This window comes from Sanguibacter suarezii NBRC 16159, from assembly GCF_001552735.1.
GTDB classification, from domain to species: Bacteria; Actinomycetota; Actinomycetes; order Actinomycetales; family Cellulomonadaceae; genus Sanguibacter; species Sanguibacter suarezii.
Genome location: NZ_BCRT01000013.1, coordinates 1 through 56,696, shown reverse-complemented (window position 1 = coordinate 56,696; position 56,696 = coordinate 1). Strand labels below are relative to the sequence as shown.

52 protein-coding genes (1 of these 52 running past the window's edge) are annotated in these 56,696 nt (G+C 69.1%); 23 read left to right on the top strand and 29 right to left on the bottom strand.

What is annotated here, in order from left to right; all coding sequences use genetic code 11:
* The 8 genes from zorA to SS2_RS08240 all read left to right on the top strand — a co-directional run.
* Nucleotides 1–1,487, top strand: the 3' portion of a protein-coding gene (gene zorA, locus SS2_RS08275; protein ID WP_066462959.1) for an anti-phage ZorAB system protein ZorA. The gene continues 271 nt to the left of window position 1, outside the view; only the last 1,487 of its 1,758 coding nucleotides appear in the window; the start codon falls outside the window, past its left edge; the stop codon is at nt 1,485–1,487.
* 74 nt (nt 1,488–1,561) lie between these two features.
* Nucleotides 1,562–2,278: an OmpA/MotB family protein gene (locus tag SS2_RS08270; RefSeq protein ID WP_245643458.1), complete on the top strand. Its 717-nt coding sequence runs from the start codon at nt 1,562–1,564 to the stop codon at nt 2,276–2,278.
* Nucleotides 2,279–2,376: 98 nt separating this feature from the next.
* Complete coding sequence (locus tag SS2_RS08265) at nt 2,377–3,792, top strand: EH signature domain-containing protein (RefSeq protein WP_066462957.1); 1,416 nt, start codon at nt 2,377–2,379, stop codon at nt 3,790–3,792.
* Nucleotides 3,783–6,815, top strand: coding sequence for a DEAD/DEAH box helicase (locus SS2_RS08260; RefSeq protein WP_066462956.1), 3,033 nt, complete (start codon nt 3,783–3,785; stop codon nt 6,813–6,815). The genes SS2_RS08265 and SS2_RS08260 overlap by 10 nt, the downstream gene beginning before the upstream one ends.
* Before the next feature lie 387 nt (nt 6,816–7,202).
* Complete coding sequence (locus SS2_RS08255) at nt 7,203–9,065, top strand: pectate lyase-like domain-containing protein (protein ID WP_066463255.1); 1,863 nt, start codon at nt 7,203–7,205, stop codon at nt 9,063–9,065.
* Between the two features lie 77 nt (nt 9,066–9,142).
* On the top strand, nt 9,143–9,646 hold the full coding sequence (locus tag SS2_RS08250; RefSeq protein ID WP_245643456.1) for a hypothetical protein: 504 nt from the start codon (nt 9,143–9,145) through the stop codon (nt 9,644–9,646).
* The gene (locus SS2_RS08245; RefSeq protein ID WP_066462952.1) at nt 9,639–9,944 is read left to right on the top strand and encodes a transcriptional regulator; all 306 of its coding nucleotides are present in this window, start codon (nt 9,639–9,641) and stop codon (nt 9,942–9,944) included. The genes SS2_RS08250 and SS2_RS08245 overlap by 8 nt, the downstream gene beginning before the upstream one ends.
* A 198-nt stretch (nt 9,945–10,142) precedes the next feature.
* Nucleotides 10,143–10,766 carry a hypothetical protein gene (locus tag SS2_RS08240; protein WP_066462951.1) on the top strand — a complete coding sequence of 208 codons (624 nt, stop codon included), beginning with the start codon at nt 10,143–10,145 and terminating at the stop codon, nt 10,764–10,766.
* 75 nt (nt 10,767–10,841) lie between these two features.
* Here SS2_RS08240 and SS2_RS08235 read toward each other — a convergent pair whose 3' ends face one another.
* Complete coding sequence (locus SS2_RS08235; RefSeq protein WP_157607253.1) at nt 10,842–11,906, bottom strand: FUSC family protein; 1,065 nt, start codon at nt 11,904–11,906, stop codon at nt 10,842–10,844.
* A gap of 114 nt (nt 11,907–12,020) precedes the next feature.
* Here SS2_RS08235 and SS2_RS08230 point away from each other — a divergent pair, with 114 nt between their 5' ends.
* On the top strand, nt 12,021–13,232 hold the full coding sequence (locus tag SS2_RS08230) for a hypothetical protein (protein ID WP_066462948.1): 1,212 nt from the start codon (nt 12,021–12,023) through the stop codon (nt 13,230–13,232).
* Between the two features lie 25 nt (nt 13,233–13,257).
* Here the strand turns inward: SS2_RS08230 and SS2_RS08225 are convergent, their stop codons facing one another.
* From SS2_RS08225 to SS2_RS08215, 3 genes are all read right to left on the bottom strand, one after another.
* Nucleotides 13,258–16,980 (bottom strand): right-handed parallel beta-helix repeat-containing protein, encoded by a 3,723-nt coding sequence (locus SS2_RS08225; RefSeq protein ID WP_066462947.1) that lies wholly within the window; start codon nt 16,978–16,980, stop codon nt 13,258–13,260.
* Between the two features lie 166 nt (nt 16,981–17,146).
* Nucleotides 17,147–18,130 carry a serine hydrolase domain-containing protein gene (locus SS2_RS08220; protein WP_066462945.1) on the bottom strand — a complete coding sequence of 328 codons (984 nt, stop codon included), beginning with the start codon at nt 18,128–18,130 and terminating at the stop codon, nt 17,147–17,149.
* A gap of 97 nt (nt 18,131–18,227) precedes the next feature.
* Nucleotides 18,228–19,301, bottom strand: coding sequence for a DNA polymerase IV (locus SS2_RS08215; RefSeq protein ID WP_500799066.1), 1,074 nt, complete (start codon nt 19,299–19,301; stop codon nt 18,228–18,230).
* A gap of 130 nt (nt 19,302–19,431) precedes the next feature.
* Here SS2_RS08215 and SS2_RS08210 point away from each other — a divergent pair, with 130 nt between their 5' ends.
* From SS2_RS08210 to SS2_RS08185, 6 genes are all read left to right on the top strand, one after another.
* Complete coding sequence (locus tag SS2_RS08210; RefSeq protein ID WP_066462944.1) at nt 19,432–20,043, top strand: ankyrin repeat domain-containing protein; 612 nt, start codon at nt 19,432–19,434, stop codon at nt 20,041–20,043.
* Between the two features lie 36 nt (nt 20,044–20,079).
* Nucleotides 20,080–20,889 carry an oxamate carbamoyltransferase subunit AllH family protein gene (locus tag SS2_RS08205; protein WP_169796280.1) on the top strand — a complete coding sequence of 270 codons (810 nt, stop codon included), beginning with the start codon at nt 20,080–20,082 and terminating at the stop codon, nt 20,887–20,889.
* Entirely contained in the window at nt 20,886–22,433 is a 1,548-nt protein-coding gene (fdrA, locus tag SS2_RS08200; RefSeq protein WP_066462938.1) for an acyl-CoA synthetase FdrA, read from the top strand. Before SS2_RS08205 ends, fdrA begins: the two co-directional genes overlap by 4 nt.
* Nucleotides 22,433–23,854 carry a YlbE family protein gene (locus SS2_RS08195; protein WP_066462937.1) on the top strand — a complete coding sequence of 474 codons (1,422 nt, stop codon included), beginning with the start codon at nt 22,433–22,435 and terminating at the stop codon, nt 23,852–23,854. The genes fdrA and SS2_RS08195 overlap by 1 nt, the downstream gene beginning before the upstream one ends.
* A gap of 62 nt (nt 23,855–23,916) precedes the next feature.
* The gene (locus SS2_RS08190) at nt 23,917–25,572 is read left to right on the top strand and encodes a SulP family inorganic anion transporter (RefSeq protein ID WP_217995580.1); all 1,656 of its coding nucleotides are present in this window, start codon (nt 23,917–23,919) and stop codon (nt 25,570–25,572) included.
* A gap of 81 nt (nt 25,573–25,653) precedes the next feature.
* Nucleotides 25,654–26,589, top strand: coding sequence for a carbamate kinase (locus tag SS2_RS08185; protein WP_066462936.1), 936 nt, complete (start codon nt 25,654–25,656; stop codon nt 26,587–26,589).
* 107 nt (nt 26,590–26,696) lie between these two features.
* Here the strand turns inward: SS2_RS08185 and SS2_RS08180 are convergent, their stop codons facing one another.
* From SS2_RS08180 to SS2_RS08135, 11 genes are all read right to left on the bottom strand, one after another.
* Complete coding sequence (locus tag SS2_RS08180) at nt 26,697–27,359, bottom strand: GntR family transcriptional regulator (protein WP_083941994.1); 663 nt, start codon at nt 27,357–27,359, stop codon at nt 26,697–26,699.
* A 76-nt stretch (nt 27,360–27,435) separates the two neighbouring features.
* Complete coding sequence (locus SS2_RS08175) at nt 27,436–28,680, bottom strand: alpha-amylase family protein (RefSeq protein WP_066462932.1); 1,245 nt, start codon at nt 28,678–28,680, stop codon at nt 27,436–27,438.
* 108 nt (nt 28,681–28,788) lie between these two features.
* Nucleotides 28,789–29,304, bottom strand: a complete 516-nt coding sequence (locus tag SS2_RS08170) for a TetR/AcrR family transcriptional regulator (protein WP_066462927.1) — start codon at nt 29,302–29,304, stop codon at nt 28,789–28,791.
* Entirely contained in the window at nt 29,304–29,501 is a 198-nt protein-coding gene (locus tag SS2_RS17600) for a DUF5708 family protein (protein WP_169796279.1), read from the bottom strand. The genes SS2_RS08170 and SS2_RS17600 overlap by 1 nt, the downstream gene beginning before the upstream one ends.
* Before the next feature lie 114 nt (nt 29,502–29,615).
* Complete coding sequence (locus tag SS2_RS08165; RefSeq protein WP_066462926.1) at nt 29,616–30,110, bottom strand: hypothetical protein; 495 nt, start codon at nt 30,108–30,110, stop codon at nt 29,616–29,618.
* Entirely contained in the window at nt 30,107–30,856 is a 750-nt protein-coding gene (locus SS2_RS17370; RefSeq protein WP_157607251.1) for a hypothetical protein, read from the bottom strand. The genes SS2_RS08165 and SS2_RS17370 overlap by 4 nt, the downstream gene beginning before the upstream one ends.
* A 78-nt stretch (nt 30,857–30,934) precedes the next feature.
* Entirely contained in the window at nt 30,935–31,654 is a 720-nt protein-coding gene (locus SS2_RS08155; RefSeq protein WP_066462924.1) for an ABC transporter ATP-binding protein, read from the bottom strand.
* On the bottom strand, nt 31,641–32,642 hold the full coding sequence (locus SS2_RS08150) for an ABC transporter ATP-binding protein (protein WP_066462919.1): 1,002 nt from the start codon (nt 32,640–32,642) through the stop codon (nt 31,641–31,643). Before SS2_RS08150 ends, SS2_RS08155 begins: the two co-directional genes overlap by 14 nt.
* Nucleotides 32,639–33,874: a branched-chain amino acid ABC transporter permease gene (locus SS2_RS08145; protein WP_083941990.1), complete on the bottom strand. Its 1,236-nt coding sequence runs from the start codon at nt 33,872–33,874 to the stop codon at nt 32,639–32,641. The genes SS2_RS08150 and SS2_RS08145 overlap by 4 nt, the downstream gene beginning before the upstream one ends.
* Nucleotides 33,871–34,908, bottom strand: coding sequence for a branched-chain amino acid ABC transporter permease (locus SS2_RS08140; RefSeq protein WP_066462917.1), 1,038 nt, complete (start codon nt 34,906–34,908; stop codon nt 33,871–33,873). The genes SS2_RS08145 and SS2_RS08140 overlap by 4 nt, the downstream gene beginning before the upstream one ends.
* 49 nt (nt 34,909–34,957) lie before the next feature.
* Nucleotides 34,958–36,193 (bottom strand): branched-chain amino acid ABC transporter substrate-binding protein, encoded by a 1,236-nt coding sequence (locus tag SS2_RS08135; RefSeq protein WP_066462915.1) that lies wholly within the window; start codon nt 36,191–36,193, stop codon nt 34,958–34,960.
* Between the two features lie 394 nt (nt 36,194–36,587).
* Here SS2_RS08135 and SS2_RS08130 point away from each other — a divergent pair, with 394 nt between their 5' ends.
* The 3 genes from SS2_RS08130 to SS2_RS08120 all read left to right on the top strand — a co-directional run bounded on the left by SS2_RS08130 (nt 36,588) and on the right by SS2_RS08120 (nt 39,642).
* Nucleotides 36,588–38,075, top strand: a complete 1,488-nt coding sequence (locus tag SS2_RS08130) for a methionine--tRNA ligase (protein ID WP_066462913.1) — start codon at nt 36,588–36,590, stop codon at nt 38,073–38,075.
* Between the two features lie 128 nt (nt 38,076–38,203).
* Nucleotides 38,204–38,794 carry a DUF2231 domain-containing protein gene (locus SS2_RS08125; protein ID WP_066462911.1) on the top strand — a complete coding sequence of 197 codons (591 nt, stop codon included), beginning with the start codon at nt 38,204–38,206 and terminating at the stop codon, nt 38,792–38,794.
* A complete protein-coding gene (locus SS2_RS08120) occupies nt 38,791–39,642 on the top strand; it encodes an SDR family oxidoreductase (RefSeq protein ID WP_083941988.1) in 852 nt (283 codons plus the stop codon). Before SS2_RS08125 ends, SS2_RS08120 begins: the two co-directional genes overlap by 4 nt.
* Here SS2_RS08120 and SS2_RS08115 read toward each other — a convergent pair whose 3' ends face one another.
* Nucleotides 39,643–40,185 carry a hypothetical protein gene (locus tag SS2_RS08115; RefSeq protein ID WP_066462909.1) on the bottom strand — a complete coding sequence of 181 codons (543 nt, stop codon included), beginning with the start codon at nt 40,183–40,185 and terminating at the stop codon, nt 39,643–39,645. It abuts the gene before it with no gap.
* A gap of 128 nt (nt 40,186–40,313) precedes the next feature.
* Here SS2_RS08115 and SS2_RS08110 point away from each other — a divergent pair, with 128 nt between their 5' ends.
* The gene (locus SS2_RS08110) at nt 40,314–41,228 is read left to right on the top strand and encodes an LLM class F420-dependent oxidoreductase (protein WP_083941986.1); all 915 of its coding nucleotides are present in this window, start codon (nt 40,314–40,316) and stop codon (nt 41,226–41,228) included.
* A gap of 35 nt (nt 41,229–41,263) precedes the next feature.
* Here SS2_RS08110 and SS2_RS08105 read toward each other — a convergent pair whose 3' ends face one another.
* The 5 genes from SS2_RS08105 to SS2_RS08085 form a co-directional block, all read right to left on the bottom strand.
* Entirely contained in the window at nt 41,264–42,010 is a 747-nt protein-coding gene (locus tag SS2_RS08105; RefSeq protein WP_066463247.1) for an MBL fold metallo-hydrolase, read from the bottom strand.
* A 34-nt stretch (nt 42,011–42,044) separates the two neighbouring features.
* A complete protein-coding gene (locus SS2_RS08100; protein ID WP_066463245.1) occupies nt 42,045–42,926 on the bottom strand; it encodes a manganese catalase in 882 nt (293 codons plus the stop codon).
* 152 nt (nt 42,927–43,078) lie between these two features.
* Nucleotides 43,079–44,116 (bottom strand): NAD-dependent epimerase/dehydratase family protein, encoded by a 1,038-nt coding sequence (locus tag SS2_RS08095; protein ID WP_066462906.1) that lies wholly within the window; start codon nt 44,114–44,116, stop codon nt 43,079–43,081.
* Nucleotides 44,117–44,182: 66 nt separating this feature from the next.
* Nucleotides 44,183–45,127, bottom strand: a complete 945-nt coding sequence (locus SS2_RS08090; protein ID WP_083941984.1) for an SDR family oxidoreductase — start codon at nt 45,125–45,127, stop codon at nt 44,183–44,185.
* A gap of 44 nt (nt 45,128–45,171) precedes the next feature.
* A complete protein-coding gene (locus SS2_RS08085; RefSeq protein ID WP_066462900.1) occupies nt 45,172–45,345 on the bottom strand; it encodes a CsbD family protein in 174 nt (57 codons plus the stop codon).
* 166 nt (nt 45,346–45,511) lie between these two features.
* Here SS2_RS08085 and SS2_RS08080 point away from each other — a divergent pair, with 166 nt between their 5' ends.
* The 3 genes from SS2_RS08080 (at nt 45,512) to SS2_RS08070 (ending at nt 50,354) form a co-directional block, all read left to right on the top strand.
* Nucleotides 45,512–46,162 carry a maleylpyruvate isomerase family mycothiol-dependent enzyme gene (locus SS2_RS08080; protein ID WP_066462897.1) on the top strand — a complete coding sequence of 217 codons (651 nt, stop codon included), beginning with the start codon at nt 45,512–45,514 and terminating at the stop codon, nt 46,160–46,162.
* A gap of 210 nt (nt 46,163–46,372) precedes the next feature.
* On the top strand, nt 46,373–47,713 hold the full coding sequence (locus SS2_RS08075; RefSeq protein WP_083941983.1) for an MFS transporter: 1,341 nt from the start codon (nt 46,373–46,375) through the stop codon (nt 47,711–47,713).
* A gap of 157 nt (nt 47,714–47,870) precedes the next feature.
* Entirely contained in the window at nt 47,871–50,354 is a 2,484-nt protein-coding gene (locus tag SS2_RS08070) for a glycoside hydrolase family 3 protein (protein ID WP_066462895.1), read from the top strand.
* A 16-nt stretch (nt 50,355–50,370) separates the two neighbouring features.
* Here the strand turns inward: SS2_RS08070 and SS2_RS08065 are convergent, their stop codons facing one another.
* The gene (locus SS2_RS08065; protein ID WP_066462894.1) at nt 50,371–50,808 is read right to left on the bottom strand and encodes a VOC family protein; all 438 of its coding nucleotides are present in this window, start codon (nt 50,806–50,808) and stop codon (nt 50,371–50,373) included.
* 51 nt (nt 50,809–50,859) lie between these two features.
* On the opposite strand from SS2_RS08065, the gene SS2_RS08060 reads away from it, so the two are divergent.
* Nucleotides 50,860–51,375, top strand: coding sequence for a GNAT family N-acetyltransferase (locus SS2_RS08060; protein ID WP_066462893.1), 516 nt, complete (start codon nt 50,860–50,862; stop codon nt 51,373–51,375).
* A gap of 24 nt (nt 51,376–51,399) precedes the next feature.
* Here the strand turns inward: SS2_RS08060 and rox are convergent, their stop codons facing one another.
* From rox to SS2_RS08025, 7 genes are all read right to left on the bottom strand, one after another.
* Nucleotides 51,400–52,827, bottom strand: a complete 1,428-nt coding sequence (gene rox / locus SS2_RS08055; protein WP_066462892.1) for a rifampin monooxygenase — start codon at nt 52,825–52,827, stop codon at nt 51,400–51,402.
* Complete coding sequence (locus SS2_RS08050) at nt 52,824–53,096, bottom strand: DUF7218 family protein (RefSeq protein ID WP_066463241.1); 273 nt, start codon at nt 53,094–53,096, stop codon at nt 52,824–52,826. Before SS2_RS08050 ends, rox begins: the two co-directional genes overlap by 4 nt.
* Before the next feature lie 89 nt (nt 53,097–53,185).
* Nucleotides 53,186–53,401, bottom strand: a complete 216-nt coding sequence (locus SS2_RS08045; protein WP_066462890.1) for a hypothetical protein — start codon at nt 53,399–53,401, stop codon at nt 53,186–53,188.
* A gap of 185 nt (nt 53,402–53,586) precedes the next feature.
* Complete coding sequence (locus SS2_RS08040) at nt 53,587–54,084, bottom strand: hypothetical protein (protein WP_157607249.1); 498 nt, start codon at nt 54,082–54,084, stop codon at nt 53,587–53,589.
* A gap of 234 nt (nt 54,085–54,318) precedes the next feature.
* Entirely contained in the window at nt 54,319–54,819 is a 501-nt protein-coding gene (locus tag SS2_RS08035; protein ID WP_066462885.1) for a helix-turn-helix transcriptional regulator, read from the bottom strand.
* A gap of 85 nt (nt 54,820–54,904) precedes the next feature.
* Entirely contained in the window at nt 54,905–55,711 is an 807-nt protein-coding gene (locus SS2_RS08030) for an ABC transporter ATP-binding protein (RefSeq protein WP_066462879.1), read from the bottom strand.
* An 11-nt stretch (nt 55,712–55,722) separates the two neighbouring features.
* The gene (locus SS2_RS08025) at nt 55,723–56,652 is read right to left on the bottom strand and encodes an ABC transporter permease (protein WP_157607248.1); all 930 of its coding nucleotides are present in this window, start codon (nt 56,650–56,652) and stop codon (nt 55,723–55,725) included.
* Nucleotides 56,653–56,696 lie beyond the last annotated feature (44 nt).

Below are 56,696 nucleotides of genomic sequence, written 5' to 3'. Positions count from 1 at the left end.
TGAAAGACGCTTGGAGGGAATTTGACGAGACGCTGGTCACCGAGGACAGGCGGCTCTTCAATACTGTCAGCGCCGAAGAATTCTTCAATGAGTACCACTTCGCGCCTCGCCTATTTGGCAATAGATTTCTCCACGCCGCGCCTACCGCCCTCACCACGATCGGGCTCCTCGGTACATTCTTCGGTCTGACCGTCGGTCTTCGGAGTCTCGACCTCGGGTCAACCACGGATGAACTCCGGACGGGCATTCAGACGCTCGTTGATGGCGCCGCCCTTGGATTTACTGCGTCATTGTGGGGCGTGGCGATGAGCCTCGTGACGAACGTCCTCGAGCGCATGCAGGAGGGGCGTGTCGCCACCTCCGTGCGTCGACTTCAGAGCAGGATCGACGGCTTGTTCTCGATGCGCTCTCCCGAGCAGTCGCTCTCGGAGATCGCTTTCCATGCGAGCGAATCGCGCGAGGCGCTCCAGATCCTGCACGAGAAGATCGGCAGTGTGTTGCAGGAGTCGGTGGCGCAGGTCGGTGAGAACACGAGCCGTGCGGTCAGCGATGCCATCCAGATGTCGCTCGCACCGATCATGTCGGAACTTGCTAGCAAGGCCGCGGAGCAGTCGGCCGATGTTTTCAAGGAGATTTCCGGCGAGCTGACCGCGTCGTTCAGCGAGATCGGGGTCTCGCTTGCCGAGCAATTGAAGTCATCGTCGGATGCTATGCGAAACACTCTCGACTACATGACCGAAACACTCTCGCGTCAGGCGGACCAGCACCTCGCGCAGATGGATGTGATGGAACTGACTGCCGCGCGGCACCTTGATGGACTCCGGATGGCGACTGCCGAGCAGTTGAGCACGATCAGCGAGGCCACGACTGCACAGCTGCGATCGGTGACAGAGGCAACTGAACGACAACTCGCTCTTCTCGATGGGTCACTTCCAAGGGTTGTCACGGGTCTTGAGCGCGCAGCGTCCCTCGTTGGGGCGTCTGTTGACGGAATGGACGACGTCGTCGCAGCGCTCACAGGCGTGACATCGGACCTCGCAACGACGAGCACTGGCCTTGGCGACATGCTGGCTCAGGCGATCGGCACGATGGATGGCCTTGCGACGAAAACTGGCACGGCGGCAGGAGCCCTTGCCGCGCAGCAAGCGTCAGTGAGCGACCTGACCGGCGAGACCGTCGCGGCTGCGGAGCAACTGCGACTTGCGTCCGGCGTGTTCAGCGGCGGTTTCGACGGCATGCGTCACGCGCAGGAGCAGTTCCTCACCGATCTTGAGCACAGACTCGGTAAGCACTCCGAAGCAATGGCGGGTTGGCTTGCTACGTACGCCGACGAGGTCAGCAAGCAGACGTCGAACCGGATGGGTGAATGGAACGAGCAGACAGAACGGTTCACCTCAACCATGGTCAGTGCAGCGCTAGCGCTGTCCGACGCTGTCGACGAGCTGAGTGACCACGGCACATCCGAAGTGTCCGGCGCTGTCGCATGAGCAGACGCCTCCTGGCCCGCAGGCGGCCAGAGGAAAGCAACGAGGAGACAGTCTGGATCTCCTTCTCGGACCTCATGACCGCGCTCCTCACCGTCTTCATGCTGGCGGCTGTCGCCCTTGTCTTCTCGTTGTCGCAGGAGCAGGACGCTCTCGCTCAAGCACGGTCTGAAGCCGAACAAGCTCAGGCGCGTGGCGATAGGTTTGACGCGATGCTGAGCAGCCTGGGGACGGGCGAGAACGCCCGCGCCGAGATGGTGGCGGAGATCCGCGACACCCTCGCGGGGCAGGGGATCGACGTCGAGGTCGACCCGTCGTCCTCCGTCCTGCGTGTTCCGGTGGACCTCTTGGGGTTCGACAGCGGGTCTTCCGACATCCTCCCGCAGCATGAGGCAAATGCCTTGATCATCGGCCAAGTGATCTCGGACGCGCTGCTCAAGGACGATCGGTACATGCTGCTCGACACGGTGTTCGTCGAGGGGCACACCGATGACGTCCCGATGGATGGGCTCTTCGGGGGGAACTGGGGCCTCTCCACCAATAGAGCCATCGCGCTGTGGCGACTGTGGCAAGATGGCCTGCCGACCGATCTGGGCGTCCTCGTCGGTCACTCCGGCGAACGGCTCTTCTCGGTCTCTGGATACGCGGACACCCGACCGGTCGTGACCGTCCAGAACAGCGACAGTGACCGTGCTCCCAACCGCCGCATCGACATTCGCTTCACCGAGCATCGACTCTCTGAGGACGAGATCAGTCAGGTCCGTGACGCCCCGGAGACCAGTGAGTCCCAATGAAGCCACTCCAGATGGTCCCCGTTCCTCCTCTTCGACTCCCGCCTTGGCCGGATGAAGTTCTGCAGGCCTGGGGCGCGCGAGCCGACCGAGCCTCTCAGGTGAGCGCCAACGCGGGCGTCGGCCGGAACTTCGCTCAGCTGGTGGCGGAAGCTCGTGCCGCCCTCCTGGCTGGGGACGGGGTGACGCTCCGCCGCAGGCTGAACGAGCGGCGCTTTGTGCGTGCCGTCCTCACAGCCTGGATCAACGACGTGTCGCTCGCGCGGTCAACCTTGTCACCTGAAACCGTTCGACTCCTGACGGCTGGCGGGGCCACGTCTCGCCTGGCGACGGTCCAGGCCGCGACGCTGTTCTTCACCCATTTCGATCAACTCGATACGTGGCACGACGGGCTCTTCGGCGCCGTACGGGATCTCGTCCGCGGCGCGGTAGGGGCCCAGCGCGCTGGACACGTCAGCACCATCATCGAGACGATCCATCGCCACGACTCATTCCTGCTGGAGCAGACCGGTCCGCTTCAGCTCGCACAGCACCTCTTGACCACGGGGGAGGACATCAGCTCGTGGTTTCGGGCGAACCACCTGACCGCCCACGCGGACTCACGGTTTGGACGCACAGCCCGCGACGCCTATTACCTGACGCTGATCGAGCGTGCGAATGCCGAGAACGGCAACCACGACTTCCTGCGAGCGGTGACGTCGGACGTTCTATCTCGACAGCGCACGGAGTCGACCGAAGAAGATCGCCTCTACTTTGGACATCAGGTGCTCAGGGCGCTGACCGCGAAGACGACAAGGAACCCGAGCTCAGATTGGCTGACGGCTGTTCTCGAGATTGGAGGCGACCCGCGGGCACGACAGGCGCAGAGGTGGAAGACCTGGTGGTCACAGGTGCCTGCGGAGAACCTCGAGCGCACAGTGAGATGGATGCGTGGACTAGATCTCCGGAGGTTCCTTGAGGGTGTGGAGTCGTATGCGTTGGGCAAAGACGACGATGCGATGCTGAGGATGCTTGAGCGCAGGAAGCGACTCCTGCTGGGGCTGTACGAGCAGGACCGCGTCAATGATGTCCGATTGATCCTCGGTGATCACATTCGGACGGACATCCGGCACCGCACGAGTTCCCCCCTCCATGACGCGGCACGCCTTCGTGACGCCAGCATGGCGGACACTGCAGTCGTCTACGTTGATTGCGGCGACTTTTGGCTGGTCGAGGGCTCGCACAGCTTCAAGTTGCAGGTCTATACGGGTGGCGCCGTCGAAGGGCTCACGGACCGCGGTGTCACCCGCTTCAGCGGCGCCGATCTCCGAACCACGATCCCCTCGCGAAACGCGGAGATCTACGGAGGCAGAAGCCTACTGATCGTCGCCCATCGGGGTCTGGAATGGCTGTTCAAGTTCCTGGACTTCCTTGTGTATCACGGGATCACCGTGGATGAACGGGGGCTTATGACGGCAAACGACTATGCGGAGCTGCAGCGGAGACGGGCGAACGAGGGACGCTGGACATGGGGCTGATCGACCGACTGCGGCGGCGGGCCACCGTGCCGGACGACCCGTTCTCTCCGACGCCAGGATTCCGGATCATCTACGGCGAGGCAACCCGCTTTGTCGTGGATGCGGAGACGGTCGGACTCATGCGAGACGGCCATGCTGGGCGGAGCGCTCAAGAGCAGTTCTTCGTCCTCGATATGCTCGCTGAAGATGGCCGCGCCAGCTCCCGTGAGGACGGGTTCTCAGTCCCGGCTGAGGAGATTGCTCGCCTTGACGATGCAGACGCGATATTTCTTGGCCTTCCTCCGCGCTTCACGGGAAAGTTCGCCGCCACGGTGCACAAGTGGACCGAGTCTCGCGACTTTCGCATCGACGTCGATCTGCGGTCGGGCGCACACCCGGTCGCTCCCGACCGGCGCGGTCCCGTCGTCCTCGTCGACGGCGCGTTGCAGAGGCTCAGCCTGCCGGCGCTCCGAGCATTGAGGGCGCTCGATGACCATGGGGCGCTCACCAAAGAGGCACGAACAGAAGCTGAGAATGTCCGCCTCGTTGCTCGCCTACAGGCCGCGCGGCAGATGGCGGCAGGCTCCGACGACGTCTCAGAGCGAGATGCACGCTTTCAGCTGTCGCTTGGCGCCCTGGACAAGTTCTCCACTGTCGTCCCGACGCGCGTGGGTCTGGCGGTCGAGCTGCAGGGTGATGGGTCCCTCGCGGTCGAGCCTGAGATCGGCCTTGGTGTCGATGCGACGATGCTCAGCAAGCGATGGCAGCAGCTCGACCGATCACAGTCCGCGTCACCGCTTCCCGGCGTCGCGGGGGGCGCGACCGAGCCAGCAGTGGGAGCCGTGCTCCGTGCGGGCTCCACGCTCGTCCTGCTCGAACCTGACCAACTGGCTGGCGTCCAGGAAGTGCGTGACCGTCCTCACATCCCCGTCGGCGACGTGGCGCAGTTCCTCCGCGCCCCCGGTGCGTACTACGACCCTGCCATCGTCGATGTCGACGTCCGCTTCAGTGTCCGCGTCGCTGGGCTCGGTGTCATCGCACCACTGACCTTCACCGAAGCCGCAGCGAGCGGGCTCGACTGGTTCGCCACAGTGGGGCACGTCTCAGAGCCAGAGGCATTGGCCGTGGCTGCTCGGAGCCTGAGCGAGCAAGAGACCATCGAGAGCGACGTTGCCCAGGCATGGGTCAATGGGGACGCTGTCGTCACTGTGCGCGAACAGATCGTGAACATCGCCGATCGCAGTAGTGTCGCAGAGGCATTCCGGGCATCTCGTGCACGACTTGCAGAGTTGCCCGTCGAGGACGTGATGGCAGCAGTGGACACCGGAGGATCGGGCCGACACGTGACAGTCGGCATGCACATCCTCGAGTCAGGTGATGCCACCGACGCGCTCCGCGCCAGCGCGGCATCCGCGGCGCCAGAGCGCGCAGTCGACTATGGGCGTCTCACTCGCACACCACTTCCGCACCAAGTTGCTGGCGCGGACTGGATGACGGGGATGATGCAGTCGGCACTCTCGAGCGCGGCAGGGGACCCCTCGCGGATCCAAGGGGCGCTACTTGCTGACGACATGGGGCTTGGAAAGACCTACATGACCCTCGTCGCGTTGGCAGAGGTCCACCGGGCTCAGCTTGCCCACGAGCGTACGCCGCGCCCCATGCTGGCCGTGATGCCCGTAGCACTGCTAGAGAACTGGCTCCAAGAAGTGACCGCGACGTTCGGGACTGCGCACGGTCCCTTCGACGACATTGTCGTCCTTCAGGGACGAGGGCTCGCCGACTATCGTCTTCGGGGCGCCGCCCGCGAGACTGCGGCGAGTGAGGATGACCTCGACGCCGCTGGGATGGTGCGTGCGGACAGGATCCACGCGACCCTGCGCATCGGAGAGAGTTGGGGGGAGGCGCGCCTGGACCGCCCGGGAATTCTGGTCCTCACCACCTACGACACCCTGCGGCGTTACCAGGTGTCACTCGGTCTGGTGGACTGGGGCGTGGTCGTGTTCGACGAGGCGCAGGCGACCAAGAACCCGGAGATCCTCGCCACGCGTGCGGCGAAGGGCCTCAAGGCGCGTTTCAAGCTTCTCGTAACTGGCACACCGGTGGAAAACTCGCTGCGAGACTTCTGGTCGCTGATCGATACAGCACAGCCGGGTCTTCTTGGCTCATGGGCAAGTTTCCACCAGACGTGGGTTGTGCCGATGGCCGAAGCAACGCCCGAGGAGCACCAACGCCTTGGTCGAGAATTGCGCGCGGCGGTCGGCGACTTCATGCTCCGGCGGGTGAAGGAGGACCACCTCATGGATCTGCCAGCGAAGCGCATTCACGAATACCCTCAGGTCATGCCGATGATCCAGTCTCAGGCATACGACGACGTGCTAGCTGCGCATCGGGGTCGAGTGGCGGTGAAGGGGAGCGCGCTCAAGACGCTCCACGAGCTCGGCGCTGTGTCGCTGCACCCTGGGTTGCTCGCGGGCCAGCTCCCAAGAACTGCGGATTGCCTCGACGAATCGGCCCGAACGCTCGTGACCGTCCGGATCATTCTGGATGCAGTGCGTGCCGAGAACGAGAAGGCGATCGTCTTCGCTAAGTCCAAGGAGATCCAGCGTGCGCTCGCACTATGGCTCCTGGACCGCTACGACCTTCGGGTCGATGTGGTCAACGGTGATACCGCGGCCACTGGCGGCAGTTGTGATACACGCATGGGGAAGATTCGAACCTTCGAAGCTCGAGAGGGCTTCAACGTCATCATCATGTCTCCCCTCGCTGCTGGGGTCGGTCTCACGGTGGTCGGGGCCAACCATGCAATACACCTCGAACGGCATTGGAACCCAGCCAAAGAGGCACAAGCAACCGATCGCATCCATCGAATCGGGCAGAAGCGCGAGGTGCACGTGCACTACCCCATGGCGATCCATCCCGACATCGAGTCTTTCGATGTCAAGCTTGACAAGCTCTTGCGCACGAAAGTGGCTCTGAAGGACGCAGTGGTCGTACCGCAGGAGGTGAAGAGAGACGAGCTCGAGCGTGCCCTTGGGCTGGTGTAGACACATGTGCGTCAGGTGAGCGAGGCAAGGTGTCGATTCGGCGGCGGACCGCTCGGCCTTGCACAAAGAGCCCCCTCGAAGTCACAGCACCCAGCGCTCGACGTCGGGCATCGAAGAAGTGCAACCACGGACGGTGACCGCCCCCAGTCGCATCTTGCCAGCGCCTGTCACCGGTGTCGTGGACCATGACTGTCGCCTCCTGCCGCTCGAGAGCCTCGGCGCGTCACCGAAGGGTCCGCCGGCGTCGTGTTGTGCCCCGTCCCGGCATTGGCTACGTTCCTGTACGTATCACCGCGATTGCATGCAGACAGCTCGCAGCCTTCGCTGCGGGCGACCCTCAATGGAGAGGAACGTCGAATGATCTCGCACGCGTCCACACACCACCGCATGAGGATCCTGCGGTGGGCGGCAGCCGGGGCAGGCTGTGCCCTCGTCGCGGGAAGCCTGCTGGCTGCTCCCGCCCAGGCCGCTCCCAAGCCGACGGTCGACCCGCTGCATCCTGACTTCGGTCCCAAAGTCCAGATCTTCAGCCCGGACATGCCGCTGGCTGACATCCAGAGCGCTCTCGACTCGCTCGCCGACCAGCAGCGCGACGCCGAGATGAGCTCCGAACGTCACGCCGTCTATTTCCTTCCCGGCAGCTACGGCACGGCTGAGACGCCGCTGCAGTTCGAGGTCGGCTACTACACGGAGGTGGCCGGGCTCGGAGCATCGCCCGACGACGTCGCGGTCAACGGCGCCATCGAGGTCTACAACCGCTGCCTGGGGGACAACGGCACGAGCAACTGCATCGCGCTCAACAACTTCTGGCGCACCCTGTCGAACCTGTCGCTCCAGGTCAACAAGGCCGGCCAGGACGGGTGCCGGCAGACCGCGAACTTCTGGGCCGTGTCGCAGGCGGTCTCGATGCGCCGTGTCCACGTCACGGGCGGGAACCTGTCCCTCATGGATTACTGCACCGCGGGCCCGCAGTATGCGAGCGGGGGATTCATCGCCAACTCCGACCTGCCAGCCACGACCAACGGTTCGCAGCAGCAGTGGCTCATCCGCAACAGTCAGGTCACCGAATGGTCCAACGGCGTGTGGAACCAGGTGTTCTCCGGCGTCGTCGGCGCACCTGCTGAGACGGGCTTCCCCACCCCGCCGTATACGACGGTGGCGCAGACGCCCGTCAGCCGTGAGAAGCCGTACCTCTTCGTCGACGACGGCGGCCGCTTCGCCGTCCAGGTCCCCGCAGCGCACACGAACACCAGCGGAACGTCATGGGGCGAGGACGTGGCGGCCGGGCGCAGCATCCCGATCACCGACTTCTTCATCGCGAAGCCGAGCGACTCGGCCAAGGACATCAACAACGCGCTCGCACGCGGCCAGAACCTCATCTTCACGCCCGGCGTCTACACCATCGACCGCACCATCGACGTCAAGCGGGCCAACACCGTGGTGCTCGGCATGGGCCAGGCGACGCTCACGTCGTCCGGTGGGGTTATACCCATGGAGGTGAAAGACGCTGCGGGCGTCGTCATCGCCGGGATCACGATCGACGCCGGACCCGTTCTCTCACCGGTGCTGCTGAAGATCGGCAACAGGAACGGCGGAAAGAAGCTCGACCCGGCCAACCCGATCACGCTGAGCGACGTGTACTTCCGTGTCGGCGGGCCGCACATCGGAAAGACGACCACCGCGCTCGAGGTCAACTCTGACAACGTCCTCATCGACCACACGTGGGTGTGGCGCGCCGACCACGGCATCGAGGGATTCACGAACGGCGTGAACGGCGACACCGACCGGTGGCGGACCAACATCGGGACGAACGGCGTCATCGTCAACGGCGCCAACGTGACAGCGACCGGGCTGTTCGTCGAGCACTTCCAGACGTACAACGCCGTGTGGAATGGCGAGAACGGCCGCGTCATCCTGTACCAGAACGAGCTGCCCTACGACCCGCCGACCCAGGCGGACTGGACCCAGCGCGACGGCACGCTCGGTTATCCCGGGTACACGGTGGCCAGCACCGTCAAGAACCATCTGCTCGAAGGCGCTGGCGTGTATGTGTTCAACCAGAACAACCCGCAGATCGTCACCGCCAACGGATTCTCGGCGCCCCAGACGCCGGGCGTGCGACTGCGCCACATCATGACCGTGAATCTTGCGGCCGGCACCATCCAGCATGTGGTGAACGGCGTCGGAGCTCAGGTCGACAACTCCACCACCGGGACGCCCTCGTACGTCGTGGAGTACCCGACGCCGTAGGGGCGCGAACGGCAGGCGCCCCGGACCAGTGTGCGAGTCCGGGGCGCCTGGCGCCTCGGAGTCGCGCACCGAGTTACTTGCCGCTTCGGAAAGAGACCGCTACGCTTTCCATCATGGAAAGTCATTCTGCGCATCCCTCACCAGACGAAGCCGCAGCGGCACTGAACACGCTGCAGGCCGACAGGGAACGCCTTGCCACGAGTGTGCACGTGCCATGGGCGCTGTTGGCGGCCTTCGGAGGCGTGGGGGCGTGGTGGGTTTCGACTGCTGTCACCACTCGTCCCGGCGAGAGCTACGACCCGCCCTCGTCGAGCTGGCTGGCGCTGGTCGGCGCGCTCGTGGTCGCGTACCTGGTCCAGCGTGAGACCGGCGTCCGCTTTCGCGCGATGGGCGCACGTGCGGGCTGGGTGATGGTGGGGATCCTCGCGGTGTGCCTCCTGCTCTTCAGCATCTCTCTCGGCTTGGTGTCGATGGGCATGCAGTGGGCTGTCGCGCTGACCAGCGTCGTGGCCTTCACGGCGACGACCTGGCTGGCCGGTGTGGCGTATCGATCAGCGGTGGAGCACTTGCGCCATGAGTGAGGCGAGGTTCGACGAGACCATCCATGCGCCCGTGCGGCTGCGTATCTGCGGTCTCCTGCGCCCGGTCGACCACCTTGATTTCGCCGTGCTGCGTGACACGTTGAACGTGTCGGACGCGACCCTCTCCAAGCACGTGAAGACTCTCGCCGCAGCCGGCTACGTCTCATCGAGCAAGGCCGCATCCGCAGGCCGCGGCGATGCTCGCCGGATCACCTGGCTCACCCTCACCCCGGCGGGACGATCCGCCTTCGACGCCCATGTGCGTGCACTGCGAGAGATCGCCGGGTCCTCTGCCTGACCGACGGCACATCTGACGGAGCCCATCGCGTTCTACTCCGGTTCGGTCACCACCTCACAGCCGACCGGCTGCCTCTGACCGCCACGCATCCCGCGAGCGGACCAGTTCCGTGGCGCGTAGCGTCTCTGAGGTGACCAGCGCTGACAGACAGACCTCTGATCGCCGCGAGATTGCTCCGACGCAGGCTGCGCCCGCAGCATGAGCGGCAACCGTTCGTCCTACCTCGGCCACATCGCTGGGTTCGGGACACGCGAGGGGACGCGGGTGGTGGTGGGCCGGTGGCTCGAGTCGCCCCTGGGACGGTTCGCGGACGTCATGGTCGAGCGCGCCGACGGTACCCGCCTGCTGCTCGCACCCCGCGAAGACGTCGCCGAGCTGGTGGGGGAGACCTACACCTTCGACGCGATCCACATCGTCGACGTGCACGTCGGCGCCGACCGCGCCGCCCGGCGCTGGTCGCTGGCGGCAGGCCCGCTCACGGCCGAGATGAGCATCGGGTCCCGCACCAGCCTGGGTCACCTGCTGCGACTGCTGCCGACGGCGCCCGGTGCGGCCACCGTGCTGGCCGACCTCGCCGACCCGATCGCCCGGAACCTGCTGGACGGGGTGCGTACGCGAGGATCGGCCGGCGGCGACCGACGCGAGTGGTACACGGCGTCGGATCAGCACGCGATCGACGCCGTGCGCGCGACGTGGGGCGAGCGCAGCCTGGGCGGCGTGGCGCGCATCGACCCGCCCGTCAGGTTCGGGTTCTCCTCGGTTCCCGCAGTGCCGTCGGTGACCCGGGTGCGGACCACGATCGAGGACTCCCAGGGGGCGTGAGGCACGTGCCTCACGCCACGGCGGAAGGATGGATCGCCTCACGCGGATGGAGCCGGTCACCGGCACACCGGGGGACTAGTCGGTCTGCGCCGTCCTCAACGTGCTGCGCAGCCCTAGCACCAGCGCCCCGGCGACGAACAGGTCCTCGCCCTGCTCCGCACGCGCCCGGCGGACGGCGTCGGCCAGGGTGTCGATGCGCGCGTATGCCGCCGCGACGGTCTCCTCGGGCTGCTCGGCCTCGGCGGACAGCGCGAGCGCCGTGGCGCGCAGAGCCTCGGCGGCCGGCACGTGCAGCTCCGACCCGAACAGCGTCGCCTCTTCGTCGTCGGGGCCTTCGCGGCGCCTGAGGGTGTGAGCGAGCTCCCCGACGAGCAGAGCGAGGCTGACCAGGGCGGCGCCCTGGCGGCGGAGGTGGTCGGCCCGGCCCCGACCGCGGCGCACCCGCCAGTTGATGGGTGGCCCCTCCAAGGCCTGTCCCACGAGGTCCTCCACCGCGCGGCCGTGCACGAGAAGTTCCCCGGCGGCCGCGTGGGCGTCCGCCGGATCGCGGAGCGCGCCGCCCTCCAGGTCGCTTGCCAGCTGCTCGAGCTGGCCCACGAGCGCCTCACGGAGCGCGTCCTGGGCACGCTCGGTCTGGTCGAGCAGCAGCGGCGGGAACACCGTGTTGACGGCGGTGCCCACCGCTGCGCCGAGGGTGGTCAGCCCGAGGTAGCCGAGCACGAACGAGTCCTCGTTCCCGTGCCCGAGGATGAGCACGAACAATCCCGCGATCGGCACCCACGAGCCGCTGGCACCCAGCCAGCGGATCTGGGACACCAGGGTGCCGATGAGCACGACGGCGCCGACGCCGACGGCGCTGGGCAGCCCCAACCACTCGACTCCGATGCCCACGACCGCACCGAGAGCGATCGCCAGGAAGATCTCCGCGGACGTCCTGACCGAGCTGAGCACAGTCGTGGACACGGCGACGACCGCACCGAAGGGCGCGTAGTAGAGGTAGTCGTCCGCGATCCCGCCCAGCGCCGCCCCGACCGTCCACGCCAGTACGGCGGCCACCGCAGCGCGCACGCCCATGGCGACGCCGACGCTGCTGGACACCCGCTCTCGCAGGCGCACTCCTCTCGAGCGCAGCTCTGACATTCACATCTCCTGTCGTCTCCAGCACTCCGGGCGGACTGCGCCGAACATGCTAGGCGCCAGGCAGGTGCCCTGCGAGTTTCCGAGTTCCCAGCGGGGTGGGAGATGATCGTGGCGATGAGCGACACAGGTGCAGGCGAGGCTTTCCGTCCCGGACCCGACGACGCGCGGGACGGTGGGGACCGACGCGACCCGTTCCGAGCGGCCCCGGTCAGTGTGTGGGAGCTGCTCGGCGAGGACCTCGCCGGTGAGGTCGACGACTGGCACCACGCGATGCGGATGCTGGGAGGCGCGATCTCCTCGGCCCTGGCGACGCAGGCGGAGGAGACGATCCTCGTCGCAGCGCTCAACGACGGCGTCGCGCTCGTCGACCATGTGGGATGCCGGGACGGGCGGTCGGCAGCGCACTCGGCGCGCGCGCTCTTCGAGCACCTGGTGAACATGCGCGACGTCCAGGCGTCACCGGTGAATACGCCAGAGCGCTTCGAGGAGCACAAGCATGCCCTCGCCGACCAGGTGAGCCGTCGACGGTGGTACCTGCCGCTGCTCACCGACGCGGCGCGCCGGCGCGAGGTCAAGCGCCTCGACCGCATGGGCCGGGCAGCAGCAGGGCCGTTGGCGGCCGCGCTGGGCAAGTATCAGGGCTTCCACCTCGGATGGGCAGAGGGCGGGCTGCGCGCCCGGGCTGAGGCCCACGACCTGGGATCCGCGCACGAGGGTTACCGCATCCTGACGAGCATGGTGCAGGGTTCGAGCTCGCTCGCCGGCGTCACGCGGCAGGCGGGTGATGCGACGGAGGTCAAGGTCGGGGTGGACCTGGACCTGGCGGCGACCGCCTACGCCGAAGGACTGTCAATCCTGTCGCAGCTCTTCGACGGACTGGTGGACAGCGCCGGCGACGATGCTGAGGAGCTCCGAGCACGGACCGAGAGCCTCCTGGCCGGGTTGCCACAGGTGCGTGACGCATTGAAGAGAGTCGATGAGGAGATGTCCGGGGTGACCCCACCGCCGCTGCCTCCGGCGCGGGTTGCTGTGGTGGGGCTGTACCCGAACGGCCGACGCCGGTGGTACCTCTACGACCCTCAGGGCGAGACCGTGATCGTCGCCAACCCGCCGGCAGTCGAGCCGGACCTGTCGCACGCGATCGCTCTGCTCGAGGGCGACGACCCGGCGTCTCGGGGTGGGCGCCCGATCACGATGACCTTCGATGACATCAAGGTCGCGCCCCGGCCAGGCGCTGTCGCTGTGCCCGCCGGGACGATCCTCGTGCCCGCGGGTCACCCAGCGCGCCTGGCCGAGCCGCGTGTGTTCCGTCCCATCCCCGGCTAGGGCCCGCGCCGGGGACCCTCGCCCGTCACCGGCACGCCCCGACCGCCGACCACGCACCCCAGGCGCTCGCGGCGGGGTCTTGCCCGCGGGTCCACCACTGGGCGCGGTGGTTCACGCCGTCGCGCTCGACGACGTCGCCAGCCAGGTAGACCCGGCTCGCGTCCCACGGAGCTGAGCACTCAGTGGCGGCTGGGGGAGCTTCCGCTCGCCCGATCTCGACCCACGGGTCACCGGGGGAGCGTCCCGGCTCCTGGTTGCGGGTCCACCACCGGGCCTCGTAGACGACGCCGTCGTGCTGGACCACGTCTCCACCGGGGTACACGGTGGAGGGGAACCAGGCGTCCGGGCCCGCCGACGGTGGGCTCACCTCAGGCAGCACGACGATCTGCCTGGGGTCGGGGTTCGCCATGAGGCGGGCGCCGGTGTCTGAGGGGGCAGCGTCGGTGAGCTCGTAGAGCCCGTGCATCTCGATGGAGCCGTCTGCGGCGATCTCTGGCCGCACGGCGGTGGAGTCCGTCGTGACGAACCAGGACTCGCTCACCGTCGCCGGTCGCCCGTCGGAGGCGTCCGCCGTCGCGCCGTCAAAGTAGTTGGACGGCGCGGTGAGCAGCGACCTGTCGCTCTGCTTGAGGCCCAGGAGGTCGGTGTGCGGGTTCAGCCAGGACAGCACGCCGCTCGCCCGGTAGTTCGTGGTCGCCGCGTTGGTGTCGAGGCGGACCCCGCGGTCGTTGTCGGCCGTGGTGACGTTCTCCAGGCGCACGTCCGGGCCGGAGTTGGAGGAGACGCCGGTGGCGAGGTTGCCGTAGCTGATGGAGTTGGAGAGCAGGTGCTCACCCGGCATCGACTCCCCGCCGAGCTTGAAGCCGTTGCCCTCACCGGTCCGCGACGGGTCCTGGGAGAGGTACCCGTTGTTGTACGCCACCGAGTGCTCGACGACGACGGTGCCGATCGGCCCCGTCGTGGACTTCGCGTACAGGTCCCACCCGTCGTCGATGTTGTTGTGCGCGATGGAGTAGCGGAAGACGTTGCCGTCGCCGACGGTGAGCTTCGCGGCGAAGCCGTCCGCGTCGTTGCCGGCCGGGTCGGCGTTGTGGTGCGCCTCGGAGGACACGACGAGGTTGTGTGAGGGCCACATCGAGCGCGGCTCGCTCGACAGCCCCGAGATCTGGATGCCGGTGTCCTGGTTGTGGTGGGAGGAGACGCGCTCGACGATGTTGTGGTTGCCCTGGATGAGCATCGGCTTGAGCTTGTCGCCCGAGCCGGTGATCTCGAGGTCGTAGACGTGCCACCAGTCGCCACGCAGGTGGAGCCCGCCGCTGTCCGACTCCGACAGGTCCAGCACCGCGCGGGCACCGGGGGCGGACATGAGAGTGATCGGCGCGTCGGCGGTGCCGTCACGGCCCCGCTCGACGACGACCGCGGTGCGCGGGGTGTAGGTGCCGCCTTCCAGCACGATCTGCTGCCCGGGCTGGGCGTACGCGACCGCGGTGTGCAGGTCCAGCGGGTCGGCGCGTGTCCCGGCCCCGTCGGCGCTGGCGTCGGGCGCGACCCAGATCGACTGCCCAGGGACGCCGTAGGAGCTCACGGTGATGCTCACCGCCGCGTCCACCGGGTCGGTGGACTCGAGCTCCTCGTACTCACCGAGCTGCGGCTGGTCCGGGCCGGGGGTGGCGCGGGCGGTGAAGTGGTTCTGACCGGCGGCGAGCTCGACGGTGCCGAGCGCCTGCTGGCCGGGGACCAGGGTGAGCCCGTCGACCACCACGCGGCCCTCCGCGTCGAGGATCTGCCCGGTGCCGTGGAAGCTGGCCACCAGCGGGATGTCCAGCCGGCGTTCGGGGGTCGTGGAGGTGATGTCCACGTCCAGCGTGGTGGGCACGTACGTGGTCGGGGGCTGCTGGGCGACCTCGTCGTCGTCGGGGTGGATGGTCGTGAGCTCCCAGTCGCTGACCGTCACGACGATCTTGCGCGCGACGGCGAAGCCGACGTAGAAGGTCTCCGGGTTCTGCTGGAGCAGCATGTCCGGGTCGTAGGAGATGACCTCGACGGGGACGCCGTCGCGGGTCCAGATGGCGTGGAAGCCGGTGTTGGACTTGCGCAGCGTGAGGCTGTACACGTCGCCGTCGGTGAACTTGGGGCCGGTGGCGTCCGCGCGGTAGGTGGGGTCGAAGACCTCCGAGCCCTTGGTGCTGCGGGCACCGGCGGTGTTGTCGTTGGTGGATCCGGTGTACCCGGTGACGAACCGGGCGCCGGGCATGCCGTCGGTCAGGGCGCCGGTGCCCTCGCCGTAGCGGGTGATGAGGGCCCCGGCGGAGTTGAAGTAGCGGTGGGCGGTGTCCCCGGGGACCAGGTCGTCGACCGCGATGATGCCGAAGCCGGACTGGTTGTCCTTGGACGAGGCGTCGTCGACCGTGAAGGTGGCCTTGAGCGTGAAGTTCTCCGTCGTCGGATCGATCTGCGTGTAGTAGTACTGGAAGCCGTCCTCGGAGGCGGCGAGCTTGGTGGTGCTGGCCTTGGCATCGAAGGTGATGGATCCGTCGGCGTTCTCGGTGACGGACCCGCCAGAGTTGGCGTTGGAGCCGATGTCCGCGATCTGCCAGCGCTCGACGGCGCCGGTGACCGCGACGTCGGTGGTCGCGCCGGTCGCGGTGTCCTGGCCGCGGTGAGCGGTGACGCGCATCTGGTAGGTGGTGCCCGGGGTCAACCCCGGCACGTCCGCGGAGGTGCCGACGACGCCGTCGAGCACGGTGGTGAACTCGACGCCGTCGAGGCTCGTCTCGACGGAGTAGCTCTCCGCCTCGGGGGAGGCGGACCACTCGAGGGTGACGGTGGCCGCTCCGCCGGAGACGTCGGTGGTCAGAGCCCCGGAGATCTCCGGGGCTGCGAGCGGCAGCACGAAGGCCGGGGCGTTGACGGGCGCGGAGTCGAGGCCGACCGGCTCACCCGACCGGGTCAAGGACACCACGGCGGTGTAGCTGCCGGAGGATGCGGGGGACAGGAGGATCGTGCCTGACTCGCCTCGGACCGCGGTGAGACCCCGGTCCACCACGGTGCCCGCGGCGTCGTAGAGGACCGCGCTGGCGAGGTCGGCGCCGTCGGGCCCGATGAGGCCGGTGAAGCTCACGGTGAGCTGGGAGGGATTGCCCACGGCGGGGGAGACGTCGTCGATCACGGGGGCGGTGACGTCGGCCCACGCCACGCGCTCGACGGGGTCGTCGGCGCCGAGCTGGGCGAAGTAGAGGTTGACGCCGGAGCTGGGGGAGGCGAGCCAGTAGGTGCCTGCCGCCGGGACGTCGAGCGTCGCGGTGGCGACGGGCAGGCTCGCGTCGTCGGCGAGAGCCGGGGCGGAGTCGACGACGGTCCAGGCGGCGTCGTACAGCGCGAGGGTGCGGTCTGCTGTGCCGCTGGCGCTGCGGGCGTGGACGACGACCTCGGTCGCTGCGTCCACGGTGAACTCGAGCGAGCGCTGCGCGGCGTCGCCCGCGCCGTTGAGCTTGAGGCGCTGGGTGTAGGTGTCTCCGCGGTCGGAGATGCGTGGACCCGCGTCGACGGTCACGGCCTTCGCGGCGGTGGCCTTGACCGTGAAGTCCCCGACGACGACGTCGTTGGCGTAGGTCCCCGCCGTGACGGTGCTGGCGTTGTACGCGGTGAGCGGGCCTGCGGCGGTCGCTGAGATCGTTCCGGTGGCCAGGAGTGCCGCCGCCGCGAGAACGGCGATCGGTGCGCGGGCCCTGATGGCGTGCAGAGTCATGGATCTCCCCGTTGAGACGTCGGCGCTCGCGGTGCTCGTCGTCGAGCACGTCAAGGCGCTGGTTTGTCCCACGGTAAGCGCATTCCGTGTGATGCGTCAAGGGTCCGATTCATCCGCGTTGGTAACGCGCCGGCCGTGGCGACCGCCAGCGCTCGCGGTCCGGACCTCAGGCCGCGAAGTCGGTGATCTCGGTCAGCAACGACATCCCCATGCGGTCCACCGACCTCGCGGTCGCGCAGAGCACCACCACGCCCGTGCCCGCGGCCCGGTCGACGCCCAGCCATGAGCGGAACCCGCCGGTGCCACCGTTGTGCCAGGTGACCTGGTGCCCGTGCCGGTCGAGGGTGATCCACGCGGCCCCGATCCGCACCGCCGGGCCGGCCAGCGGGGCGACCGGGTCGAGGGCGGCCAGGCCGGGTGCCGTCCCGTCGAGGAGGGCGAGGGTGAACCGGCCCATGTCCTCGATCGTCGCGCGGATGCCGCCGGCCGGTGCGAGGGCCTCACCGGTCCAGGGCTGCTGCGGCCGTCCGAGGCGGCTCGTGCCCAGCAGCGCGCCCGGGCGCAGGTCGTCGAGAGTGTGGGGTGCGTAGACGCTGTCGAGGGAGAGTGGCCCGGCCAGCCTCGTCGCCACCAGATCGGGGAAGGTGGTGCCTGCCGCGGCGGCCACCGCGTGCCCGAGCAGCTCGAAGCCGAGGTTGGAGTAGGACGGCCGCTGCGCGCCGAGGCGGACCTGGATCGCCTGGGCGTAGAGCTGGGCCAGGTCCTCCCCGTAGGGGTTCGTTCCGTGCAGCCACATGTCGCGCATGGTGCGCAGGGTCAGGGCGCCCGGAGGCAGGCGTGGGAGCCCCGAGGCATGGGTGCTCACCGCGCTCAGCGTGACCCCTGCCGCCGGGCTCGTGCCCAGGGGCAGGAAGTCTCCGAGGGTCGATGACGCAGTGATCTCACCCCGCTCGAGCGCGTCGACGTAGAGCAGGCCGGTGAGGCCCTTGGAGATCGACCCGATCTCGAAGTCCGCCGTCGCGTCGGCCCCCAGGGTGGCCGTGGCGACCGTCCCGGACGTCACTGTCGCTGCCGCGATGACGTGGCGGCGTCTGCCCAGCCGCTCGCTCAGGCGCGCGGCGAGCGCGACGTCGTTGGTCTCGGCGGTCACGGCTGCGAGCCGGTGCGGGGGAGCCCGCAGGCGTGGGGGAGTCCGGGCGGGTCTGTCAGCGGCGCACTCATGGCCTCACAGTAGCGACGTGGGGGCGTCACCACCCGCTTCGCGTCGGCGTGTGTCCCGTCCGGGCGTCGTCGGGCATCGTCATGTCGGCGCGCAGGCCGAGCAGCCGGATCGGGCGGCCGGGGTCGATGGCACCTGCGAGGTCCAGGGCCCGGGCGAGGATCTCGCCCCGGTCGCTGGTCTCGGGCATCTTCTTCGCGTGGGTCTTGGTGGTGAAGGGGGCGTACCGCACCTTGAGCGTCAGCCCCACCACGGGGCGCCCGTCCGCCGCGACGCCTTCCAGCACGGCGGCTGCGAGGCCTCGCACGGCGTCGCGCACCTGGTCCGCGTCGGTGAGGTCGGTCTGGAAGGTGGTCTCGCGGCTGTGCCCGCGGGCGACCCACGGGGTGTCGTCCACGACGCTGGCCCCCTCCCCGCGCCCGAGCTGGGAGTACCACGGCCCCATCTTGGGTCCGAACTGCCCGGCCAGCTCCTGGGGATCGGCTGCGGCCAGCTCGGCGACCGTGGAGATGCCGAGCGTGGCCAGCCGGCCGGAGATCTTCGCCCCGATGCCCCACAGGTCCCGGGTGGGCCGGGCGCCCATCACCTCGAGCCAGTTGTCAGCGGTGAGCTGGAAGACGCCGGCTGGCTTGCCGAGGTCGGTGGCGTTCTTGGCACGGATGAGGGTGTCCCCGATGCCCACGCTGCAGTGCAGCTGGGTGCGGTCCAGGACGGCGGCCTGCAGCTGGCGGGCGTAGGCCTCGGGGTCGCCCGTCTGCGTCCCGACGAAGGCCTCGTCCCAGCCGAGGACCTGCACGACGGCGCCCGGCTGGGCTCGCAGGGTCGCCATCACCACCTCGGACGCTGCGAGGTAGGCGTCGGCGTCGACGGGCAGGAACACGGCGTCGGGCACCTTGCGGGCGGCGACGCGCAGCGGCATCCCGGACCCCACCCCGAAGGCGCGCGCCTCGTAGGAGGCGGTGGAGACCACGGCTCGCTCGGTGGGGTCGCCGCGGCCGCCGACGATGACCGGCAGGCCCGCGAGCTCGGGGCGGCGCAGCACCTCGACCGCCGCGACGAACTGGTCGAGGTCCACGTGCAGCACCCACTGGTCTCTGCTCACGCCTCCAGTGTGGCCCGACCGCTGGTCACAGGCATCACGACCAGGGCGAATCACTAGGACCGAGGTCCCGCGCGCGGGGTGGTACACGGTATACCGTGTACCAGTCGGCAGTTATCAATGAGGAGACGTCATGCGCGAACCCACCACAGATCCGCTCGCAATCGCCTACCTGGACGCAGCGGCGGCCGGAGACCTGGACGCGGTGACCACAGCCCTCGCCCAGGGAGTCGACAAGGACGCCGTCGACCGCGAGGAGGCGAGCGCAGTCCTGCGGGCCGCCCGCGGCGGGCACATGGCCGTCGTCGACGCGCTCATCGCCGCCGGCGTGGACATCGACCAGCAGGACCAGACCTGCTTCAACCCCTTCATCCTGGGGTGCATCACCAACAACCTGCCGCTGGTCCAGACGATGGTCGAGGCCGGCGCGGACCTGCGCGTGCTCACGCGCTTCGGCGGCAACGGACTGACCCCCGCCGCCGAGAAGGGCCACGTCGAGGTGGTCCGCTACCTCGTCGAGAACACCCGGATCAACATCAACCTCACCAACACCCTCGGGTGGACGGCCCTCATCGAGGCCATCACGCTCAACGACGGCGGACCCGCGCAGCAGGAGATCGTCCGGCTGCTCCTGGCCAACGGCGGCAAGCCCGGCATGACCGACGAGTTCGGGGTGACCCCGCTCGAGCTCGCCGAGGGCAAGGGCTACACCGAGATCGCGGACATCATCCGCGAGTTCCTCTGACCTGAAGCCGCTGTCATGACCTCGATGGAGAGCACCATGGACGCCACCGCACACGCCTGGCTGACGCCCGGCACCAGCGCCGTGGTGCACTCGGTGTTCACCCACGCGGTCAACCTGGAGCTGCCCGACGGGCGGTTCCTCACCCTGGCCGATCCGTCGCTGGGCACCGGCCCCCGCGCGATCACCCTCGCGGCCTCGGGCCGCCAGGGCCTCACGGCAGGCGATCAGCTGTGGCTCACCTCCACACAGATCGAGACGCCCGGCGGCGTCGTCGCCCTGCCCGACGTCGTGCTGGACCACACCCTGGTGCTCACGCCGGCCCTCCAGGCGGCGCTCGCCCACGCCCGTGCCCTGTGCGCGGCCGCGGCGAGGCCCCCCGCCGGACCGTGGGAGAAGCGTGGGGACCAGATGCTGGCGACGCGCTTCACCGCGCTGCTCGACCAGCTCACCTCACCCGAGCACGACCTGGGACCGGAGGTGGCCGCACTGGTGGGCCTGGGCCAGGGCCTGACCCCCAGCGGGGACGACCTGCTGTGCGGGTTGACGCTGGCCCTCCCGCGGACCGGCCCGTGGGCCGCGCGCCGCAGCGCACTCGTGGCGGCCATCGACGCCGCGGCGCACACCACCGTCCCGCTCTCAGCGTCGTTCCTGTCCGACGCCGGTCGCGGGCAGGCCCGCTCCCAGGTCCACGAGCTCGTCTCGGCACTGACGACGGGCACCGACGTGCCCGGCGCAGTCGAGGCGGTGCTCACGATCGGCCATCGCTCCGGGCACGACCTCCTCACCGGTCTGCTCAGCGGACTCTCCTGTGCACGCCCAACCCTTCTCAGCAAAGGATCAGCATGACTACCCACCACACGGTGAAGAAGAACACGTACGTGGACTCGGTCTCCCTCATGTCCATCTCCACCAAGGCTAACCAGATCGAGGGCGTCACCCAGGCCTTCGTCGCCATGGGCACCCCGATGAACAAGGAGGTGCTGGCCAACCTCGACCTGCTCACCGACGAGCTGGACGCCGCGACCGGGGGAGACCTCATGGTGGTGCTCGAGGTCGAGAACCCCGACCAGCTCGACGGGGCGCTGCAGGCCCTGGAAGACCTGCTCGCCCGCAAGAACAACGACACCGGCGCGAGCCAGACGCGGTACCGCACCCTGGACGCCGCGCTCGAGAGCGACCCTGACTCGAACCTCGTCATGATCAGCGTCAACGGCACCTTCGCCGCCCGTGAGGCCCAGAAGGCGCTCAACGGCGGCAAGAACGTGCTCATGTTCTCCGACAACGTCTCGGTGGCCGACGAGCTCGCGCTCAAGCAGCTCGCCCACTCCAAGGGCCTGCTCATGATGGGCCCCGACTGCGGGACCGCCATCCTCGGCGGCGTCGCGCTCGCCTTCGGCAACGCCGTCCGCCGCGGCACCATCGGCATCATCGGCGCGTCGGGAACCGGCAGCCAGGAGATCTCCGTGCGCGTGCACGACTTCGGTGGCGGGGTGTCCCAGCTCATCGGCACCGGTGGCCGCGACCTCTCGGCCGAGATCGGCGGGATCACGATGATCGACGCGATCCACGCCCTGGACGCCGACCCCGAGACCGAGGTCATCGTCCTCGTGTCCAAGCCGCCGGCGCCCGAGGTCGAGGACAAGGTGCTCGCCGTCGCCGGGAAGATCTCCAAGCCCGTCATCGTGTGCTTCCTCGGCTCCGAGCGCAACGAGTCGCCGTACGCGAACGTGACCTTCGTCGCCGGCACCAAGCCCGCCGCCCTCGCCGCGGTGCTGGCCACCGGGGTGGACGAGTCCACCCTCGACCTGCACTCGCTCAACTGGCCGCTGATCGAGGAGGTCCGCGCCAAGCTCAACCCCGAGCAGAAGTACATCCGCGGGCTGTTCTGCGGAGGCACGCTGTGCGACGAGGCGCTCTACGCCGCGCTGGCGAAGTTCCCCGACGTGTACTCCAACATCCAGAAGGACCCGGCCTACCAGCTCTCCGCGCGCAGCGCGTCCAAGGCGCACACCTTCCTCGACCTCGGCGACGACGAGTTCACCGACGGCAAGCCGCACCCCATGATCGACCCGTCCAACCGCCTCGCGCGCATCGTCACCGAAGCCGCCGACCCTGAGGTCGGCGTGCTGGTCATGGACTTCATCGTGGGCTTCGGCTCCCACGAGGACCCGGTCGGGGTGACCATCCCCGCCATCGTCGAGGCTCAGCGGATCGCCCGTGAAGGCGGACGCCACCTCGAGATCCTCGGCTACGTGCTGGGCACCGACCTGGACACCCCCTCGGTCGCCGAGCAGATCGCCCAGCTCGAAGCCGTGGGCGTCACCATCGCGTCTTCCTCCACCAACACCGGCCTGCTCGCGCGGGAATTCGTCGCTCAGGAGAACAACTGATGACTCTCACCTCACTCTTTGCCAAGCCAGTGGTCGTCAACCTCGGCCTGGACATGTTCGCCGATGACATCACCCGCCAGGGCGCCTCGGCCATCCGCATGGACTGGGCTCCTCCCGGCGGCGGCGACCCGACGATGGTCGCTCACCTGCGCGCCCTCGAAGAGCCTGCGCTCGCAGCGACGATCGACGAGGCGAACGCCGAGGCCTTCGCTCGCATCACCTCCGCCCAGCCGGTGCTGACCGGCTTCGGCCCCGCGATCGACGTCGTGCCCGGCATGACGGCGACGACCATCCTGCACGCGGGCCCGCCCATCGAGTGGGAGCGGATGAACGGCCCCATGAAGGGGGCCGTGACCGGCGCCCTCGTGTTCGAGGGCCTCGCCACGACCGTCGAGGAGGCCTACGAGGTCGCCGGGTCGGGGGAGATCACCTTCGCTCCGTGCCACGAGTACGGCGCCGTCGGCTCCATGGCCGGGGTGACCTCGGCGAGCATGTACATGCACGTGGTCGAGAACAAGACCCACGGCAACATCGCCTACACCAACCTGTCCGAGCAGCTGTCCAAGATCCTGCGGATGGGCGCCAACGACCAGTCGGTCATCGACCGCCTGGTCTGGATGCGCGAGCTCTTCGGCCCGATGCTGGCCGAGGCGATGACCCTCAACCCCGACGGCATCGACCTGCGCCTCATGATGGCCCAGGCGCTGCACATGGGCGACGAGTGCCACAACCGCAACGTGGCGGGCACGACCCTGCTGATCCAGGCGCTGTCGCCGTACCTCGTCGAGACGTCGTTCTCCAACGCCGAGAAGCGCGCGGTGCTCGACTTCGTCGCCTCGAGCGACTACTTCTCCGGTCCCACGTGGATGGCCGCAGCCAAGGCCGCGATGGACGCTGCCCAGGGTGTGGAGAACTCCACGGTGGTCACGGCCATGGCCCGCAACGGCGTGGACTTCGGCATCCGGGTGGCCGGGCTCCCCGGTCAGTGGTTCACCGGACCTGCCCAGCAGGTCATGGGCCCGATGTTCGCCGGGTACAAGCCGGAGGACTCCGGCCTGGACATCGGCGACTCGGCCATCACCGAGACCTACGGCATCGGTGGCTTCTCCATGGCCGCCGCACCCGCGATCGTCGCCCTCGTCGGTGGCACCGTGGACGAAGCCATGGACTACTCGCGGTCGATGAACGACATCACCACGGGCAACAACCCCAACGTGACCATCCCCGCGCTGAACTTCATGGGCGCACCCACCGGCATCGATGTCCGCAAGGTCATGGAGACCGGCGTGCTCCCCGTGATCAACACCGCGATCGCGCACAAGGACGCCGGCATCGGCATGATCGGCGCTGGCATCGTCAACCCCCCTGTCGAGGCCTTCGCCAAGGCCCTGACGGCCATCTCCTCCTCGTACACCGCCTAACCCTCCCACCCCTACCCGGCCGCCGTCAGTGCTGACGGCGGCCCCACCTGAAACGAGTTGTCATGTCCACTCCTCTGTGGCGTCGCGGTGACTGGGCCGCGTACTTTGGGCTGTTCAGCAACAACCTGACCAACTTGCTCACGATGCTCGCGCTGTTGATCGGCGTGGTGGGTCTGCCATCGTCGATGGTCATCGGGCGCATCGCGCCGGCCTTCGGGTTCGCCGTCATGCTCGCCTCGATCTTCTACGTCGTCTTCGCTCGGCAGCTGGCCAAGAAGACTGGACGCACCAACATCACCGCGTTGCCATCGGGCCCGAGCGCGCCCTCGATCTTCACGGTGACGTTCCTGGTCCTCATGCCCATCTACACCCAGACCAACGACGCTGAGTTCGCCTTGAAGGTTGGGCTGGTGTGGTGCTTCATCGAAGGGCTGATCCTCTTCGTCGGAGCGTTCTTGGGTGACCTGCTGCGCAGGGCCGTACCTCGCACGGTGCTGCTGTCCTGCCTGGCGGGTCTTGGCCTGATGCTGCTGGCGATGAACCCGATGCTGCAGGCCTTCCACACTCCCGTGGTTGCCTTCGTGGTGCTCGCGCTGATCTTCATCAACTGGTTCGGCCGTCAGCCGATGTTCAAGCGGATCCCCACGGGGCTGCTGCTGCTCATCGCGGGCACCGCACTGGCCTGGGCCTTCGGGCTGCAGTCCCCGGAGGCGATCACCAGCGGGCTGGCTGAGGCGGGGTTCAACCCGCCCACCTTCCACGTGACGGACTTCATCTCGGGCCTCGGCGTCGCTGGTCCGTATCTGGCCTCGGCCATCCCGCTCGCCCTCGCCAACTATGTCTTCGACCTGGAGAACATCGAAGGCGCCCACGCCGCAGGCGACCCGTACCCCACCCGTCGCGTCATGCTCGCCAACGGTGGCACCTCGATGGTCGGTGCCCTCATGGGCAACCCCTTCCCGGTGACGGTCTACGTGGGACACACCGCGTACAAGGAGATGGGCGCCGGCATCGGCTACACCCTGTTCTCAGGCATCACGATGTTCGTCGTCGGCCTCTTCGGGCTGGGGTCCTTCCTGCTTGCAGTCATCCCGATGGCGGCGATCGCACCGATCCTCATCTACATCGGTATCGTCACCGCCAACCAGGTGGTCCGCGAGACTCCCAGGCTCGAGGTCCCGGTGATCTTCGTGGCGCTCTTCCCGTGGGTGGGCAACTGGGCGCTGACGCTGACCGGCAACACCCTCAAGGCCGCCGGAACCAACGCTGGTGAGGTCACCTCTGGCGCCCTCGAGGCAGCTGGTGTGGACTACCCCGGGCTCTTCGCACTGGGGAACGGTGCGCCGCTGGCCTCGCTGTTGTGGGGGTGCATCGCGATCTTCGCCATCCGCAACCAGCCGCTGCGTGCTGCGGTCGCCGCCGCCGTGGCTGCCGTGCTGGCCATCTTCGGGATCATCCACCAGGCGGTGCCCGTGCTGGGTGGTGAACGACCGAGCGAGTTCGCGATCGGCTACGGCATGGTCGCCTTGCTCTTCGTGCTGAAGCACTTCCTCAACGCACGGGCCGGCACCACCGAGGTCTACGACTCCGAGGTCATGGCTGCGGCATCCGCCGCTGCACCGGCCCCGGCAGCCGCAGCCGCCTCGGGCCCCGTGCCCTCGCTCACCGCCACCGCGACGGAGGAGACCAGCCCGAGCCGACCCACGTCGTCGGGCTGACCCAGCTCTGAGACGTCCCCTTGCTCCACCGGCTTGCCCTCGTGACATCGAGGGCAAGCCGCCCCTCGTGAAGGAGAAACTATGCGTATCGTCGTCGCCCTCGGTGGCAACGCCATCTCACGGCGTGGTGAAGCGATCACCATCGACAACCAGCGTGCGAACCTCCGTGAGGCTGCGGGCCCCCTGGCCGAGGTCGGGTGCGAGCACGAGCTCGTCATCACGCACGGCAACGGACCGCAGGTTGGTCTGCTGGCCCTGCAGAACGCCGCCTACGCCGGCTCGCCTGCCTCCCCGCTCGATGTCCTGGGCGCGCAGACCCAGGGCCTGATCGGCTACCTCATCGAGCTCGAGCTGCGCAACGCCCTGCATGACCGCACGATGCTCACGACCGTGCTCACCTTGGTCAGCGTGTCCCGCGACGACCCTGCCTTCGCCAACCCGACCAAGTTCGTCGGGCCGGTCTACACCCAGGCCGAGGCAGATTCCCTCGCCGCCGAGCGCGGCTGGACCTTCGCCCTCGACGGCGACGCGCCGCGCCGCGTGGTGCCGTCCCCGGCACCCACGCGCGTGGTCCAGGTCGACTCGGTCAAGCGCCTGCTCGCCGGTGGACACATCGTGGTCAGCTCCGGCGGCGGCGGAGTGCCCGTGGCCATCGACGAGGACGGCACCTTCTCCGGTGTGGAGGTTGTCGTGGACAAGGACGCCTCCTCGGCGATGCTCGCCGGGGCGATCGAGGCGGACCTCTTCGTGCTGGCCACCGACGCCGACGCCGTCATGCTCGACTGGGGGACCCCGGACGAGCGTGCGATCAAGGCGATCACCCCGCAGGCGCTGGACGCCTACGACTTCGCTGACGGGTCGATGGGACCCAAGGTGGCGGCGGCTCGCTCCTTCGTGGAGTCCGGTCGTGGGCGCGCGGTCATCGGTCGTCTCTCCGACCTGCCCCGGATCCTTGCCGGGGAAGCCGGCACGGTCATCGCCCTGGACGTGCCCGGAGGCGCGCAGATGTACCCCTGAGATCCAGCACCCCATGCTCGCGACGCATCACGAACCCAGGACCCCTCGGCTGTGGTGACCACAGCGTCGCGGTGAGCCGGGAGTCGGTACGCCGACTCCCGGCTTTCTCATGTCAGGTCGGGGTTGATCTGGAGCATCATCGCCGTGCTCGAGTTGAGGTGGTTGGCCGCCAGCTCGTCGATGCGGGCGGTGTCACCGGCGCGCACGGCGTCGAAGATCTCGTGGTGCTGACGCAGCACCTCGTCGACGTCCTCGTGCTGGGTGAGCAGCCACCCCATCCGGGGGTCGAGCACGTTCATGACAGCCTGCAGGTTGCGCGAGCCGGCGAGGTCGCACAGCAGGCTGTGGAACTGGGTGTTGAGCAGCACCGCGTCGGAGTGCCGACCAGCCTCGATCGCGCGGTGGGTGCGGGACAGCAGGTCCTCGACCTGCGCGGCACCCTCGTCGTCCAGGCGGGCGGCCAGACGCCGGAAGACCAGCCCGTCGAGCACGCTGCGCAGCTCGAGGATCTCGGCGATGTCATCGCGGGTGAGCTCGGTGACGTACAGGCCGGTGCGGCCTCGTTCCTCGGCCAGGCCGTCGCGGACGAGCTCGCGCAGCGCCTCCCGGACCGGCACGCGGGACACCTCGAGCTCGTCAGCCAGCGCCCGCTCGACCAGGTGGGTCCCGGGGGACAGCTCCCGGTCCAGGATGCGTCGACGGATCTCCTCATACACGGCCTGGCTCAAGGTCGTGTGGGCGCGGCCGACCGGGGTCACGAGTTTGGTCACCCCCCGATCTTAGCGTCGATCATCGGCGCAGAACCGGGCCCCACCTGGGACGTTGACGCTGCGACCGGGAGGGCGGCTACCCCCAGGTGAAGAGCGTGCGACCGTCCACCCCGGTGATGCGGGCGCTGGCCCCGCCGGTCAGGTCGAGCTCGACGAGGAGAGTCCCGCCGTCGCCGGTCTGCTCGATCACGCAGCGGGTGTTGCTCAGCTCGCGCATCGTGGAGCGCGCGCGCACCAGCCACGGGTGCTGGCGACGCAGGGCGATGAGCGCCCGGTGCGCGTCAGCCACCGGGCCGTGCAGCCCGGGCAGCTCTTCCGGTGTGGGCGGGAAGGTGGGACGGACGGCGTCGTCGCCCCCGAGCCGGTCTTCTTTGAGCCCGGTCATCGCGACCTCGTCGCCGGCGTAGATCGAGGGGATGCCCGCGGTGGTCGCCAGGACGACCAGGGCCAGCACAGCCTTGTCCGGCCCGACCGTGGTGGCGATGCGCGTGACGTCGTGGTTGCCCACGAAGGTCTGCGGCACGAAGGTGGCCAGGAGGTCGTCGTGGCGGCGCAGGGTCCAGTCGAGCTCGTAGAAGTTCTCCTGCTCGAGGCTGCTCCAGATGGCCTTCCACAGCTCGTACTGGGTGACCGAGTCGACGCCGGAGGCAGCCACATAGGCCGCGTAGTCGCCGTGGATCATCTCCCCGACGATCCACGCCTGGGGGTAGGCGCTCCGCACGCGGGGGAGCACCGCCGCCCAGAAGGAGGGGTCGACGGCGTAGGCGGCGTCCAGCCGCCACCCGTCGGCGCCAGCCTCCAGCCAGTGCATCATGACCCCCGCGACCCAGTCAGCCACCGCCGGGTTGGCGTGGTTGAGGGCCACGAGGCTCGAGTGCCCCTCGAAGTCCGCGAAGGTCGGACCGCCGGGGGAGTCCCAGTCGATGCGGAACCAGTCCGCGTGCTCGCCGTGCGGACCCTGCTCCAGCGCGGCGAGGGCCAACGGGTGCTCGCGGCCCACGTGGTTGAAGACGCCGTCGAGCAGGACGCGCACGCCGCGCTCGCGCGCCGCTGCCACCAGGGCGTCGAAGTCTGCGCGGGTACCCAGGCGCGGGTCGATCTCGAGGTGGTCGATCGTGTCGTAGCCGTGGGTGCTGGAGGCGAACACCGGACCGAGCAGGAGGCCGTTGAGCCCAAGCTCGACCACGTGGTCCAGCCACGGCACCAGGGCGCGCAGCCCGCCGCCAGGCGGGGGCGGGCGGTGCTCCTCGCGCACCGGGACGCCGGTGAACCCGAGGGGGTAGACCTGCCACCAGATGGCGTGCTCAGCCCACGGTGCCATGGGAGTCTCCTTCGTCGCAGCGTGCGCAGTCGCGTCTGCGCCTGGCAAGTCTAGGACGCAGGCCCGGTCGGGCGGCGACGCCCGAACCCAGCGCTCGAAAAGTCTGCCTCAGGTCGACCCGAGACCAGAGACGAAGGGCACGATCGTCCGCTCAACGAGCGCTAGACGTTCGGACTGCGGCAGCATGAGGCACTGCATCGTGACCCCGTCGATCAGTGCAAAGAGCTGCGAAGCCGCATGGTCCGAGAGGTCCTGGTCGATGAACCATTGCCGAAGTTCTTCATCGAGCTGCGCCGAGGCCGCAGCCAGCTCCGCATCGGTGGCCGAGATCGCGGCGTAGGCGAGCCAGACGCGAGCGCGGCGTTCGCGTCGATCGTCGAGGGGGAGCCACTGCTGCACAAAGTCCATCAGCGTAGTGGCCTGTGCAGCCACGACGTCTGCGAGGAACTGTTCTCCCGCGTAGTCGAAGCCTGCCCGCACCAGGTCACTCTTCGTGCGGTAGTAATACTGCACCTGTGCTGGGGAGACGCCCGCGGCTGCGGCGACACTGCGGACGCTCAGGGCTCCCACTCCTTGCTCGGCGAGCACTGTGAGTACGCCGTCAAGCAAGCGGGGAAAGGTCATCAGTCCTGAGGCCCTCCCGACTTCATCATGGACCATCCGGTCGCGCCGATCTCGATCACGCCCAGCACTGCGATGACCAGGCCAGCTTGGCGAAGGCCGATGACGGGGGTCTCGACGTCCAGGAATGCAAAGTACATCGCCAAGCCTCCGATAGTCATGACAGCGCCGACAACAAGTGCCCATCCGTGCTTGCTCATCATGCACCCTTCTCTCTATACGTTCGTACTGTACAAACGTATAGGTCGAGGATATGGCTATCCGATATGTCGGTCAAGACCTGACATCAGTGAGCAGAAAAGTCGCGTCTGCCGTCATCGGTTCAGCTCCATCTCCCCTGTGTGGCTGGTGGTCCGCAGCGCCGTCGGTGGCGACGGCTGCTCGGGCCACGCGAGGATGAGGTAGTCCTCGACGGCGTCGAGGCGTGCGGCGTCGTAGTCGGTGTCACGGCCCTTCGCGTGGATCCGCAGCCGGTAGTCACCAGGCCCGCACGCGTCCAGGCGCACCTCGGGGCCGGTAGTCCCCCCGATCCCCATGACCTGCAGCGGCCCTGAGCGGACCGTCAAGGACACCTCTGCGATGTCCTCCCAACCCTCGGCGATCATCGACGGGCGAGAGGTGATCGCCTCGCCCCAGACCTTGACGTTCCCGGACGAGATCCCCGTCGTCACGAACGTCTCCTGATCACGCGCCTCGAACACCAGGCACACAGGCCCGGTGACCGGCTGCAGGGGGCCTTGCGTCCAGGAGAGTTCTCCGACGGAGAAGATGTGCCGGTCGAGGTACACGAGTGTGGGTTCAGCGGTCATTGTGAGTACTCCTCCTCGGGTGAGGTCGACGTCGAGGGCGTCGGCCGGATCAATGCCTCTATGCGCAGCGCGCCCCCCGGGATGTCGCGCGCGATGGTGACCAGCTCGTCGGTGACGTAGGTGACCCCGAAGTAGCGGTCGTACTCACCGTCGAACCCGAAGCCTCCGCCCGTCATGTAACCGACCCCTTGGTCATCGCCGACGTCGATCAGCTCCGCGATCCGGTCGAAGACCTCCGGTGGCCACGGGCTGGCGGTCAGCAGGAGCGAGTCCCCGTAGAGCGGCCGCAGTGCTGCTCCTGCGCGCTCCAGGTCGTGGGTGACCACGTGGGCGTATCCGTACGCGTCGACGGCTCGGCTCAGGACGACGCCGGTCTCACGCAGTCGAGCCCACGCCCGCGCGATCACCTTCGCGTCCCCGGCGCTGATGCTGGGGCGAGGGGGCCGGTCCGGGCGTGGCTCTACCCAAGTGGCAGCGCGCCTGACCCTGTGGGGTATCGGTCCCACCGTGTCGACCTCCAGAGCCGATCCCGTCCATCGACCCGACACCGTGCAGTGCCGTCCGAGGAGCGCGTCCCCGTCAACGAGGTGAAGGCGGGCGACACTCCCTCCCGCGACGTAGAGCTCTCGAGGAGGAGGCCCGCCAGGGTGAGGGTCCTCGTACCTCAGCCCGAACCCATCGACCAGGCGGACGACCGAACCGAACCCCTCAGCGTGGTCGCCCGCCTTGAGTGGTGTCAGCTCCATGGACTGCTGCTCCTGGGTCCGCGAGTCATCCCGATGCCACGAGGCCGCGAGGTGCGCCCGCGCCGCACCGCTGCACCGCTAAGCGACACCGAGATAGGCGTCCTTGATCGCCGGGTCTGCGAGCAGGGTCTTGCCCGGTCCGGTGCGCACCACCGTGCCGGTCTCCAAGACGTAGGCGCGGTCGGACCGGGACAACGCCTGCTGGGCGTTCTGCTCCACGAGCAGCACCGTGGTGCCCTGTTTGTTGATCTCGGAGATGATGCGGAAGATCTGCTGGATGATCATCGGGGCGAGGCCCATGGACGGCTCGTCGAGGAGCAGCAGGCGGGGACGGGCCATGAGTGCCCGGCCGATGGCGAGCATCTGCTGCTCACCACCGGACATGGTGCCGCCCACCTGCGTGCGACGTTCTGCCAGGCGAGGGAAGAACGTGAACACCCGCTCGACCGTCTCGTCGTGCTCGGCTTTCGTCTTGAAGGTCCGGGCGAAGCACCCCATCTCGAGGTTCTCCATGACGGTCATGCCGGCGAACACCCCGCGGCCCTCAGGCGCCTGGATGATCCCCGCGTGCACCCTCAGGTGCGGCTTCATCCGCGTGACGTCCTGACCGTCGAAGATGATCGAGCCCCGGGCCAGCGGGTGCACGCCGGAGATGGCGCGCATCGTCGTCGTCTTGCCCGCGCCGTTGGCGCCGATGAGCGTGACGAGCTCGCCCTCCTCGACCGTGAGGGAGATGCCGTGCAGCGCCTCGATCCTCCCGTAGGCGACGGTCATGTCGGTGACCTCAAGCAGTGGCATCGTCAGGTACCCCCAGGTAGGCGGCGATCACGGCGGGGTTGGTGGTGACCTGCTCGGGTGTGCCGTCAGCGATGACGCGCCCGAACTCCAGGACGACGATCCTGTCCGTCACCCCGCGCACCAGTCGCATGTCGTGCTCGATGAGCAGGACGGTGTACCCGTCGTCGCGGATGTGGCGGATGAGTTCCATGAGCGACTCTTTCTCCGCCGGGTTGAAGCCTGCGGCCGGCTCGTCTAGGCACAGGAGCTTCGGTTCGGTCGCCAGGGCCCGAGCGATCTCCAGGCGACGCTGTTCCCCGTAGGAGAGGTTGCGCGCCTTGTCTGTGGCCCGCGCACCCACGCCGACGAACTCCAGCAGCGCCATCGCCCGGTCCATGCCCTCGCGTTCCTCGTGGCGGTGGCGGCGAGAACGCAGGAGTGCGCCGGGCACCGACGTGCGGTGCCGTGCGTCCGTCCCGACGACGACGTTCTCCAGCGCCGTCATCTCGCTGAACAGCCGGATGTTCTGGAAGGTGCGGGCGATCCCCAGCTGGGTGATCTGGTGACGCTTGCGGTTGCCGAGCGCCGCGCCGTCGAACAGGACGTTGCCGGAGGTGGGCCGGTAGACACCGGTCATCGCGTTGAAGCAGGTCGTCTTGCCGGCGCCGTTGGGTCCGATGAGCCCGAGGATCTCCCCGCGGCGGATGTCGAAGGTCACCGAGTCCAGCGCGGTGAGCCCGCCGAAGGTCAGCGTGACGTCCTGCATGCGCAGGATCGGCTCGCCGACGTCGGCCTGCACCGCGCGCGTGGGCGCGACCATCTCGGCGACGACGTCCGGGTCAGCGAGCTCGGGGTGGACATCGGCGACGTCGACGGAGACCGGCTCGTCGAGACCGCCACCAGGCATGTCCGTCTCGCGCGGGCCGGTGTCGAAGTTGGTCTCGGTGTCCCGGTAGGGCTCGTCGTGCTCAGCGCCTGCGCCGATGCCGCCGGGGTCGTGGCTGGTCATGCGGCGTCCTTCCGTGCGGTGCGGCGTGCGGCCAGGTAGATCTCGCGCCCGTACGCCAGGAGCTTCTGACGCACCGGGATGAGGCCCTGGGGCCGGAAGACCATGAGGACCATGAGGGCGATGCCGAAGAAGAGGTAGCGGAACTCCGCGATCTCCGTGCCGTTGATCGGGATGCCGAGCAGCTCGGTCCGGCCGAGGAAGAAGTTCGGCAGGTAGACGATGAGGAAGGCGCCGAGGATCACCCCGAGCTTGTTGCCCTGGCCACCCAGGACCACCGCGCACAGGAAGAGCACGGAGTTGATGACGTTGAAGTTCGTCGGGTTCACGAACTGCACCTGACCGGCGTAGAGCGCGCCGGACACCCCGCCGATCGACGCGCCGATGACAAAGGCCCAGAGCTTGAACCGGAAGGTCGGGACGCCCATGATCTCTGCGGCGTCCTCGTCCTCCCGGATCGCGACCCAGGAGCGCCCCACACGCGACCGCTCGAGGTTCCCCACGGCGACGAGGGTGATGAGGATGAGCACGATGCTCAGCCAGTACCACCACACCCCGGAGTTGAGCGTGCCCGACGACGCTCCTGCGGAGAACACCCCGTTCGTGTTCTCCTCGCTGATCCCGATGCGGGGGTAGGCGACCTGGGAGAGGCCGCGTCCGCCGCCGGTGACCTCGTCGAGGTTGTCAGCGAGCAGCCGGACGATCTCACCGAAGCCGAGGGTGACGATCGCGAGGTAGTCCCCGCGCAGGCGCAGCGTCGGCGAGCCCAGGATGAGGCCGGACATGGCCGTGATGGCCACGGCGATGGGCAGCGCCGCCAGCCAGGCCCAGTCGCGGGACAGCCAGCCGCCGTCCCCGGTCTGGTTCCACGGGCTCGACGGGCTGGTGAGGATGGCGACCGTGTAGGCGCCGACGGCGTAGAAGCCGACGTAGCCCAGGTCCAGCAGGCCCGCCTGCCCCACGACGACGTTGAGGCCGATCGCGATGAGCGCGTACATGCCGAACTGCGCCATCACGGCACCGAAGTTGGTGCCGACCGTGGTCAGGACGGGCAGGTTGAGCACCGGCAGCAGGGCGATGAAGACGATGAACGGCGATCCCACCAACCACTGGGTGGGCCGGGCGAGAGCGTCCCACCACAGCCGGAGGGTGTCACCCAGCCCGCCGTGGGGGCGGTCGGCGACCTTGGAGGACGCGGGGGTGCCGGTGGGCGGGGTGGTCCTGGTCTCGCTCATGCTCGCGACCTCGCCAGCGACTCACCGAGGATCCCGGTCGGGCGGACCATGAGGACGGCGATGAGGAGGACGAACGCGACGACGTCGCGCCACTCGGTGCCGAAGAGGACCTGGCCGTAGTTCTCCATGACGCCCAGCAGCAGCCCGCCCAGGAGAGCTCCGCGCAGATTGCCGATGCCGCCGAGCACCGCGGCGCAGAACGCCTTGATGCCGAGGATGAACCCACCGGAGTAGATGATGCCGTTCGGCACGCGCAGCGTGTAGAGGAGGGCCGCAGCTCCGGCGAGCAGGCCCCCGATGAGGAAGGTCAGCACGATGATCCGCTCCCGCGAGACGCCCATGAGCGTCGCGGTCACCGGGTCCTGGGCCACGGCGCGGATCCCGCGCCCGAACTTCGTCCGGTTGATGAACATGTCGGTGGCCAGCGCCAGGATCAGGGCCGACAGGATGATGATGATGGTGACGTTGGTGATGTTGGCCGTGAAGAGCGTGAACTGGGTCTCGGGGACCACCAGCCGGATGGGCTGCTGGGCGTTGACGCCGCCGAGTCGGTCACCCGTCAGCCGGGGGAGGATGAAGTGCACGAACTCCTGCAGCACGAACGACGCCCCGATCGCGGTGATGAGGAAGGCGAGGGGCTGGGCGCCGCGCTTGCGGAGCGGGCGGTAGGCCACGCGTTCGAGGCCTACCGCCACTCCGCCGGAGACCGCCATGCCCCCCACGAGCGCGATGGCGAGGTACACCACCGTCATCGTGACGCCGAGGTTGTAGGCGTTCCCGCTCGGCGCGAAGCCCAGCATCATGAGCACTGCATACTGACCGAACATCCCGAGCATGAAGACCTCGGAGTGGGCGAAGTTGATCAGTCGCAGCACGCCGTACACGAGGGTGTACCCGACCGCGACGAGCGCGTACACCGATCCGTAGGTGAGCCCATCCACTGTCAAGGCCCAGAAGTTGTCGACGAGCGCTGCGGTGTCGAACCCGACGAGCGGGTCGGCGACCGTCAGTGCGTGGATGAGCTCACCTGTCATGGTGCTGTGCTCCTTCTCCGGTGGGTTGTCGGGTGGTTCCGGAGAGGAGCTAGCTGACCTTGTAGACCCAGATGAGAGCAGACTCGAGCTCGCCGGTCTGGTCCCACTTGTAGTTGCGGGCCAGTCCCGGGCCGTCGTAGGTCTTGACGAACTCCACCAGACCGGCGCGGTCGGTGATGCCGGAGTCGATGCCCTTGAGCATGATCGTCATGAGGTCGTAGCCCTCGGTGGAGTAGACGCCAGGAGCCTGACCGGCGCTCTCCTCGTACTCGGCAGCGAACTCCTCAGGAGCCGGGCCGCACGGGCAGGACAGGATCGCGCCCTCGGAGGCCCCACCGGCCTGGGAGACGAACTGCGGGTCGTTCACGCCGTCGGCCGAGACGAAGGGGATGTCGACGCCGCCGTCGCGCAGTTGCTGGGCGAAGGGTGCGGCCTCGGCGTAGTAGCCGGCGTAGAAGACGGCGTCGGCGTCGGCGCCGCTGATGATCTGGACGGTCGCGGCAAAGTCCTTGTCACCGGTCTTGACCTCTGCGGCGCAGGAGGGGTCCGCGGCGTCGCCGAGGCCCTCGGTGATCTGCTCAGCGAGGCCGATGCCGTAGTCGGAGTTGTCGGCGACGACGCAGACCGTGCTGTAGTCGAGGGTGTCGACGAGGTACTTCGCCACGGCCGGGCCCTGGATCGCGTCGTTGGCGAGGCCCCGGTAGAAGGTGGTCCACCCGTTGGCCGTGAGGTCAGGGTTGGTCGCCGAGGCGGTCAGGGACAGCAGGCCGGCCTGGTTGAAGATCGACCCGGTGGCGTTGGTCTCGCCCGAGAAGGCCGGTCCCAGCAGGCCGAGGATGGTCGCGTCGCCGACGATCTGCGGTGCGACCTGCGTGGCCTTCTGCGGGTCACCCTCGGTGTCAAAGGTCTTCAGCTCGACCTGGCAGTCAGCGTTCGCGGCGTTGTGCTTGTCGAGGGCGACCTGTGCGCCGTACAGGATGTTCTGGCCGAGGGCGGCGTTCGGTCCGGTGAGGGCGCCTGCCATGGCGAGCGAGACGCCGGAGCAGGTCGCGGTCCCGTCACCTGCGGGGTCGGCAGGCTCCTGAGCCTCGCCGGCCTCGACCTCGGCGCCGGTCACGTCGATCTGCACCTCGGGGACGATCGCGAGGTCGGCGGCGGCGGAGCTGGTGCCGGGGGTGTCGCTCTCTGTGCTCCCGGCTTCTTTCTGGCTACAACCTGCGACGACGAGTGTGGCTGCGAGGGCGAGCGCGAGAGCGCTCGACCCGTGCCGTGTCTGAGAACGCATTCGAACCTCCGGTGATAGGGGCCTGCCGCCCGCGGTGCACCGAGCGTGCCAGCGAGGTATTTCGATGGTGTGCTCACGACGTTTCTCACAAGTAACGAAAAGCGGAAGGAACGCCGTCACCGGAGAATAACGACTTTGCGGAAGTTGCGCGCGCCCATCGACGACGTCGGTGCAGGTGGGCCCCCGAGTTATTCCGCACACTTCCGTCCAGCGGCCGCTAGGCTGATGCCATGAACGCCACGACTGCCGCTTCGATGATGCGCCTCCATCGGGGGACTTGATTCGCGCGCACTTGTGACGCTCAGGCCCTCGCTCTGCGGGGGCCTTCTTCTGTTGTGGCCTCCGAAGCTGCCCTAGGTGTCACCGTGACACCACGCCCGACGGAGGACTCACCATGAACGACCTGTACATCACCACCTCGATCCCCTTTGTGAACGGCAGCCCGCACCTGGGCCACGCACTCGAGCTCGTTCACGTGGATGCCTTGGCCCGACACCGCCGACGCCGCGGCGCCGTCGCGCGAACCCAGTCCGGCACAGACGACCACGCCATCAAGAACGTCAGCGCCGCAGCCAGCGCCGGTGTCTGCGTGGCGGATCTCGTGACGAGCAACGGCGACAGGTTCGTCGAACTGGCAGCAGCACTCGATGTGCAGATCGATGAGTTCTTGCGCACCAGCAGCGACCCGCGGCACGCGCCCGGCGTCACCGCGCTGTGGAGTGCGTGCGAGGCCTCCGGAGACCTCTATCAGGAGGACTACGTCGGTCTGTACTGTCCGGGGTGCGAGCAGTTCTATGCTCCCGGTGAGCTGGTCGAGGGGCGGTGCGCGGAGCATGCCGCACCAGTCCAGGAGATCGCCGAGACGAACTGGTTCTTCCGGCTGTCGCGCTACCGGGGGCAGATCATCGAGCTCATCACGAGCGGGATCCTGGCTGTCGAACCCCGGCAGAGACGCAACGAGATCCTCGGCTTTCTCGCCGCAGATGTGCACGACGTGTCGGTGTCCCGAGCTTCGGCACGAGCTGACGGCTGGGGCATCCCCGTCCCCGACGATCCCGACCAGGTCGTCTATGTCTGGTTCGATGCCTTGACCAACTATCTGACGGGGCTCGGCTTTGGCGGCGACGACGCGGACTACCAGCGGTGGTGGGTCCAGGACAACGACAAGGTGCACGTGGTCGGCAAGGGTATCGCGCGGTTCCATGCGGTCTACTGGATCGCGTTCCTGCTCTCCGCCGGGCTTCCGCTGCCCACGCGCATCCTGGTGCATGACTACCTCACCGTCGATGGAGCCAAGATCGCAAAGAGCGGTGCACAGGCAGCCGATCCAGCGGCGGTCGTGGCAACTTATGGCGTGGATGCGCTGCGCTGGTGGATCCTGCGCGACCCGGCCCCGGTCGGCGCCACCGACTACACCAATGAGCGGCTCGTCGCCTGCTACAACCGTGACCTAGCGAACTGCTTGGGCAATCTCGCCTCACGCACCCTGGCTCTCGATGACCGCCAGCGGTCCTGGCGTTCCGAGCCAGCCACCGATGTCGGTGGTGCCCTGCGCGCGGCAGCTGCCTCGCTCCCCACGACCATCGACGCAGCACTTGCCCGATACGACTTCCGGGCAGCGTGCGAGGCCATCGCGGGTCTGGCCGAGGCGGGCAACAGGTTCGTCGAGGCGGAGGCACCGTGGCATCTCGCCTCGGCCGCCGACGCAGGGGACACAGCCGCAGCCGCCAGGTTCGAGGCAGTCATCGGAACCCTGCTGCACATCTGTCGGGTCGCAGCTCAGGAGCTGGAGCCCTTCGTGCCAGACGGGGCCGCTCGGCTGACAGCCCGGCTCCGCGCGCAGGGCGCGCCAGCACCGGTGTTCCCCCGACTGGTCGTGTAGGAGAACCGGGATGAGGAGGTTGGGTGGCGACCCACCACGGTGGCTGACATGCTCGACGGAGGCCGAGAAGTGTGCCGGAGGTCCTGCCCTGCTCGGGCCGCTGAGCCCGAGCTCCCGAGGAGCCAGCCATGTCATCGTTCGACCCGCACACCCCCGCCCACGCCGACCGCTCGCGGTTGTCCCCGGAGCCGCCGCCCCTGCGCGCCATGCGGGCGATCGAGGACACCGCCGCACTCGACCGGCTGGTCGACCTGGAGCAGCCCATCGCCGACGCCGTCCTCGCGTCCTCGTTCCGGCGTCGCATCCTGCACGGTCAGTTCGTCGGCCACCCGGTGCACCCCCCGCTGACCGATCTCCCGATCGCCTTCTGGCTCTCGAGCACGGTGCTCGACCTGGGCGGCGCGCCCTGCGCGCGCGGCGCGGACCGGCTGCTCGCCCTCGGGATCGTCTCGGCGCTGCCGACCGCGCTCACCGGGCTCGCAGACTGGGGGACGGCCGCGCGCAAGACCCAGCGCGTCGGCGTCGTGCACGCGGCGGCGAACTCCGTCGCCCTGACGCTGTACATGACGTCGTTGCTCCAGCGCCGGCGCGGCCGGCGCCGGGCGGGGGTCGTGCTGAGCCTGCTGGGTAGTGCCTTCCTCGGCACGGGCGGGCTCCTCGGCGGCCACCTGATGGTCATGCAGGGGCTCGGCCCTGACGCCACGGACGACCTGTCATGACTGCGCGACCGGACTCGGACGCTCCGACCAGCCCGGCCCACGCCGACAGCGCACACACCCCCGCGCGCGTCCTGGTCACCGGTGCCGACTCGGGGATCGGCGCGGCGTGCGCCGTCGCGCTGGCTGGTCCCGGCCGCGATGTCGCGATCACCTGGCACGTGGACGAGGACGGCGTCCAGGCCACCGCACGTGAGGTGCGCGAGCGCGGTGCGACCCCGCACGTGCTCCACCTCGACCTGACCGACCCACCCCAGGGCACCGGCGTGGTCGACGACGCCGCAGCGGCGATGGGCGGGTTGGACACCCTGGTGATGTGCTCGGGCACCGGGACGGCCACGCTCCTGGTCGACCTCAGCTACGACGCGTGGCGGGAGGTGGTCTCGGTAGACCTCGACGGCGCCTTCTGCTGCCTGCAGGCTGCCGCACGACACATGATCGCTGCGGGGGCCGGTGGGCGGATCGTGGCGATCACGAGCGTGCACGAGCACGCCTCGCGGGTGGGCGCGGGCGCCTACTGCGCGGCGAAGGGCGGCTTGGGCCTGCTCGTCAAGACAGCCGCGCTCGAGCTGGCCGAGCGCGGCATCACGGTCAACGCCGTCGCTCCTGGTGAGATCGCGACGCCGATGACCGGACAGGAGGACGAGTCGGTCCTCGCCGGCAAGCACCGTCCGGGCATCCCGGTGGCGCGTCCCGGTGACGCCCGGGAGATCGCCGCGACCGTGGCTTTCCTCTGCGGGCCTCAGGCGGGGTACGTCACCGGAGCGTCCTGGGTGGTCGACGGCGGGATGCTGCTCATGGGGCCGATGGCCGGGTCCCACATGGACAGCGACGACTGGCGGACGCCCTGATCATCGCGCCCCGCCAGCCCCCAGGGTCGAGCGGTCGGTGGACTGCTCGACGAAGACCCGGGGCCGCAACCACTCCAGCGCTGCGTCGACACGCTCGAGCTGCCGGGCCACGCCCTCCCGCAACTCGGTCAGGTCCTCACGCTGAGAGGGAGAGATCCCCGCGTCGACGGCGATGACCGCGAGGGTGGACCACCCGCTGTACTTGCCCGAGATACCGCTGCGCAGGATCTCCGCCTCCAGCAGCGGGGCGAGCCGGGACCGGCGCACCAGGCGACCGTTGAGCTTGAGACGGCCGAGGCGCTCGGCCACCAGAGCACCGGCCACCTTGTACTTGCGGACCGGCAGACCGAGGTCGTGCATGAGGTCCAGCAGCCAGGACCGCTCGCCGTCGATCTCGGCGGCGATCTCCTGACAGATCGAGCCGACGGGTGTGCTGCTGTAAGTCTGCGCCATGCGCCGCACGCGGGCGAGGGCCGCTGTGGCCCCTGTCACGTGGTCGTTGAGATAGATTCCGAGCAGGCGACGGTCCACGGAGCTGGTCATGGTGGGGATCCTTCCGAGTCGGGTCGTGTGTGCTGGTCGTCCCTCGATACTGCGTCCAAGTGACTTACGCTTCCACTCGCGGGGTGGCGGAGATCGCGCCCGTGAGACCTCACTGATCGGAGTCGACGATGACCAGCGGACCACGCGTGAACCCGACCGAGCCGTCCACGCCGTCGGAGCCGTCCGAGACAGGCCGCGCCAGGCCTGCGCGGCCCGTGCGCATCGCTGTCCAGATCGCGCCGCAGCACGCCCCGTACGAGAAGATCCGGGACACCGCTGCCGCGCTGGAAGACCTCGGCGTGGACGTCTTGTTCAACTGGGACCACTTCTTCCCGCTCTCGGGTGCCCCGGACGGGCTGCACTTCGAGTCCTGGACCATGCTCGCGGCCCTCGCCGAGCAGACGAGCCGCGTCGAGCTCGGCGCGCTGGTCAACTGCAACAGCTACCGAAGCGCCAACCTCCAGGCGGACATGGCTCGCACCATCGACCACATCAGCGCCAAGGGCGGCGTCGGGCGGTTCATCTTCGGAACCGGCTCCGGGTGGTTCGAGCGCGACTACGACGAGTACGGCTACGAGTTCGGGACGGCGGGGCAGCGGCTCGACGCGCTCGCGGCGAGCCTGCCGGTGATCGAGGACCGGTGGACCCGCCTGAACCCGCCGCCCACCCGTGCGATCCCGGTGCTCATCGGCGGGGGAGGAGAGAAGAAGACGCTGCGGATCGTGGCGAAGCACGCTGACATCTGGCACAGCTTCAGCGACGCAGCGACCCTCGAGCGCAAGCTGGGCATCCTCGCCGAGCACGGCCGGGCGGTGGGTCGGGACGTGGCGGAGATCGAGATCTCCACCGAGATCGGTGGCAGGTCCCGCGTGGAGGTGGAGGCGCACCACGCGCTGGGCGCCACGATGTTCACGATCGGCATCACCGGCCCCGACTATGACATCTCCGAGGTGGGCGACTGGCTCGCCTGGCGTGACGAGAAGAACGCGCACCTCACCGCCTCCGCGGCCGGCGACGCGATCGACCCGGCCGAGAGGTCCTGACCTCCCGCGCACGAGCGGAGGTCCCAGGTGGGCGGTCATGACGGTCCCGCTGCCCGCGCGAGGTCGGCCGCTGCCTCTGCCCCGTCCGTCCACGGTTCACCGTGGCCGGGCAGCAGCGTGTGGGCGCCGGTCGCGGCCAAGGCGTCGAGCGAGCGCAGGGCCAGCGGAGCGTCAGCGGTGGCAGCGCCGGCGACGGTCCGTGGGCCGGTCGCGGCCGTGTACGGGTCGAGGGTCACCAGTGCGTCGCCGGTCAGCAGCACGTCTCTGTCCGGCAGGTGCAGGGCACAGTGCCCGAAGGTGTGCCCGGCGCTGAACACCACGACGGGCTGCCCCGGGACGTCGAGCGTGGTCCCCGGCGTGATGCGCGATGTGTCTCGCACCCCCGGCACGCGGAGCGCGCCGGCCCTGGCCATGGCGACCAGGATCGGCACGCTCCGCGGGTAGCGCAGGGGGTACAGGCTGCGTGAGTTCTCGTGCGCGTAGCGGTAGGGGTGCGCCGCGAGGTAGGTCTCCTGCGGGTGCGCCCACACCGTCGCGCCGGTCCGTTCACGCACCCGCCCGGCCACCCCGACATGGTCGAAGTGGGCGTGGGTAAGGACCACCGCACGCAGGTCGAGCGGGGTGCGTCCCAGCGCTCGCAGCGCCTGGCCGAGCATCGGCCACACGCCGGGGAGCCCGGCGTCGACGAGAGTCAGGTCGCCGGACGTCCCCTCCACGAGATAGCAGTTCACGTAGGCGTGCCCCAGGCGGTGCACGCCGTCGGCGACGTCGAGCTCGAGCATCGTCGTCACCCTTCGTAGCCGCTGCCTGTCCCGATCATTCCCGCTTGAGCTTGTCCTGCGCGGCGCCGGCAACCTTCTCGACGATGTTGGGCAGCTCGGTGGTGCCATACAGGCGTGAGTCCGGGTGCGTGGGCGGCGGCATGGGGGCGGTCGTGGTGGGGCCCTCGTGATAGGTGAACTGGCCGTGCCCGTCCGGGGTGGGTCCGGCGGCCCACGGCCCCTCGGCCGCCGTCGCTCCGTCGGAGAAGTTGAGGTACTGGTAGGACACCTCGGTGTGCTCCTTGGACTGCGGGAAGTTGCTGGGCACCGGAAGCTCTTCCACACCGTCCTCCTTGAGCTGCTCGATCGCCTGCAGCCACTGGTTCTGGTGCATGGTGTCCCGGGCGAGAAGGAAGGAGAGCAGGTCACGCACGCCGTGGTCGTCGGTCATGTGGTAGAGCCGAGCCACCTGGACGCGCCCCTGCATCTCCGCGTTGGCGTTGGAGTGGAAGTCCGCCATGAGGTTGCCGCTGGCGGTGACGTATCCGGCGGACCACGGGTTGCCGTTGGAGTCCACCGGGCGTGCTCCCGCGCCGGCGACGATCGCGTGCTGGACGTCGGTACCGCCGATGACCGCGGCGACGGTCGGGTCGTCCTGGATGGCGTCGTGGGTGACGCCGATCGGACTCTTCTCCAGCAGCTGGGCGATCATCGTGGCCAGCATCTCGACGTGGCCGAACTCCTCCGCGCCGATCCCGAACAGGAGGTCGCGGTACTTGCCGGGGATGTGGGTGTTCCAGGACTGGAAGCCGTACTGCATCGCGACGGTGATCTCGCCGTACTGCCCGCCGAGCACCTCTTGGAGCTTGCGCGCGTAGACGGCGTCGGGGCGGTCGGGGGTCGACTTGAACTGAAGCTCTTGCTTGTGGAAGAACATGCTGCTCCACTCCACTCCGGAGCCAGGCGGCTCCACAGGGGGCTGCCCGCGTCTTCTTCACGGAGCGGTGCGTCGCTGCGGCGTCGGCCGACGGCGGCGTTTGTCCAGTCTTCCCCACGCTCTCAGGTGGTGCATCTGGAGCGGGAGGGGTCTTACACGTGCAACGGCGGGCTCGGGTGACCTGCCTGGTCACTGAGGCCGCGCAGCATCTCGGTGAGCGCGTCCGGGGCGCTGTGGCGTGGGAACCAGCCCAGCTCGGACCGGGCGCGTGAGGTGTCCATGACCGGGGCGCTCATCGCCATGTCCAGCCAGCCCGGGTCTGCTGCGACCAGCCGTGCGGACCAGCCCGCCCACAGGACCCGCCGCACCAGCGGTGGCGGCACCTGCAGCAGCGGGCCGCGCCCGATGAGTACGGCCAGCGCCCCGGTGTCGAGCACCGGGTCCGAGGCGATGTTGAAGGGCCCGCGGGCACCGGTGACCACGACGCGCAGGTACGCCTGCGCGACGTCGTCGGCGTGGACGGCCTGCAACCGCAGGCCGCGGGGCAAGGGGACCAGCGGCAGGCGCCCGGGGGCGAGCAGCGCTCGGGGGACGAAGGGGCCGAGGAAGAACCGGCCGACCTCCGCCCCCGCGTCCCGCTGGAAGATCAGCGACGGCCGCAGCCGAGCCACCGCCATCGCGGGGTGCTCGGCCTCGAGCTTGTCCAGGACCCGTTCCTGGGCGGCCTTGTCCACGCTGTAGTGGGACGTCGGCACACCTCCTGCGGGCCACGACTCGTCGCGGGGGACGTCGTCGTGGACGGGGGAGTAGGCGCCCACCGAGGAGGCCGCGACGAACTGGCCCACGCCTGCGCGGACGCAGGCCTGGGCCACTCGTCGCGTCCCCTCGACGTTGGCGCGGCGCAAGGTGTCTCGCTCGTGGTTGGGCTGGATGAGCCAGGCCAGGTGGACCACGGAGTCCGCCCCCGCCAGGACCTGTGCGAGGCGGTCGACGAGCGTCTCCTCCTGGGCAGGCGTCGTGGTTCCCGAGGCGATGTCGAAGGTCGCCCACTCGGTCGACCGGTACGGCTTGACCGCAGGGGGCATCCGCCGGGCCACGCCCAGCACGGACGTGACCTCCGGGGACCCGGACAGCGCCCGCAGGAGGGCCGTGCCGGAGTTCCCGGACGCACCGACCACCGCGACTCTCATGGCGGCTCCTCGTGAGCAGGGTCCACGCGGGAGCGTGGTCCATAGCGATCACCCTGGACGGTGCGGTCAGGGTGAGGGAGTTCCCCCGTTGACGTTGAGCGTCTCACCGAGCACATAGCTCGACTCGCTCGAGGCGAGGAAGACGTACGCCGGAGCGAGCTCGGTGGGCTGACCGGCACGACCCAGGGGAGTCTGCTTCCCGAAGTCCGGAAGGGCCTCGATGGGCTGTCCGTGCGACGGCTGGAGCGGAGTCCAGATAGGTCCTGGTGCCACAGCGTTCACGCGGATTCCACGGGGCGCGAGCTGCTGAGCCAGGCCCTTGGTGAAGGTGTTGATCGCAGCCTTCGTGGACGCGTAGTCCACGAGGGTCGGCGACGGGTTGTACGCCTGGATCGAGGTGGTGTTGATGATCGTGGACCCCGCCGGCATGAGCTTGACCGCCTGGCGGGTGATCCGGAACATCGCCTGGATGTTCACCTTGAAGGTCTCTTCCACCTGCTCGTCGGACAGCTCCTCGATCGACTCGACGGCGACCTGCTTGCCGGCGTTGTTGACGAGGATGTCCAGACCGCCCAGTGCCGCGGCCGCCTGCTGCGCGACCTCACCGGTGTAGGCGTCGTCGGTCAGGTCGCCCGGCAGCGCGACGGCCTTGCGGCCACAGCTCTCGATGATCGAGATGACCCGCTGGGCGTCCTCCTCCTCCGCGGGGAGGTAGGAGATGGCCACGTCGGCGCCTTCCCGGGCGAAAGCGACCGCCACGGCCGCCCCGATCCCGGAGTCGCCGCCGGTGACCAGCGCCTTGCGGTCAGTCAGCCTGCCGGTACCCCGGTAGGAATGCTCACCGATGTCGGCGTGTGGGTACATGTCCGCGTCGAGGCCCGGTTCGCTCTGCTGCTGCTCCGGCGGCTCGATGACGGGATACCGCGAGACTGGGTCTTGGAAGACCAGCTGATCGGTGCGGGAGGGTTGATCCATCGCAGAGTCCTGAGAGGTGGTCTGATCGTTCGCCATGAATTCTCCTTCTCTGAGAATGGTGTCGTCCGGTCGCAGCTGAGCTATTCCTTGAAGGCGTCCTTGACGTCGTCGCCGGCCTGCTTCACGTCGGCCTTGGTCTGGTCGACCTTGCCTTCGGCTTCCATCTTGTCGTTGCCGGTGGCCTTGCCCGAGGTCTCCTTGAGCTTGCCCTTGGCGTCTTCGGCTCCGTGCTTGATCTTGTCGTCGAGTCCCATGATGGCCTCGCTCTCTGATAGGGAAATTCCACCGTAGGCACGGGTGGGAGAGGTTCGCAACGGGAACTGTCGCTGTGCTGAGCGCGCTGGGCCGCTAGGCTCCACCCGTGACAACAGGAGCATTCCCGGCACCTCCGGGTGCTCGACGATTCGAAGGACACCGATCATGACAGGACGCCGCGACGAACGACTGTGGGCCGTGGTGCATGCCGAGCGCGCCGCGCTCGCCGACGACCTGGGCCGTCTCAGCCCAGCGCAGTGGAAGCACAGCACGCTGTGCGGGGGGTGGGACGTCGAAGAGGTGGTGGCCCACCTGGTGGCGGCAGCGAGCACAGGGCGGTGGGCGTGGCTGCGCAGCATGCTCGGCGCACGCCTGCGTCCGGATGTGCACAACCAGCGCCGGATCGCGGAGCATCGCGGCGCGACTCCCGCCGAGACGCTGCAGCGCTTCCATGAGGTCATCGGCGCCACGACCGCTCCGTCGTCGGACACGCCGGCCTACCTCGGCGAGGTGATCGTGCACGCCCAGGACATCCGGCAGCCGCTGGGGCTGACACGGTCTCCGAGCATGGAGGCCTTGAAGCCGGTCGCCGACTTCTTCGCCCGGCGTGACTTCGCGGTGCCGAGCCGATCCCGCGTCGCCGGGCTGCAGCTGCGTGCCGACGACAGCGAGTTCACCGCAGGATCTGGACCGCTGATCACCGGGCCGACCTGTGCGTTGGTGATGAGCATGGCCGGCCGCAGCATCTATCTCGACGAGCTCGAGGGACCAGGAGTGGCGATCATGAGGCGGCGCCTGGATGGTGCCGACGCATGAGGCCGGACTGCCCGGGCCTGACCTCACGCACTCATGCCTCGGACGGTGGCTCGGAGCCCTGGCCTGGTAGATTGGGTGACAGCAGGCCAACCCGCGGGGTTGTGCCGTAAGACTCGTCAACGTGTATCTACCGGCTGTCGGCCTCCTGCCGACAGGACGACGGCGGCACCAGAGCTACCGCAGCCATGGCTGCGGTCGTCCGCAGAGGTTATGAAGAACTCCCACGCATCACTGTCAGACCTGTCCGACACCCCTGCCTCCGAGGCAGAGTCCTCACCGCTCGTGCGACACACGGGCCTGTTCTACTTCCCGGTCGCGTTCATCGCGCGGCTGCCCTTCGCCATGATGGTCGTCGGTGTGCTCACCGCGGTCGTCTCCTCCCGGGGGTCCTTGGCCTTCGGGGGCCTGTCGTCCGCGATGGTGGGCCTGGGGACCGCGGTCGTCGGGCCGTTGCTCGGCGCGGCCGCCGACCGGTTCGGGCAGCGAGTCGTCCTGCTCGCGGCGGGGTCTGCCAACGGGCTGCTGCTCATCGGCTTCGCCTGGGCGGTGGGTTCCACCCTGTCGAACGCGGTCGTCCTCGCCCTCGCCTTCCTCATCGGGACCACCGCACCTCAGGTCGGACCGATGTCCCGCGCTCGCCTGGTGGGGATCATCTCCGACCGCCTCGCCCCGGCCCGGCGGGTCCGCAGCTTCAACTCCACGATGGCCTACGAGTCCGCCGCCGACGAGACGGTCTTCATCGTCGGGCCCTTCCTCGTAGGGTTGCTCGCATCCCTGGTCGCGCCGTGGCTGCCGCTCGTCGCCGCGGGGGTCCTCACGGCCGTCTTCGTCACAGCCTTCGCCCTGCACCCCACGAGCCGCCTCCGCGCCCCGTCCGACGGCGACGCGACCGAGACCGCGCCACTGCGCTCCTTGGCGCACCCCGGCCTGATCTGCGTGGTCGTCGGGATCCTGGGCATCGGGCTCTTCTTCGGCGCGACGCTGACCTCCCTCACCGCCTTCATGAACGACCAGGGCACCCCCGAACGTGCGGGGCTGGTCTACGGCGTCATGGGCGTCGGGTCGGCTGCGCTCGCGCTCGCCGTCGCCGTGTTCCCCGCCGGGTTCACGCTGCGAGCACGCTGGGTCGTGTTCTCCGCGCTCATCCTCGCGGGCACCGTCACGCTGCCCTTCGCCGGGACGGTCACCCACCTCGTCATCGTGCTGGCTGTCATCGGCATCGGCGTGGGTCCCACCCTCGTCACGCAGTACAGCATCGGGTCGCTCCTGAGCCCAGCGGGTCGCTCCACGACCGTCATGACGATGCTCGGGTCTGCGGTCATCGTCGGGCAGTCCCTCGGCTCGGCTGTCACCGGTGAGGTCGCCGAGCGTGCGGGCAGCACCGCTGCCCTGGCCCTCCCGGCCGCGGCCGCTGCGCTCGTCTTCCTCGCCGGAGTCGGGTCGTGGTTCGCAGGTCGGGGAACCCCGGGCGTCAGCGGCAACGGCTCGGCTGTCGCCGCGCCGGCCACGGCGGCCCGCTCGACCGAGGCGATTCGAGCACCTCTGGGCTGAAGTAGGTGGTTCATCCCGCGTGGCCACGCCTCGCGTTCGACCATCTGGCCTGCAGTCTTCGGTATCGTCTGTCACGCCATTCTCGGAACGCCGGGCCCACCCTGACCATCAGTGGGCCCGCGTCCGGCATGACCTGAGAACTAGGGAGAACCACGAGATGACCACGGACAGCCCCACACCACAGCTGGCGGCGGGTGAGCAGGAGCTGGCGCAGGCGTCCACGACTCTCGTCGACACCGACACCTTCGTCGACCCCGAGCTCGCCGCCCTGTGCCGTGAGTCTGCCGCCGACGGCGCAGTCCTGCTCCGCAACGACGGCACGCTGCCGCTGCGCGCAGGCTCGAGCGTCGCGCTCTTCGGCCGCGTGCAGATCGACTACTTCGCGGTGGGTTACGGCTCGGGTGGGGACGTCAACGCCCCCTACTCGTGGAACCTCCTGGACGCGCTGCGCGACGGCGGCACGGTCGCCGTCGACGCCGAGCTCGCCGAGACCTACACCCGCTGGTGCGCCGCGAACCGTCCTGACGAGGGCACCTGGGGCAACTGGCCGCGCTACTTCGAGGAGATGCCCCTCGACCGCGACGCCGTCCGCGCCGCTGCCTCCCGCTCCGACGTCGCCGTCGTGGTCATCGGCCGGGCGGCCGGGGAAGCGCGGGAGAACACCCTGGACAAGGGCAGCTACTACCTCACCGACGACGAGCGGGCGCTGCTCGACTCGGTCACCGCCGAGTTCACCCGCACGGTCGTCGTGCTGGACTGCGGCAACGTCATCGACCTCGCGTGGCTCGAGGAGTACGGGGAGAAGATCTCCGCGGTCCTCTACGCCTGGCAAGGTGGCATGGAGGGCGCACGGGCCATCGCTGACGTGCTCACCGGCGTGCAGGTCCCTGGCGGCCGGCTGACCGACACCATCGCCCGCCACTACGCCGACTACCCCAGCGCGGCGAACTTCGGCGGCCTGGAGCACAACGTCTACGCCGAGGACATCTACGTCGGCTACCGGTACTTCGAGACCTTCGCCCAGGACGCAGTCCTCTTCCCCTTCGGATTCGGTCTGGGGTACACCACCCTCGACGTGGCGGCCACGGCCCAGACCTCCGACGAGGACGTCACCGTCACGGCCACGGTGGCCAACACCGGCGCCGAGCATCCCGGCGCTGAGGTGGTCCAGGTCTACGTCCAGGCTCCTGATGGGCGCCTCGGCAAGCCGGTACGCACGCTCGCCTCCTTTGCCAAGTCGCGTCAGCTCGCCCCGGGGGAGACCCAGACGCTGCAGCTGACCTTCCCGCTCGCCTCGATCGCCTCCTACGACGACTCCGGGGTGACCGGCCACCGGTCGGCCTACGTCCTGGAGGCGGGGGAGTACGCCGTCTTCGCCGGCACCGACGTGCGCTCGGCGACGCAGGTGGCCACCTTCACCCTCGACGAGCTCCGCGTCGTCGAGCAGCTGACCGAGGCGTGCGCGCCTGCGCCGGAGAACGCCTTCCAGCGGATGGTCCCGGGCCGCGACGACGCCGGGCGCACCGTGGTGGCCTGGGCTGACGTCCCCACCCGCGAGGTCTCCCGGCGTGAGCGCGTCCTCGCCCGCCAGGTACCCACCCTCGAGCCGACCGGAGACCAGGGGATCACCCTCGCCGACGTCGCCGACGGCGCGGCGACCCTCGACGCCTTCATCGCCCAGCTCTCGGTGGAGGACCTCGAGGCGCTGACCCGCGGCGACAAGGTCATGGACAGCCCGCTCGGGGCCGCCGGCAACGCTGGTGTCTTCGCGGGTATCACCGAGTCGCTGCGCGCCAAGGGGGTCCCGCCCGTCACCACGACGGACGGCCCCTCGGGAATCCGGCTCTCGGCATACGCGTCGCTCCTCCCGTGCGGCGCGGCGCTCGCCGCGTCGTGGAACCCGTCGCTCGTGCAGCGTCTGGCAGCGCTGCACGGAGAAGAGATGGTCCGCAAGGGAACCCACGTGCTGCTGAGCCCGGGGATGAACATCCACCGTGACCCGCTGTGCGGGCGCAACTTCGAGTACTTCTCTGAGGACCCGCTGGTCACGGGGTACATCGCGGCCGCTGTGGTGGCCGGGATCCAAGAGGCCGGCGTGGCCGCCTGCCCCAAGCACTTCGCGTGCAACAACCAGGAGACCAACCGCAACCTCAACGACTCTCGCGTCTCCGAGCGTGCACTGCGGGAGATCTACCTGCGGGGCTTCCAGATCTGCATCACCCAGGCGCGCCCGCGCACGCTCATGACCTCCTACAACAAGATCAACGGTGTGTGGTCGCACTACAACGACGAACTGTGCACCACGATCCTGCGCGACGAGTGGGGCTTCGACGGGACGGTCATCACCGACTGGTGGATGCAGCGGGCCGTCGACCCGGACTTCCCCGGGCTGTCCGACGACGCGTACCGGGTCCGCGCGCAGGTGGATGTCTTCATGCCTGGAGGGTGGTTCGATCACGTCACAGGCGAGTTCGACGCCGTGGCGGGATCGTCCTTGGTGACCTCCCTCGAGCGCCCTGACGGGATCACCCTCGGTGAGGTCCAGCGCACCGCCCGCACGGTGCTCGACCTCGTGCTGACGCTGCCGACGCTGAGCCAGGAGATCACCGGCGACGTACGCGAGTCCCCCGTCCAGGCGTGAGCGTCGCCCAGGAGGACTAGACGACGCAGAACTCGTTGCCTTCAGGGTCGGCGAGCACCACGTGATCGAGGAGATTTCCCACGTGGTGCTCGCCGAGGACGTGCGCACCGATGGCGGTCAGCCGGTCCACCATTCCCCGGATCCGTTCAGTGCGGGCAGGCTGAGGTTGAGCGCGTCCTCCGCTGACCTGCAGGTCCAGATGCAGGCGGTTCTTCACCGCCTTGCTCTCGGGAACCTTGAGCATGGAGATCCGGGGTCCGGTGCCCGTCGGGTCGACGATGCTCGCACCGTCGTCCCACTCGTCCTCGGGAACCTCGCACGCGACATACCAGTCATGCCACGTCGCGAACCCGCTCGGCGGCGGGGCGTCGACGTAGCCGAGCGCCGCCTTCCAGAACGCGGAGAGCACAGCGGGGGAGGTGCAGTCGATCGTCAGGGTCCAGAGGGTCGGCACACGAGGAGTCTAGGGCGACGGCGCGAGCCGCACACCAGGCAGACTAGGTGCATGAACGCTGACCTGCGAGGAGACCCCTCACGCCGTGGCCTGACCGTGGTGCGCGCCACTGCCGACGACTGGGCAGCGGTGCGCTCGGTGCGCCTCGCGGCGCTCGCGGAGTCGCCGTCCGCCTTCGGGTCGTCGCTGAGCCGGGAGCAGGCGTACGACGAGGACCGCTGGCGCGACTGGGCGACGTCGGCCACGGTGTTCCTCCTCACCGCGGAGGGTGAGCCGAGTGGGATCGCCGCAGTGCTCAGCGGTGGCCCGGGCGGCGTCGGCCAGGTCGTCTCGGTCTGGGTCCAGCCCGCGTGGCGCGGGCACGGCGGGGTCCAGCTGCTGCTGGAGCGAGTGGAGGACTGGGCGCGCGAGCAGGGAGCGCGCCGGCTGGAGCTGTGGCTCACCCGCGGGAACCTCCCTGCCCGGCGCGCCTACGAACGCCGCGGCTACGCCGACACCGGGCGCAGCAAGCCCTTGCCGAGCAACCCCGAGCTGCTCGAGGACGAGATGGTCTTGATCCTGACCTGAGCGCGCAGGCGCCGCGGAGCGCGGCTACCGGGCGGGGGACCCGAACCATCGGGGCAGATGGTCGAGCAGGTCCTGCTGGTCGTCACCGGTCCAGGCGACGTACCCGTCAGGGCGCAGCAGGACCGCAGCCACCTCAAGCTCCTCGCTCGAGTCGACCACGCGGTCCACCCGGTCGGTCCAGCCCTCGACCGAGAGCCGGTCGGTCGGGTCGAGCAGCAGGCCACGCCCGGCGTGCATGAGCTCGTAGAGGCGGCTGCGTCCCAGCTGGAGGTCCCGTAGCCGTCGCCCGACGAGGGCGGGCCCGTCACCGAGGTCGTAGCGAATGCCGATCCCGGTGATCTTCTCCACCAGGTAGCGGTTGACGTCCTCGAAGTCCATGAGCTCTGACAGCAGCCGGCGCACAGCCCGGGGACCGGGCTCGGTGGCGATGAGCTCACCTTGCGCGCGGGTGGTGCTCAGCACGTCGTCGGCCACTGGGCGACGTTCGCGCTCATAGGTATCCAGCAGCGCGCGTGGCGCCCACCCGGCGACCTGCCCGGCGAGCTTCCAGCCGAGGTTGGCCGCGTCCTGGATGCCGAGGTTGAGACCTTGCCCGCCCAGCGGCGGGTGGACGTGCGCGGCGTCGCCGGCGAGCAGCACCCGATCGACCCGGTAGTGCTCGGCCAGGCGGGTCGCGTCCCCGAACCGGGAGAGCCAGCGAGGGGAGTGCACTCCGAAGTCCGTGCCGGCGAAGGCCACGAGCTGGCGCCGGAACTCCTCCAGCGTCGGTGGGACGGCACGGTCCGGGCTCACCCCCGCCGCGGGCACGACGATGCGGTACAGCCCGTTCCCGGACGGTCCGGCGCCGAATCCCTTGTGGGTCTGACGGACCTCGGCCACCACGGCGGCGACGGCCTGCGGCGGCGCGGCGACCTCCATCTCGCCCAGCAGGCTCTCGACCCGCGTGGCCTCGCCCGGGAAGGGGACGCTGAGCAGCTTGCGCACCGTGGACCGCCCGCCGTCGCACCCGACGACGTACTGCGCGCGCAGCCGCGAGGCGTCGGCCAGCACGGCGGTCACCCCGCGCCGATCCTGGCGGAGGTCCACCAGCTCGCTGCCGCGCCGGACCGTGGCGCCGAGCTCGAGGGCGCGCTCGGCCAGCAGGCAGTCCGTCTCCGGCTGGGGGATGCCGAGGATGTACGGGTGGGCGGTGTCCAGGTGCGCGGGGACGGCGTGGTCGATCCCGGCGAAATAGCCACCCAAGGGGTACGTCGTGCCGTGCGCGAGGAAGCGCTCCAAGAGCCCGCGCTGGTCCATGAGCTCGATGCTGCGCACGTGCAGACCGAGGGACCGCACGTGCTGGGTGGGCTCGAGGCCCTTCTCCAGCACGACCACCTCGACGCCGTGCAGCCGCAGCTCGCTGGCGAGCATCAGCCCGGTGGGGCCCGCGCCGACGACGACGACGTCGATCACGAGTTGCGCAGCGCCTCGATGAGCTCGCTCTTGCGCATCGAGGACCGGCCGTCGATGCCGATCTCCGCCGCGCGCTTGCGCAGCTGGTCAACCGTCCAGTCGTCGTAGTCGCCGGAGGTGCCGCCCTTGTGCCCCACCTCCGACCGCGAGGTCTTGGCGGCGGCGTTGGCGATGCGTGCCGACTTCTGCTTCGAGATCCCCTCGTCGCGGAGCTTCTCGTAGAGCTCCTTGTCCTTGACGCTGGGTCCGGGATCACGTGTGTCAGGCATGAGAACCTCCTGAGTCATCTCGTCGTCGAGCCGTTCCTTCACGGTAGGTGCAGGTGCGAGGGGCTGCAACGCTGCTCGGCGCGGACGTCTCAGCGGTCGCACTCGCAGAGCAGGTTGTACTCCACCACCTGCTCGCCCGGCTGTGCCCAGGCCTCCGCCTCGGCGCGGTCGGCAAAGGACCGACCCGCGAGACGACCGTTGAGCATGAGGACACCGACGGAGATCTGTTCCCGCGGATCGTCCGGGTCGACCGGCCGAGTGCTGTCGACCGGAGCCGAGGTGGTCGGTGCTGGTGTGGTGGTCATGGCGACCTCCTCCGCGGGCAGTGAGTCAGGCCTTCAGTATCTCCCTGTCACGATCGTCGCGTCGAGGCTCGGTGCAGCACTGGGCCCGGCCTGGCAAGGTGCCAGGTCGGGCCCAATCTCCGGAGGTCAGGCCGGAGCCCCTCGAGGAGGCAGCACGTCTCGGCGGCTCGCAGTCGCCGAGTAGGTCACCGCGTCTGGCGACGGTGACGGCGTGCAGCATCCCAGAGCACCCCACCGAACGCCACGACGCCCGCGGCGATGAGCGCGAGAGCGTACGTGCGGGCACCCGTCATCGCCAGGACAGGCGCAGGAGCCTGAGTGCTCGTGTGCTGCGACGGCTCGGCGGCGTGGGTCACCGTCAACGACGGAACCGGGGAGGGGACCGCGCGGCCCAGGGGGACGACGGCAGCCACCCGGGTGGCCGCCTCCGAGGCAGGTGCAGGCGCGGCCGGCTCAGGGGTCACCGGCACCGGACCGACAGGGACAGGGTTCACCGGCTCAGGGTCCGGGGCGGCATCCTCGACGTGGGTCTCAGCGGACTCTGCCTCGGTCTCATCGAGGACCTCGACCGCGACGGGGAGGTCCGGCTCGTCGACCGGGTCAGACAGGGCCTGCGAGGCAGTCGCCGGTGCGGCCGCGAGGACCACCGCGAGGGCGGCTGCGGAAACTGCTTGCGTAGTCATCGTGTCCTCCTCACGATGCAGTGCAGGGCGACGACGATGAACCGCGACCGCGGCCCGCCCTGCACCAGACCGCGCGCGAGGTTCTAGGAGGCCGTCCCGGGCGCGGTACTCAGGGCGTGGGGTGGCGATCGCGAGCACGCAGGGGGAGTCGCGCAGGTACTGGGCGCACGACGTCGTGCACTCACGAAGTGTGAGGAACGCCGCCCGGTGATGGGCGGCGCGGGTGCGGAACGGTCAGAGGACCCGCGAGATCTCGTCCCGGGACCGGATCCCGAGCTTGCGGAAGATGCGGTAGACGTGGTTGTCCACCGTGCGTTCGCTCACCACGAGACGGTCCGCCACGTCCTTGTTGCTCAACCCGGCCGCCACCAGGCGCGCGACCTCGAGCTCGCGCGAGGTGAGCGCGGCGGCCGGCACGAGAGAGGGCAGGAAGAGCGTCGGGCCTGTCGCGGCGGCCTGGTCGACGGCCTGTCTGGCTGTGGCCAACGCCCCGAGGGCGCCGGGCGGGCCGGTGACGAGCCCGGCCAGGACGAGGGACTCCAGCGGCCGTCCGGTGCTGGCGCCGTGGCTGGGGACGGAGAGGACGGTCCAGCCGTCGTCCTCGGCGGCCTCACGCACGAGGGAGAGAGCATCCGAGCGACCTGAGCCGGGCAGCCCGACCACGGAGACGCAGGTCCGGGTCTCGATGGCATCGCGGATCGTCTCGAGCACGGGCACACGTGCGATGGCGTCCATCGGTCCACCATAGGCAGCCGTGTCTGCCCCCGCTCAGCCAGGCGCCGCACTCCCGAGGTGCGGGGTGCGGCGCCTGGATGGTGTCTCACGCAGCAGCGACGCCCTCATGGACCAGGGCGGAGATGTGCCGCTTGAGCTCGTTGAACTCCGGCGACGTCACGTCCCGGTCAGCGCCGAGGGTGATCGGCACGATCTCCCGGACGTGCCCGGGCACGCCGTGGGAGGCCCCGCCGGCCATGACGACCACCCGGTCGGCGAGGAACACCGCCTCCTCGATGGAGTGCGTCACGAACAGGACAGTCGTGCCGGTCTCGCGGTGGATGCTGGACAGCTCCGCCTGCAGCGAGGACCGGGTGAGCGCGTCCAGGGCACCGAAGGGCTCGTCCATGAGCATCACCGCCGGGTCGTTGGCCAGCACCCGGGCGATGGCCACCCGCTGCTGCATCCCCCCGGACAGCTCGTGGGGGTACTTCGACGCGAAGCGGGTAAGCCCCACGGCCGTGAGGAAGCGGTCGGTGCGCTCGCGGACGACGTCGCGGGTCAGGCGGGCCTGCTTGGGACCGTAGGCGATGTTCTCCCGCACGCTCAGCCACGGGAAGAGCCCGTAGTCCTGGAAGACGACGCCCCGCTCGGGGTCCGGGCCGGCGACGGGCTCCCCGGCCACGGTCACGGTCCCCGCGGTGCCGGGCTCGAATCCCGCGAGGATGCGCAGCAGGGTGGACTTGCCGCAGCCCGAGGCGCCGACGACGCAGACGAACTCCCCAGCGGGGATGGACAGGGTCACCCCGGCCATCGCGAGGGTGCCGGTGTCGGTGCGGCCGTACCGCTTGCCGAGGTCGCTGATCTCGATGTCTGCCGGGTGGGTGGGGCGGATGGTTCCGATGCGAGGCATGGTGGGCTCCTTCAGCTCAGGGTCGGGCGGCGGCGCGTCACGAGGGCGACGAGACCGGCGAGGAGGCGGTCGGCGACGAAGCCGGCGAGGCCGATGATGACCATCCCGGCCACGATGAGGTCGGTCTTGGACATGTCCCGGGCCTGGGTGATCATCGCGCCGAGGCCGGTGCTGATGCCCACGGTCTCTCCGACGACGAGGATCACCCAGGACAGCCCGAGAGCGATCCGCAGGCCCCCGACGATCGAGCGCATGGAGGCCGGCAGGACCACCTTGTACAGCACCTGACCGGAGCGGGTGCCCAGCATCGACGCAGCCTCGATGAGACGGACGGGGACCTGGCGGACGCCGGAGATGGTGTTGAGCAGGATCGGGAAGAAGGCGGCGAGGAAGACGAGGAAGATCGCCGAGCCGTCCCCGTAGCCGATGATGAGCAGCGTGAGCGGGGCCCAGGCGGTCACCGGCACCGGGCGGGTGAGGTTGATGGTCGGGTCGAGCAGCTTGAAGGCGAGCGAGAAGCGGCCCATGATCACCCCGAGCGGGATCGCCACGAGGGCCGCGAGCCCGAACCCGGAGAGCACCCGCACGGTCGAGGCGCCCAGGTGCTCGAGCAGCGAGCCGCTGAAGGCGTCGTCGATCGTGCCGAAGCCCGCCAGGTCACCGATGCGCTGGGCGACCTCGAGCGGTGTGGGCAGGAAGCCCATCTGGATGCCGAAGGGCAGCGTCCAGGCCCGCTCGACGCCCATGGTCCACAGCACCAGGGCCAGCACGGGCACGGGCAGGGCGAGAGCCGCCGTCGTCCACACGTCGCGGCGGGGCAGCGGCAGGCGCGGGAGGCGAGAGGAGGTGCGGGCTGTGCGAGCGGGGGTCGCCGCTGGCACGGTCGGACGGGACTGCTTCGGGGCTTCGGCGCGGACGTCGTCCGTCGTGTGCGTGGTCATGTCTGCTCCCTTGTGGAGAAACCGGGGGGGGGGGGGGGGGGGGG

What these genes read in the sequence shown, in the direction of transcription:
- SS2_RS17600 (WP_169796279.1), bottom strand. Translation starts at nt 29,501, where the DNA reads ATGAGCAAGCACGGATGGGCACTTGTTGTCGGCGCTGTCATGACTATC.
- SS2_RS08155 (WP_066462924.1), bottom strand. Translation starts at nt 31,654, where the DNA reads ATGCCACTGCTTGAGGTCACCGACATGACCGTCGCCTACGGGAGGATC.
- SS2_RS08105 (WP_066463247.1), bottom strand. Translation starts at nt 42,010, where the DNA reads ATGCTCGAGCTCGACGTCGCCGACGGCGTGCACCGCCTGGGGCACGCC.
- SS2_RS08025 (WP_157607248.1), bottom strand. Translation starts at nt 56,652, where the DNA reads ATGACCACGCACACGACGGACGACGTCCGCGCCGAAGCCCCGAAGCAG.
- SS2_RS08050 (WP_066463241.1), bottom strand. Translation starts at nt 53,096, where the DNA reads ATGCCTGACACACGTGATCCCGGACCCAGCGTCAAGGACAAGGAGCTC.
- SS2_RS08170 (WP_066462927.1), bottom strand. Translation starts at nt 29,304, where the DNA reads ATGACCTTTCCCCGCTTGCTTGACGGCGTACTCACAGTGCTCGCCGAG.
- SS2_RS08110 (WP_083941986.1), top strand. Translation starts at nt 40,314, where the DNA reads ATGACCAGCGGACCACGCGTGAACCCGACCGAGCCGTCCACGCCGTCG.
- SS2_RS08205 (WP_169796280.1), top strand. Translation starts at nt 20,080, where the DNA reads ATGGACGCCACCGCACACGCCTGGCTGACGCCCGGCACCAGCGCCGTG.
- SS2_RS08185 (WP_066462936.1), top strand. Translation starts at nt 25,654, where the DNA reads ATGCGTATCGTCGTCGCCCTCGGTGGCAACGCCATCTCACGGCGTGGT.
- SS2_RS08230 (WP_066462948.1), top strand. Translation starts at nt 12,021, where the DNA reads ATGAGCGACACAGGTGCAGGCGAGGCTTTCCGTCCCGGACCCGACGAC.
- fdrA (WP_066462938.1), top strand. Translation starts at nt 20,886, where the DNA reads ATGACTACCCACCACACGGTGAAGAAGAACACGTACGTGGACTCGGTC.
- SS2_RS08120 (WP_083941988.1), top strand. Translation starts at nt 38,791, where the DNA reads ATGACTGCGCGACCGGACTCGGACGCTCCGACCAGCCCGGCCCACGCC.
- SS2_RS08075 (WP_083941983.1), top strand. Translation starts at nt 46,373, where the DNA reads ATGAAGAACTCCCACGCATCACTGTCAGACCTGTCCGACACCCCTGCC.
- SS2_RS08245 (WP_066462952.1), top strand. Translation starts at nt 9,639, where the DNA reads ATGAGTGAGGCGAGGTTCGACGAGACCATCCATGCGCCCGTGCGGCTG.
- SS2_RS08140 (WP_066462917.1), bottom strand. Translation starts at nt 34,908, where the DNA reads ATGACAGGTGAGCTCATCCACGCACTGACGGTCGCCGACCCGCTCGTC.
- SS2_RS08225 (WP_066462947.1), bottom strand. Translation starts at nt 16,980, where the DNA reads ATGACTCTGCACGCCATCAGGGCCCGCGCACCGATCGCCGTTCTCGCG.
- SS2_RS08165 (WP_066462926.1), bottom strand. Translation starts at nt 30,110, where the DNA reads ATGACCGCTGAACCCACACTCGTGTACCTCGACCGGCACATCTTCTCC.
- SS2_RS17370 (WP_157607251.1), bottom strand. Translation starts at nt 30,856, where the DNA reads ATGGAGCTGACACCACTCAAGGCGGGCGACCACGCTGAGGGGTTCGGT.
- SS2_RS08195 (WP_066462937.1), top strand. Translation starts at nt 22,433, where the DNA reads ATGACTCTCACCTCACTCTTTGCCAAGCCAGTGGTCGTCAACCTCGGC.
- SS2_RS08040 (WP_157607249.1), bottom strand. Translation starts at nt 54,084, where the DNA reads ATGACTACGCAAGCAGTTTCCGCAGCCGCCCTCGCGGTGGTCCTCGCG.
- SS2_RS08125 (WP_066462911.1), top strand. Translation starts at nt 38,204, where the DNA reads ATGTCATCGTTCGACCCGCACACCCCCGCCCACGCCGACCGCTCGCGG.
- SS2_RS08190 (WP_217995580.1), top strand. Translation starts at nt 23,917, where the DNA reads ATGTCCACTCCTCTGTGGCGTCGCGGTGACTGGGCCGCGTACTTTGGG.
- SS2_RS08150 (WP_066462919.1), bottom strand. Translation starts at nt 32,642, where the DNA reads ATGACCAGCCACGACCCCGGCGGCATCGGCGCAGGCGCTGAGCACGAC.
- SS2_RS08135 (WP_066462915.1), bottom strand. Translation starts at nt 36,193, where the DNA reads ATGCGTTCTCAGACACGGCACGGGTCGAGCGCTCTCGCGCTCGCCCTC.
- SS2_RS08240 (WP_066462951.1), top strand. Translation starts at nt 10,143, where the DNA reads ATGAGCGGCAACCGTTCGTCCTACCTCGGCCACATCGCTGGGTTCGGG.
- SS2_RS08210 (WP_066462944.1), top strand. Translation starts at nt 19,432, where the DNA reads ATGCGCGAACCCACCACAGATCCGCTCGCAATCGCCTACCTGGACGCA.
- SS2_RS08255 (WP_066463255.1), top strand. Translation starts at nt 7,203, where the DNA reads ATGAGGATCCTGCGGTGGGCGGCAGCCGGGGCAGGCTGTGCCCTCGTC.
- SS2_RS08085 (WP_066462900.1), bottom strand. Translation starts at nt 45,345, where the DNA reads ATGGGACTCGACGACAAGATCAAGCACGGAGCCGAAGACGCCAAGGGC.
- SS2_RS08115 (WP_066462909.1), bottom strand. Translation starts at nt 40,185, where the DNA reads ATGACCAGCTCCGTGGACCGTCGCCTGCTCGGAATCTATCTCAACGAC.
- SS2_RS08070 (WP_066462895.1), top strand. Translation starts at nt 47,871, where the DNA reads ATGACCACGGACAGCCCCACACCACAGCTGGCGGCGGGTGAGCAGGAG.
- SS2_RS08095 (WP_066462906.1), bottom strand. Translation starts at nt 44,116, where the DNA reads ATGAGAGTCGCGGTGGTCGGTGCGTCCGGGAACTCCGGCACGGCCCTC.
- SS2_RS08030 (WP_066462879.1), bottom strand. Translation starts at nt 55,711, where the DNA reads ATGCCTCGCATCGGAACCATCCGCCCCACCCACCCGGCAGACATCGAG.
- SS2_RS08235 (WP_157607253.1), bottom strand. Translation starts at nt 11,906, where the DNA reads ATGTCAGAGCTGCGCTCGAGAGGAGTGCGCCTGCGAGAGCGGGTGTCC.
- SS2_RS08090 (WP_083941984.1), bottom strand. Translation starts at nt 45,127, where the DNA reads ATGGCGAACGATCAGACCACCTCTCAGGACTCTGCGATGGATCAACCC.
- SS2_RS08145 (WP_083941990.1), bottom strand. Translation starts at nt 33,874, where the DNA reads ATGAGCGAGACCAGGACCACCCCGCCCACCGGCACCCCCGCGTCCTCC.
- SS2_RS08270 (WP_245643458.1), top strand. Translation starts at nt 1,562, where the DNA reads ATGACCGCGCTCCTCACCGTCTTCATGCTGGCGGCTGTCGCCCTTGTC.
- SS2_RS08175 (WP_066462932.1), bottom strand. Translation starts at nt 28,680, where the DNA reads ATGGCACCGTGGGCTGAGCACGCCATCTGGTGGCAGGTCTACCCCCTC.
- SS2_RS08100 (WP_066463245.1), bottom strand. Translation starts at nt 42,926, where the DNA reads ATGTTCTTCCACAAGCAAGAGCTTCAGTTCAAGTCGACCCCCGACCGC.
- SS2_RS08260 (WP_066462956.1), top strand. Translation starts at nt 3,783, where the DNA reads ATGGGGCTGATCGACCGACTGCGGCGGCGGGCCACCGTGCCGGACGAC.
- SS2_RS08035 (WP_066462885.1), bottom strand. Translation starts at nt 54,819, where the DNA reads ATGGACGCCATCGCACGTGTGCCCGTGCTCGAGACGATCCGCGATGCC.
- SS2_RS08045 (WP_066462890.1), bottom strand. Translation starts at nt 53,401, where the DNA reads ATGACCACCACACCAGCACCGACCACCTCGGCTCCGGTCGACAGCACT.
- SS2_RS08060 (WP_066462893.1), top strand. Translation starts at nt 50,860, where the DNA reads ATGAACGCTGACCTGCGAGGAGACCCCTCACGCCGTGGCCTGACCGTG.
- SS2_RS08130 (WP_066462913.1), top strand. Translation starts at nt 36,588, where the DNA reads ATGAACGACCTGTACATCACCACCTCGATCCCCTTTGTGAACGGCAGC.
- SS2_RS08080 (WP_066462897.1), top strand. Translation starts at nt 45,512, where the DNA reads ATGACAGGACGCCGCGACGAACGACTGTGGGCCGTGGTGCATGCCGAG.